Source organism: Pseudomonas sp. GLN_2 (genome assembly GCF_043106005.1).
Lineage (GTDB): Bacteria > Pseudomonadota > Gammaproteobacteria > Pseudomonadales > Pseudomonadaceae > Aquipseudomonas > Aquipseudomonas alloputida.
This window is the reverse complement of the sequence record NZ_JBICMC010000021.1, coordinates 56,996-110,130: the sequence shown is the minus strand read 5'-3', so window position 1 is coordinate 110,130 and position 53,135 is coordinate 56,996. Positions and strand designations below refer to the sequence as shown.

Sequence of the window (53,135 nt, the reverse complement as noted above, 5' to 3'; positions counted from 1 at the left end):
TGTTTGCAAACTCGGCACGGTTACGCCATTGGGTGTCCACCGTATAGGCCAGGGCAATCTTTTCGGGTTCGCGGGTATTCCAGCCATCCTCAGCGAGTCGGACCTTTTCAATCGCCGATTCGCGAGTGAAAGGAGGAAGTGGCGGACGAGTGTGTTCGTTGGACATGGTGGTGCCTCCAATCTTTTGGATGGTTCAGTTGGGTGGGTATTTCTTTAACTTTAAGCGCTTGCGCGCTGCACGTCCTTGAGCAAGACCTTTGCGATTTCTCGTGCACTGTCGAGCGCGGTGTGATCACCCATGACGTGGGCCACGGTTATCGTGCCCTCTATAATCAAAAGAAGTTGCTTGGCCAAGCCAGTCGGATCGTTAACACCTAATGCGCTGGTCAGTTCTAGCGTGTAATCCAGCAGCTTTTGTTTATGCAGTTTTGCGATCTGTCGAACAGGATCGTCTGCGTCACCCACCTCTCCGGCGGTGTTGATAAAAGCACATCCGCGAAAACCGTCTGACGCGAACCAACTTTTGAGGGCATCAAAAATGCCAAGGATGCGCGCTTCTGGCGTTTGCGCTTTTTCGCATTCACTTCTGAACCACGTCATCCAACGTATATCGCGTGCATTGAGTGCCGCCGCTGCTACGTCGTCTTTATTCGCAAAATAGCGATAAATACTTTTACGGGCGACGCCCGAGGTCTTTACCAACAGGTCCATGCCCGTGGCGTGAATCCCGTTTTCGTAAATAAGCTTTTCGGCAGTCGCCAGGATTTTTTCGCGTGTATCGGTCATTGGCTTATCCATGTAGCCAGAGTAGAACGATCGTTCTCCCTGGTCAAGCAGCGCTTGAAATTATTCGATTGTGCGCGAGCGGGGCGCCGGCATGCGTTCGATCAGGGAGGCTGGCTTCCCGGCTGCTCAGTCGCACTCCAGTTCGGCAAAGCGGCTGGACAACCAGGCATGCAGTTGCCTCACCGCAGGCGACAACTGCTTGCGGTGCGGGCACACCAGGCTCAGAGGCATGGTCGGCCCGGGGTAGTCCTGCAATAGCACGACAAGTCTTCCCGCCAGCACATCGTCGCTCACATCCAGCCACGACTTGTAGGTTATCCCTTCGCCGCCCACGGCCCAGCGCCGGGCAATATCGGCGTCGTCGCAGAGCAGGGCACCACGCACCTGGACGGTCTGCGTTCCCAGTTGCCACTTGTCGTAGACCCGGCCCTGTTGCATGTACAGCAGGCACTGGTGTTCGAGCAGATCTTCGGGGGCTTGCACGGTGCCTTCCCGCGCAAGGTACTCGGGCGAGGCCACCAGTACCTTGCGGTTCCAAGGTGCCAGTGGCAGGGCTACATAGTTGGCGTCGGCGTTCAGGCCATAGCGGATGGCGATATCCACCGGATCGCGGAACAGATCGGCGATCTGGTCGGAGAGAAAGAAGCGCAGGTTCAACTGGGGATGCTCTCGGCGAAACGCCGTGAGCCAGGGCAGCAGCACGTTACGCCCCAGATCGGAGGGCGCGGCTACCTGCAACGTTCCGCTGAGCTGGGCGCTTTCCTGACGCAGGTTGTCGCGCCCGTGCCTGAGGGCTTCCAGGGCAATCAGGGCCGATGGCAGGTACTGCTCGCCTTCGGCCGTGAGGCGCAAGCTGCGCGTGGTGCGGGCAAACAATCGCACATCCAGCTCACGCTCCAGGCGCTTGACTGCTTCGGCCGCCTGGCCGGGTAGCAGGTCGGCCTCGTGGGCCGCCGCGGTAAAGCTGCCCAGCGCGGCGCTGCGAACGAAGATGCCCAGGTCGTCGAGACGGATCATTATCACTCCTGCAATGAAAGTGTTGACGGGCAGGGCCCGTTTTTCCCGAACGCCTGGCACGCCAGACTCACTGCCAAATCAAACCACATTCAGCAGCGAGTGCCTATGAAAGCGATCAGTTTCATCCACAAAGGTTTGCCTATCGAAGACCCCGCGTCCCTTCAAGACATCTTCATGCCCAAGCCCAGCCCTGGGCCCAGGGACCTTCTGGTCGAGGTCAACGCCGTGTCGGTCAACCCCGTCGACACCAAGGTGCGCGCCGGCACTTTCACGCGTGAGCCAAAAATACTCGGCTGGGACGCGGCCGGTATCGTCCGCGAAGTCGGGGCCCAGGTGACCCTGTTCAAGCCCGGAGACCAGGTGTACTACGCCGGCTCCATCGCCAGGCCCGGCAGCTACAGCGAATATCACCTGGTTGACGAACGTATCGTCGGGCATCAACCGCGTAGCCTGGGTGCAGCACAGGCAGCCGCGCTGCCGCTGACGGCCATTACCGCCTGGGAACTGCTGTTCGATCGCTTGGGCATCGTGGAGGGCGGCGGGGAGGGCGATGCCCTGCTGATCGTTGGCGCTGCCGGTGGCGTCGGTTCGATGCTGGTGCAGTTGGCCCGGCAACTGACCCGCCTGACGGTTATCGGCACGGCCTCCCGCGCCGAGACCAGCAACTGGGTACGCGAACTGGGCGCCCATCACGTCATCGATCACAGTGCGCCGCTGCAAGGGCAGCTGCAGGCCTTGGGGATCGAGTCGGTCAGCCATGTCGCCAGCCTTACCCATACTGATCAACACTTTGCACAACTGGTTGAAGTGCTGCGACCACAAGGTCGCCTGGGCGTGATCGACGACCCGCAGACCCTGGACGTCATGCCGCTCAAGCGCAAGTCGCTGTCGCTGCACTGGGAGCTGATGTTCACCCGCTCGCTTTACGAAACCGACGACATGGTGCGCCAGCACGAGCTGCTCGAGCGCGTGGCCGGGCTGATCGACCAAGGCATCCTGCGGACCACCCTGGGCGAGCATTTCGGCGCCATCAATGCCGCCAACATGCGCCGTGCCCATGCGCTGGTCGAGAGTGGCAAGGCGCGCGGCAAGATCGTCCTGGAAGGCTTCTGAAACCTGTTTGACCGACAACGGCGGACCGGTCGATCCGGTCTGCCAGGCGCATGCATGCTTGAACGAACCGTGTTTCTCTGCGCCGCGCAGATTCCCGGCGCTACGCCCGGTGAAACGCATGCACACATTGAAGCAGGCACTACCGTGCCTGCTCTTTGCAACTGACCAGGAGCTTGATGTGAACCGACAAGATTACCCCCTCGTTTCCCTCGCCATCCTCAAGGCCAAACCAGGCCAGGCACCAACGCTCAAAGCGGCCTTGCTGGCGTTGATCGAACCGACTCGGGCGGAGCCCGGTAACCGCGACTACATGCTGTTTGAACGTCGTGACGAGCCAGGGACGTTCTACATGCGCGAGGCGTTCGATAACCAGCAGGCCCTGGATGCGCACCTGACCACTGCTCATTTCCAGCGGTTTGCCGAGCAGGCTGAACAGCTGCTGGCAGAGCCCTTGCAACTGATCTTCCTTGACCCGGTGTCATCTGCCGTTGCGCCCTGTCCCTGAGGCCGGCCGGGCAACGCGACCGGCCAAATGCAGGTAATTCAAACTTCAAGCGTGAAGCAATGCCTCAAGCTGGCCGTTGCGATCCAGACGCGCCAAATCATCGAAGCCGCCGACATGCACCTTGCCAACAAATATCTGTGGGACAGTTCGGCGCTGGGATCGCTGCATCATTTCCGCCAGGTGCAGGGGTGACGCTTCAACGTTGATTTCGTCAGGGGTGATGCCCTTGCTCGACAGCAGTCGCTTGGCGCTCAGGCAGTATGGGCAGTGCGGGGTGGTATAGATAGTCACAGGGCTCATGGCGGTTACCCTCCTAGTTTGCCGATGGCGGAAAGTCGATATCGGTAGCGGCGATGTTGTTCAGGTAGTTGGTCAGGGTTAACAGCGTGACCTGTGCCACCACCTCCACGATCTTGCTATCAGTAAGCCCTGCCTCACGCGCGGCAGCGATCTGCTCGTCACTCAACTGGCCGCGCCTTGCCGTGATCTGCTGCGCCAGTGCGGCAACCGCGCTGAGTGTGCCGGCTCGGGCTTGGCTTACGGCCTCATCGCTCAAACCCGCCTTGCCGCCGAAGAAGGTGTGTGCAGCCAGGCAGTAGTCGCACCCGTTGATTTCCGAAGTGGCCAGGGCAACGACTTCACGCTCGGCGGCGCTCAGTGAGCTTTTACCCAACGCTTGGGCGAGGCCCAGGTAACCATTGAGCGCGACCGGAGCGTGCGCCAGGGTCTTGAATGCGTTGGGAATGTAGCCGAGACCTTTTTGAATGCCTTCGAGGGCTGCGCGTGAGCCAGTAGGGGCCTGGTCCAGCGAGAGAGCGGTAATTCGAGTCATGGTCGTTCTCCAATAGGTTGATTAACCGGCTTGTCTATCAAGCGTGGAGTCCATACTAGAGAGGCAGACTTTTCTTTCGGCTTCAGATCGTCGAAGTTATGCAACAGATCGTCTAAACCTGAGTGCGCTATGGACCGACTGTCGACCCTGCTTAAGCACTTCAACCTGCACGCTAGCGCGTTTCACCAGGGTGGGTTCTGTGGAACGACCCACCTTGGGCAACACAGTGTCGGCCACGCCCATCTGTTGCGCTCGGGGCGTCTGGCCTTCAAGGACAAGCGTGGCCAGCGTATCGAGTTGACCGAACCCACCCTGATTCTGGCGATGCGCCCGCAGGAGCATCACTTGCTGGCCACCGACGCCGATGAAGCGGAGTTAGTGTGCGCCACCCTGCAGTTCGATGGCGGCGCCAACAATCCGCTGACCCTGGCTTTGCCGGACTTCATCATCAAGCCCCTTGGCGAATTGCGCGGCCTTGATGGCACCCTTGACTGGCTGTTCGAAGAAGCCTTTGGAGATGAGTGTGGTCGTGATGTCATTCTCAATCGCTTGTTCGAGCTGATGATCATTCAGCTGCTTCGCCACCTGATCGCCAGCCGCAGCATCGCCTCGGGAATGATGGCGGGTCTGGCCAATGCTCAGCTGTCTCGCGCGCTTGTGGGGATCCACGATGAGCCGCAGCGCAATTGGTCGGTGGCGGAACTGGCGAATCTTTCGGGCATGTCGCGGGCAAGCTTCGCTTCGCACTTTCGCGAGATCGTGGGTATTACGCCTGCGGACTACCTGGCGAACTGGCGCATCAGTTTGACGCAAAAACGTCTTCGCGAAGGGCGCCCCATTGCCCTGATCGCCGATGAGGTCGGCTACGAAAGTCCTTCTGCGCTAGCCCGAACCTTTCGCCGCAAGGTGGGCGCGAGCCCGAAACAATGGCTGCAGCAGGGGACGGTGTGACGCCTGGTCGACCGACGTGTACGCCAGGCAATGAGCGAGGTCCTGCGCCCCATCGGGGTGGTTTATACGTTCTCCCGAAGAAAATCGATGAACGCCATCGTCCTTGCCGAGCGGCGCCGCTCACGGCTGAACACGGCGCTGACCGGCAGCGCGGTCGTCTGGTATTCGTCGAGCAGGCTACACACGCTACCCTGCTCGAAGTCTGCAGCAAACAGCCATTGCGGAGACAGGGAGATGCCCAGGCCACCGAGGACCAGTTCACGAATGGCCTCGCTGTTGTTGCTGGTGACGTTGCCTTTGATTGCAACCTCAAGTGCTTCGCCACGATGAGTGAAGTGCCAGCGGTCGTAATGCTCAAGCAAGGTGAAGGCGATGCAGTTGTGGCCTGCCAGTTCGGCGGGCTCACGTGGCCGGCCATGGCGTTCGAGATAGGCCGGTGCGGCATAGACTCGCCGTGTGCTGGTGCCCAGGGGCACGGCCACCAGCCCCTCGCTCTTCACCACACCAATGCGGATGGCCAGGTCGATGTTTTCCATGAGCAGGTCTTCGTTGTAATCGTTCAGGCGCAGGTCGATCTGCACATCGGGGTGGCGCTGTAGAAAAGCCCCGATCAGGGGCGCTATGCACAGCCTCCCATAGCTGACCGGTGCGGCTATTCGCAGGGGGCCGGCGATCTGCTCCTGGCCGCTGGCGAAGCTGCGTGTTGCATGCTCCAGCTGGCTGAGAATCTCCTGGCAGTGGCTGTAGAAGCGTTGCCCTTGATCGGTGAGGGCGAGGTGCCGGGTGCTGCGGGCGAACACGGCGCCACCCAGGTACTGCTCCAACGCACGGACCTGCTTGCTGACTGCCGGCTGCCCCATGTTCAGCTCCCGAGCCACTGCCGAAAACGAGCCGCGCTCCACGACGCGCACGAAGATGCGCATGCTGTCGAACAGGTCCATCGCTATTGGGCCTCTTTGGGGAATAAGTAATATCCAAATTTAGTTTCTTATCGGAATGAGGACGACGGTGCAACCTGTAAGCGTCCACTCATTCAGAGGTTCCCGTCATGAATCAGACCATGCTTGCCGCTATCGCCGAATCCGCCCAGACCCCGCTGGTCGTGCGTCACATCGCCCGCCCTGTGCCCGGTAAGGGACAGGTTTTGGTGCGGATTCACGCCGCCGGGGTCAACCCGCTCGACACCAAGATTGCCATCGGTGCGGGTGCTCATGCCCGTCAGGAGTTGCCGGCCGTGCTCGGCCTGGATCTTGCCGGTACGGTCGTCGAACTGGGCGAGGCGGTTGCTGGTTTCACGCCTGGCCAGGAGGTCTTCGGCATGGCCGGTGGCATCGGCGGCACCCAAGGCACCCTGGCCGAATACATCGCCGTGGATGCCAGGCTGATTGCATCAAAGCCGCATGCACTCGGCATGCGTGAGGCTGCCGCGCTGCCGTTGGTATTCATCACCGCCTGGGAAGGTTTGGTAGATCGCGCCAATGTTCGTAGCGGTCAGCGTGTGTTGATCCATGGCGGCGCAGGTGGCGTCGGCCAAGTTGCGGTGCAATTGGCCAAGGCTCGCGGTGCCGAAGTCTACGCCACCGGTTCGGCGGGCAATCTCGACTTCATTCGCGCGCTGGGGGCCACGGCGATTGACTATCAGACGCAGCGTGTAGAGGCCTATGTCGAACAATATACGGCCGGGGAAGGTTTCGACATCGTTTATGACACCGTCGGCGGCAGCACGTTGGACGCGTCATTCAAGGCAGTTAAGCCTTATACCGGGCACGTTCTCAGCTGCCTCGGTTGGGGCCAACACAGTCTCGCGCCTTTATCCTTTAAAAGTGCCACCTACTCAGGCGTATTTACCCTGGCACCGCTGCTAACCGGCAAGGGACGCGAACACCATGGAAGTGTCCTGCGCGAGGCTGCCTTTCTGGCCAATGCCGGGCAACTGGCGATCCGGGTGGACCCGCAACAATTTGCATTGGATGAGGTCAACGACGCATTCCGACAGGTCGCTGAAGGTCGCGGCAGGGGCAAGACGGTTATCCAGTTGATAAGTGAATAGTCTCCTGAGCTCAATCAGTAATTACCCGCCAGAAACGCCTGCTTCAAGCCTTGGCTGGCCTTCACAAACAACTGCCAAAGGCGGACATGGCAAGTGATCATGAAAGTCGTTCCTTGATGTGAGGGGCTTTGTTCCAGGCGGCCGGCGGCCGGCCAAGCTGGCCGCAATCGAAGTGGTGACTTCGTCGCTACTGTCGGGAGGAAAGGGTGTGCCAGAAAAATCGATCATTCACGCGTGGTTATACCGGCATGAAGCAGCGCCGCGATAATGAAAGGCGCCTTCTTCTCTAGATACTCAGCCATCCCACCCGTATTGCTCGACTCCAACTGAAGCTTCAGCGTTTCATACTGTTGGCGGATCGAGGCATCGCGCCTAAGCAAATCTCTGAACCCCAGCATCTGAGTGATCGACAGGTGGTCCCGGGTACAAACATGGAGCTTGTGCGTGCGAATCCCATCCACATTGCGCCGGTAGAAATGATGGCCCTCTGACAGATCACTTCCCCGTTCATACCCCAGAGCCATCAACACCTCGTCCCGCGCCGAGGTATTGCAATGCGCGTGAACCTCAATGAGCACATCGAGTTCGGGCTTCGCCGCCAGCCCTGGGACAGACGTGCTTCCAACGTGGTGGACAGCAATCAGTTCAGCGTCGAATGCCGAGGCAATGAGTGGCTTGTCTGTCAGGAAGCGGGCGGGCCATGTGGGATCGTAGGGGGTAATCTTGCTGGTCAGTGCCATGTCCGTTCCTTGGCGATAAATCCTCAAGGCGCCGGATTGTCCATCAAGGCGTGTGCTTTTGCCACCGACTTACAGGTCAATCACCGTCGCCGAGATGTGTCTTCGGAATCCGGGCGATTCACGCTTCAACACCCGCATATCGATAGACCGTCGCACTCCAATACTGGCTGCCGTTACGCGTTCGGCGTTTCCATCCGTCTGCCATCAGGTGCTTGGAGATCATCCGATTCATGAAACCATGACCGAACAATGGCTGTGACTCGTTTTGGCTGGCCGTGGCGCATCAGGATTATTTCCCCGCTCACAGTCGGCTGCCTTTTTCAAACCAGCCGTGATCACGGTACCACGCCACGGTGTCGGCGATTGTCAGCTCGAGTGCCCGGAAACTCAGTCCAAGCTCCTGTTCACTCTTGCGGTGGTCGAAACGGGTGCGGTCCTGCTCTCGTACCAGTAGACGCAACGTGGCCATGCTCAGCAGAATGGGTCTGCCGGTCAGGCGCGCATAGATCTCCTGAACAGCCGCCAAGGTGTATAGAAAGGGCAGCGGTATTTGTCGGGCGGGTGTCTTGACGCCCGCCATACGTCCTAAAACAGGCATCAGTTCGCGCATTGTCATATGTCGACCCGCCGCGAGATAGCGCTCACCTCGGCGCCCATGTCTGGCTGCGGCAATGTGTGCCAATGCCACATCGCGGGCATCGACAATGGAAAAACTGCCAGGGATCAACCCCGGCAACCTGCCCTGTACCACATCGTTGACCAATTGCCCCGACGAGGTTGGGCCAACGTCGCCAGGCCCCCACATCCAGCCAGGCAGGACCATACAGGCATGCATCTGGGGGTGGCTCTCCAGGAACGACAATACGACACGGTCAGCGAGGATCTTGCTGCGGTAGTAGTCATCGGCGTCGGCGTCGGCCCTCAGGCAGTTCTCCTCGATGGACGTGCCAGGTGCGCCGTTGAGCACAGCAATGGAAGACGTATGGATGAACCGTCGTATGCCGGCCCCGTAGGCCTGCTCAAGCAGGCGCCGCGTACCCGACACGTTTATCTGTTCGAGTTCGTTCCAGTGGGTGCCGCCCTTGTAGTTATCGCGGAAGAACGCGGCTGTGTGAAATACCGTATCGCAGCCGTGCAGTGACGCTGCGAATGCGTCGACCTTGGCCATGTCCCCAACGACCAGTTCCACCCCGGCAGATTGTTGAACTGCTGTTCACCTTTGGCTTTTGAGCGGACCAGGCCTTTGACCGTGTAGCCGCGAGCGACCAATTCACGCACCAGGTTGTTGCCCAGCAAGCCGGTTGCTCCGGTCACAAATACGCTGCGCATGGCTCAACACGCTCGCTTTTCGGTTAACGGCAGCAACACGGCGCTGTCGAAAAAGGCCTTGTCACTGACGATCAGCCCCATGGTATCGAGGTGGATGCAATCGTCGCCAACCACTGCAAGCAACGCCTCTGGATCTGGTCGATTGAAAGCGCCAGAGGCGTGCTGCGCATAGGCGTTGGGGGTGATAGTCATAAAGTCCGGTCCATTCGTATCGAAGGGCTATAGATATACCTTTGAGGGTGCTTTCGAAAAACAGCAATCATTGCATAATGGCTTTGCATATTCGCAAAGCCAGGAATGACCGACAGTATGACGTTGCACGCAAATTGGGATGATCTTCGCCTTCTGCTGGCCGTTTCGCGACGTGGCAGCTTTCTTCAGGCGGGACAATTGCTCGGTATCGCAGCTTCTACATTGTCACGCCGCCTGACCCAACTTGAGATTGCAGTGGGCGAGCCACTTGTCGAGCGCGGCGTTGAAGGGTGCCGGCTGACGTCCCGGGGGCAATCCCTGGTGGAAGTTGCTATCGCTGCAGAATCAGGCCTGAGGCGGCAAACCCTTTCTGACACATCGCAGCAGCCTATCGAGCTGTCCGGCAGTGTGTTGGTCAGTGCAGGGGAGGGGTTCTCGGATTACGTTCTGGAGGCGATAAGGCGCTTTACATCCCTGCACCCGCGTTGCTCCGTGGAGCTAACGGTGGCAGCCGACTTTCACAAGATCGCCCGCGGCATGGCAGATGTTGCTGTGCGCACCGCCCATCTGGGGGAACCGTCACTGATTTATCGACCCATTGGCCGGCTCGCCTACGGCATCTTTGCTGCCCCGGGTTATCTGAAGCAATTTCCAGGCGTGACGCTTACCACGGCGGTCAGTGTTTCCTTGCTTCCCCCGCTGGATATCTTGCCGCAAATGCGAGCGGCGAAGGCCGCGGGTCTGGACCGCGCGCAGATCAGCGTGAACTCGTTCGCCGTGCAGCTCCAGTCGGTGAAGCGAGGGATGGGGGTGGCTGTGCTGCCCCGTATCGCGGCTACCGATTTGGTCGAGCTGTTCCCGCATCTCCCACTTCCCGATATGGAGATCTATTTGGTGACCCGGCCTCAGGCCTTGAAGCAAGCTCACATCAAATGTTTTTTTGACACCTTGGAGCGGGTTCTGCTCGAAGCCCTGTCCTCGGCACATGTCGACGGTTGATCCACCAGCACCCTGATCACTGCGCAGCACTTCACCGGCCGTCGACCAAGGCTGCAGAGGTCGTGTCAACTTTCCTCAGGTGTGACAATGCGCAGGGGGCGCGTGCCGATCTTCGCCCCCGTTATCTCGTCCACGGCGACAGCTTTGATTTCTGTGCCTGTTTGCGCATCGAAGAAGCGCGTCAGCTTGCCACCGCCTCGGTATTGCTGGCCCCATGCACCAATCATGAACAGCACAGGCAGAAAATCGCGACCCGCAGCGGTCAGCAGGTACTCCTCCCTAGGTGGGTGCTCCGAGTAGCGCCGCTTCTCCAGTAATCCTTCCTCCGTCAGTGTCGCCAGCCGGCGGGTCAGCATTGTCGGTGCAATACCCAGGCTTTTCCTGAATTGGTCAAAGCGAGAAAGGCCGGCATGGGCATCCCGCAGGATCAATATGCTCCAGGCATCACCAGCAACTGCCAGGCTGCGGGCGATCGGGCACGGGTTATCGCAACTATTTTTCATGTCCATACTATTTTGATAGTGACCTGCCTGCGAAAGGGTAGTATTGTCTGTATCAAATCGATAGTAACACCCCGATGACGAGCCATCCACCCGCAAAAACCAATGATGAATAGCCGAACCATGCAAGCACTGACCTTCAAGCGCTACGGCAAGTCACCCGACATCGGGTTGGCCGACGTTCCCCGCCCCACGCCAAAGGCTGACGAATTACTGGTGCACGTCCATGCTGCCGGCCTGAATCCGATCGACAACATGATTCCAACGGGGATGTTCAAGCCGGTATTGCATTTCCAGCTGCCAGCCACCCTGGGCAGCGATCTGGCCGGCATCGTGACCGAGGTGGGTAGCAACGTGACCCGCTTCAAGCCAGGCGATGCTGTCTTCGCCAGCCTCTTCGATCTTGGCACAGGGGCGATTGCTGAATTCGCGGTTGTGCCGGAAAGCGCCGCCGCGCTGAAACCGGCCAATCTGAGCTTCGAGCAGGCGGCGTCCATCCCGATGGTCGGCCTCACCTCATGGCAAGCGCTGAAAGAGCGCCTCAAGCTTCAGGCCGGGCAGAAGGTGTTCATTCCCGCCGGGTCCGGCGGTATCGGTACGTTCGCAATCCAGTTGGCCAAACACCTCGGTGCAAAGGTGGGCACCACCACCAGTACAGGCAACGTTGACCTGGTGCGCGCTCTGGGGGCGGACGAGGTTGTGGACTACAAGACGCAGGATTTCGAGACCGTGCTGCGCGACTACGACGCGGTGCTCGGAACCGTAAGGGGGGATGCGATTGAAAAATCCATGTCCATCCTCAGAACCGGAAGCCAGATTGTCTCGCTCGTTGGCCCACTGGATGCTGCGTTCGCCCGGGCCAAACGCCTGAACCTCCTCCTGACCTTCGTGTTCGGCCTGATGAGCCGCAAGATCATGCGCCTGGCAAAGAGGCGGAATGTCCAATACTCGTTTCTTTTCGTGCAGCCCGACGGTGCCCAACTCGCCGAAATCGGCAAACTGCTGGACGCCCAGCAAATTCAGCCGGTGATCGACCGGGTATTTCCGTTCGAGGACGCAAAGGGTGCGCTTGAGTACCTTGCTCGAGGGCGCTCCAAGGGCAAGGTCGTAATCAAGATGTGACTGCCGCCGTATTTCTCACACAACCATCGACATAAAGGCAACTTCCATGACCACACGTCCGACCGTACTCATTACCGGCGCCTCCAGCGGCATTGGCGCCACCTACGCCGAGCGTTTCGCCCGTCGTGGCCACGATCTCATCCTTGTGGCGCGCGACACATCGCGCATGGAGGCGCTTGCATTACGCCTGCGCGAGGAAAGCCATGTGGCCGTTGAGGTGCTGCCCGCCGACCTGACCAGCTCGGCAGACCTGTCCGTGCTTGAAAGTCGACTGCGCGACGACGCCAATATCGGCGTGTTGATCAACAACGCGGGTATGGCCCAATCGGGTGGTTTCCTGGACCAGTCCGCTGAAGCTATTGAGCGCCTTGTCACGCTCAACACCACCGCGCTGACGCGGCTCGCTGCTGCAATCGCGCCGCGCCTCGCGCAGTCGGGCACTGGTGCGATCGTCAACGTGGGTTCAGTGGTGGGTTTTGCGCCCGAGTTCGGCATGTCCATCTACGGCGCTACCAAAGCCTTCGTGCTGTTTCTGTCACAGGGGCTGAGTCAGGAGCTGTCACCCAAGGGCGTGTACGTGCAAGCGGTGCTGCCAGCCGCGACCCGTACCGAGATCTGGTCGCGGGCGGGCATTGACGTCAACACACTCCCGGAGGTGATGGAGGTCGGTGAGCTGGTCGATGCTGCACTTGTCGGTTTCGACCGTCGCGAGTTGGTAACCATCCCGCCACTTCATGTTGCCGAGCGCTGGAATGCGCTGGAAGGTGCGCGTCAAGGGCTGATGTCTGACATTCGACAAACCCACGCGGCTGAACGATATCAGCAGCCACTGAACGCGTGATTGTGTACGAATGATCGAATCCGCGGCCTCCGCTTCCCTATGAATCCAAGGCGACCAAGTCACACGTTGTGCTTGGCCGCCCGATGACTTCAGGTTTAAAGTCAACTTTAAGGTCAATAGGTTTTTCAGGGTGAGGTATGAGAATAGGTGAACTGGCAAAAATCAGTGGACTGGCACCGTCACGCATTCGATTCTATGAGGCCAGTGGCCTGATCAGCTCCGTCGAGCGCAAGGCCAATGGATACCGGGACTATGCGCCTGATACCGAATGGGTGCTGCAACTCATAACCAGCGCACAGGCGGCAGGTTTTTCTTTGGAGGAGATCCGGCAGTTGATGCCGATGGACGCCAGTGGCTGGCGGCACGACGAGTTGCTCACTGGGCTTAAGCAAAAGGTTGAGGAAATCAGTGCGCTGGAGGAACGGCTGGCACAAAACAAAGCGCAACTTCTGCGCGTCATCGAAGGCATCGAGGGTAAGCCCGAAGGCATGGCGTGTGCGGACAATGCGCAAATGCTGATAAATCGTTTGCGTGAAGAAGGGGTTGGCCAAGCGTCCGGCAAGCGTGCGGTAACGTCTTCCACGAGAAAAAACGCCCGCCAGGCTTCCGGGGCCTGACAGGCGCAAAAGGTCTCAGCGCTCGCCAATCAGGCCGGCGAGTGGTTTGGGTGCATAGAGCGCACTCTGGAACGCTGGCACGTATTCGTACTTCATCATTTTCCCTAACTTCAGGGTGCGGAGGTAATTCGACAGAGCGCCGTCGCCTAGTGTGAGGGTGGCTGAATCTGCGTCGTGGCTCGAGCCGTGACGGAGTTGGCGGGAAACCGCATAACCGTATGCCAACTGGCCCTGATGATCGAGATTGGTGAAGCTGCTGGTGACGATATCGATTTCGCGAGAGAGCTTGTCGAGTTTCTTCGCTTTGAAGGACACGTCGACTTTTCCGGTCTGGCTGTCGGTAATGTCATAGACCACAGACTGGGCATCTTCTTTGCGGTCGATACCGGTCAGCCATTTAGGCAGGTTGTAACCGACGACGCCACGCACCCGTGCAAGCTCGGTGTTGACCGGCAGCTTGAGCACATAGCCCCAGAAGTCGCCGGACATCGACTGGTCAATCAGTGTGAGCGGACCCAGATTGGCTTTGCCTGGCGTGTTGGTAATGATCGACACGGCCACTTCGTTATAGGCGTCGTTATCACAATGCTCATAGGTGTATGCAGTAAACGCAACCAGGCCACGGCCTGGCCAGACTTGCAGGGGAGATGCGGTTGCTAGTACTTCCGGCGGCATCAATGCCCGAAGTGCGTCCAAGTCGGCCGTGTAGACAGCCGTTACCCGACTGTTCTGGTAGTAAAAGTTCGGGGAGTATGACTCGAAGCCGATGTCGACCTTGTGCTTTTCCAGCCCTTTGAACCAGCTCAAATCAACACCCGGCAGCTCTGCTGCAATCACCGACAAGGGTGGGTTCGAGCGATAACGGTCGTACAGGCCGCCTTTGACGACCGGCACTGGGTGGCCTGCGATTTCGATTGTGTTGGTTTCAGTCGACGTGAGCATCTCAGGCGTCCCCGCCAACCCTTGGTTGGCAATTGAGCTGAACAGCAATCCTGTTAATACGGTGCGTGCGAGTTTCAATCGGTCTTTCTCCGCGGGTGGGAACTGCTTGAGGGGTCAGCGAGCTACGTTGTTGCCAGAGAGCACCGCCATCACCGCTTCAGCCACGGCTTTGGGTGATTGAGGGTTTTGGCCGGTGACAAGCCTTCCATCCGTGATGGCAAATGACGTGAATGGCAGCCAGCCTTTGCGGTACCGAGCCCCCTGACTCACCAACTTGTCCTCAAGGAAGAAGGGCACCTGGCTTTTCATGCCGGAGAACAGTTCTTCGCGATCAGAGAAGCCGGTGATGTTCTTGCCCTTGATGATCAACTGGCCCTTTTCATCCTTCAGATCCAGCAGGCCCGCTACGCCATGGCAGACGGCCGAGACGATGCCACCCTGGTTGTAGATGGTTTCGGCGACACGTCGCAGGTCGGGATTATTGGGGAAGTCCCACATCACACCATGGCCCCCGGTGAAGTAGATGACGCCGAACTGGGACGGATCGATATCGGCGATCGGCAGCGTGTTTTGCAAGCGGGCGCGAAAGGCCGGTGACTGCAAATGCTCACGCGCGGCTTTGTCCATGTACAGCCAACCGAGACTGCGCTCGTCCAGTGGCACCGCACCGCCTTTGGGACTGGCAAAAACTGTGCTGTAGCCAGCCGCCTCCACCACATCGGTGAAATGCGTCAGCTCAGTAAGCCACAACCCCGTGGAATCGGTGCGTGAGGGATATCTGGCGTGATTGGTCAGAATCACCAGCATTTGGCGATTCTTGGCAGTCATTGTGGAAGCGGCGGTGCCAGCAGTTGAAAATGTCATGAAAGCGCTACCTATCAGTACCAACGCATAAGAAACAACGGTCTTGAGCATCACCCGAGTTCCATCACTCAAGCAGGTCAGCGCATGCTCACCTTAAACCTCGCTTTAAGGTCAATCCCCAAAGCTGCAAATAATTTCCGACGCATCTGGCGCTGGGGTTTGATTCGCGCTCGAGCTGTTCACCCGGTGCTGCCAAGACTTCGATTGAACACCCCACTCGGTTGTCGGGCGCCCATCGGGTGACACACTTGCCGGGGCCTGGCGCGTTGAAAATCGACTGACCTTAAAAAAGGTATTGACCTTAAAGTCGACTTCAAACCTAAGGTGGCCTCATATCCAGTTGAGGACTGCTCCATGAATGTGTTCGACACCCTGATGCTTCCCAACGGTTCGACCGTCAAGAACCGAATCGCCAAAGCCGCCATGGAAGAGAACATGGCGGATGCCGACCAGGCGCCTTCCGAAGCACTCATGCGTCTCTATCAAGCGTGGGCCGACGGTGGTGCCGGCCTGATTATCACCGGCAATGTGATGGTCGACGGCCGCGCCATGACCGGACCGGGTGGTGTGGTGTTACAGGACGATCAGCAACTGGACAAGTTCAAGCGCTGGGCGCGTATTGGTCGATCCGGCGGTGCGCAGTTCTGGTTGCAGATAAACCACCCTGGGCGGCAGATGCAGTCCAATCTTGGGCAAAAAACCTGGGCACCGTCAGCCGTGCCGCTGGAACTGGGCACAATGTCCAAGCGTTTTGCCACGCCCCACGCGATGCCCCCCGGCGTGATCGAACAGGTTATTCAGCGCTTTGCGAACTCCGCACGCCTGGGCGAACAAGCCGGATTCACAGGTGTGGAGATCCACGCGGCCCACGGCTATTTGTTGAGCCAGTTCCTTTCGCCGTTGACCAACCAAAGGAAGGACGAGTGGGGTGGCTCTCTGGAAAACCGGGCGCGCCTGTTGCTCGAAATCGTCAAGGCAGTCAGGGCCGTGGTTTCTGTGGATTTTGCAGTGGCGGTCAAACTCAACTCCGCCGATTTCCAGCGCGGAGGGTTCACCACCGAAGACGCGAAAAAGGTCGTTGAGTGGCTCAACGACCTGGGCGTAGACATGGTGGAGTTATCGGGAGGCAGCTACGAAGTCCCCGCCATGCAGGGTGACGCGCGCGATGGTCGCACGCTGGCTCGCGAAGCGTATTTCGTCGAGTTCGCCCGTGATCTCCAAACCGTCGCCAAAATGCCGGTGATGGTCACTGGCGGTATACGTCGCCGCGCGGTGGCCGAAAGCGTCGTGCAGAGCGGTGTGGACATGGTGGGTATCGGAACGGCGTTAGCCATCGATCCGCACTTGCCTCGTGACTGGTGGCAGGGCAAGGACAACGCCCCTCAATTGCCGCCGATCACCTGGAAAAACAAGGCCATCGCATCCTTGGCGAACATGGCAGTAGTGAAGTTTCAACTGCGCAAACTCAGCCGGGCTAAAAAGCCTGATCCGAGCGTTTCGCCGTTGCGCGCGCTGATCCAGCAACAGCTCTTCATGGCCTGTCGCGCTCGCCAGTATCGAAGATGGGTTGAAACGTCTGCGCATTACAACGGCCTGGAAGACGCAAGATGACGCTGGCCAGACCTGCGTTGCACCGGACTACGCCCTGGTTCATGAAGATGTCCTCGATGAGTTCATCACCCAATGCCGCGACGCTGTTGCCCGTGCCTTGACCGCGTCGCCCATTGCCGTAAAATCGCGCGCCCGAAATTCAGTAGGCATGGCGAGAGGGAGCTTCAATGCAACGGGTGATGATCATTGGTCAGCCAGGGTCTGGGAAAAGTACCCTGGCGCGCAAGCTTGGCGAGCGCACAGGCTTGCCGGTCGTGCATATCGACACGATTCATTGGCAGCCAGGGTGGGTCGAGCGGAGCCGCGACGAGAAGACGCGTCTTTGTCATGAGATCGAGGCCCGTGAGCGCTGGATCTTCGAAGGCGGGCATTCGACCACATGGAACAACCGGCTGGCCCGCGCTGACATGTTGATATGGATTGATCGCTCGGCGCCGCTCCGATTCTGGCGCGTGCTCCTCAGAACGATGTTGAACCGCGGTCGATCCCGGCCTGATTTGCCTGACAACTGCCCGGAATTGCTGGCCAACCTGCCGGAGTTTTTCAGGTTCATGTGGCGGACGAAAACCTCGTCTCGGGAGGCGATGAAGCGATTCGTGGCGACGGCCCCGTCGGGCTGTCGCGTGGTCTGCCTGCGGACCAATCGGGATACCGATGTTTTTCTCGCGAGTATGGGCACGCAGCCGGATCAGGTCGTGCAAGGTCATTGATTGAATCGCCGGTGGTTGCGTAGACATAGCCGTTGAAAAGTCGGATTTTCAGCCCGCCAGGACTAAGGCACAAACTGCTTTGATGCGCTGGCAATGCGTTGGTACTTACGCTGCTGCCGTTTAATGTTGCGGATATCCAGAAAAAATATCTCTGCGCTACGCCAAAGCAGCATCCACGCGGTGACAGTAACAACGCCCACCGGGATGGTGCCTTCAATGCCCAGCGCTGTGCCTGCCAGCACCAAGGCTAGCGCCAAGCCCAAGAGTGTCAGCGCCACCAGCCGTTGGGTGCGAATATCCCCTCCGAGTTGTTCCCTCTTTTGCGCAAAGGTATTTTTGATCGCTTGCTGCAGGCGTTCTCGCTCGTCTTCCGGGCAACGGATGTGCAGGCACAGTTCGGGGTGGTACCAGGCGCTATCTGACAGATAGTCCGCCAGTTCGGGGCTTAACTTGGGGTTGTCCGGCGAGGCAAACGGATTGATGTAACCGTGGGTGATCGTCAGCTCGATTATTCTAGTCATAACGAACCTTTACCTGGTTGAGCTTTGAACGGAGATTTCGCTGTCCGAGGTAAAGCTAGTCGCAAGACAACTGCTCTGCCCGATCGGCAGTTGCGCGCGCGGCTGCAGAAGCGGATTTGTCCGGGATCCGTGACTGATCCACGTCCTTCACGAAGATGGGCTTGCGGCCATGGCGGATGGCCTGAATCACATCAGCTATCCAAGTCGAAACGGGATCCTGCTTGGCTGGCTACTGAAACAATCCGCGCACGACTTCCCTCAACCATCGATTTCCATTGTCCTGATGATAGCGGGCATGCCAATGCTGTTTGACCGTGAACCCCTCCACTTCGAACGGGCAGTCATGGACCTGTAGCCCATGCATATCGGCCAGTGTCTGCCCGATATGCCGCGGCAAGGTGCCCAGTAGGTCGGTAGTCCCGATTATCATCCCCAACCCGAGAAACGCTGGCAGCTCGAGCATGATCCGCCGTTCGATCCCGGCCCGCGCCAATCCCGCTTCCAACAGCTTCTGCCCGGTGCCGAAACTGATCTGCACATGCCCCTCGGCCCGATACCGCTCCAGGCTCATGCCATCGCCCAGGCGCGGATGCTGCGGGTTGCTCAGGCACACCCAGTCCTGCTCGAACAGCACCTGCTGATACATCCCCCCTCCCAGCCAGGGCACGAAGCCGATGGCCAGGTCCGCTTCGCCCGACTCCAGCGCGCTCTCGGTATTGCCGTCGATCCGCGCCGCCTCCAGGCGGATGCCCGGGGCATGGCTGCGCAGATGGTTGAGGATGCTTGGCAGCAAGGTGATGTGGCTGGCATCGCTGACACACAGGCGAAAACGCCGCTGCGCTGTGGCGGCGATGAACTGCGGCTCCCAGGCGGTCAGCCGGCGCAGCGATTCCAGCACCTCGCGGCACGGCCCTATCAGCTGATCGGCGCGGGGGGTAGGGGCCATGCCGCCCGGCGTGCGCACGAACAGCGGGTCGTTCAATTGCTCGCGCAGGCGCGCCAGCCAGATGCTGATGGTCGGCTGGCTCTGCCCTAACTGTTCGGCGGCACGGGTCACGCTGCGGCATTGGTACAGCACGTCGAACAGCTGCAGCAGCTTGGGTTCGGGCAGGGCCTCCAGGGTAGTCATTATTGAAATTCTCAATAGCTGTATTGAGGTCATTGTATAGCTCAAATAAACCCAGCTGCATAAGGTGATCGCAAATCACAGGAGGTCTGCGACGTGAAAATCTGCATTCTGGGCGCCGGTGCACTGGGGTGCGCCATTGGCGCAGCCCTGAGCGAGGCAGGGCATGAAACCTGGCTGCTGAACCGCGGCCGCGCGCATTTCGAGGCGATGAACCAGCATGGGCTACGGGTGCAGGACGAACGGGGCGAGCGCTATGTGCCGGTCAACGCGGCCATCGAAGCCGAAGACGTTGGCGTGACCGATTTGGTGGTGGTGCTGGTGAAGTCGTTTCACACTGCCGAGGCCATCGCCGGTGCCCTCGCGCTGATAGGCCCACAGACGCTGGTGCTGTCGCTGCAGAACGGCCTCGGCCACGAGGACATCCTGGCCGAAGTGGTGGGTCGCCAGCGGGTGCTGGCTGGCAAGACCTATGTCGGCGGCGTGCTACTCGCACCGGGCTCGATCCGCGCCGGTGTGGCCGGCAAACAGACTTTCATCGGTGAGCTCGACGGCCAGCTGACGCCCCGCGTGCAGGCCATCGCCGAAGCGTTCAACAATGCCGGGCTGGCCACCACGGTCAGCGACAACATCCTCGGCACCATGTGGGACAAGCTGCTGGTCAACGTCGCCACCGGTGCATTGAGCGGCATCACCATGCTCAGTTACGGCCAGCTGTACAGCGAGCCGCTGCTGGAAAGCACCGCCAAGGCCGCCGTGGCCGAGGCCATCGCCGTGGCCGAGCGCGCCGGCATCCGCTTGAGTCTGACCAGCCCCGAGGCTGCCTGGTCACTGGCCGCCGAGGGTCTGCCGGCGAGCTTCCGTACCTCGATGCTGCAGAGCCTGGAAAAAAACTCGATCACCGAAATCGACTTCATCAACGGCTCCGTCGTGCGCTGGGGCCAGCGCCATGGCGTGGCCACGCCGGTCAACGCGACCCTGGTGGCCTGCATCAAGGGTATCGAGCGCGCCATGGCCGATCAGCAGAAGAGGGAAACCCCATGAGCCAGTCAAAAGCCTACCTCGAACACGTGGCGTTCTGGGTGCAGGACATTCAATGGCATATCCGCTTTTTCAGCGAGGTGTGCGGCATGACCATGCGTGAAGTGCAGGGTGACGTCGAGCAGCCGGCACAGTACTGGACCCTCGGCGGCCTGCAGTTCATTCACCAGCCGGACTTCGCTGGCCCGGAAGGGCGCCTGGCGCACCTGGGCATCATGTGCGAAGACCTGGAAGCGGCACTGGCCGCTGCCCAGCGCTTTGGCGTCAGCGAAATGCCCCAGGGCCGTAACTGGTTACGCCTGCCTGATGGCCTGGCGGTGGAGTTCATCCAGGCGCTGCCGGCCAAATGCGTAGCCCAGGCACTGGCCATCGACCCGCGCGCGGAGGTGCAGGCATGAGCGTGATTGAAAAGTACTGGGACGATGCCCACGAAGGCGATGAGTGCATCAGCCCGACCTACACCGTGACCCGCGAACGCATCCTGGCCTACGCCGACCTCACCGGCGACCACACCCCGGTACATGTCGATGAGGCCTACGCCAACGCCAGCCACTTTGGCTGCCTGGTCGCCCACGGCCTGTTCGGGCTGTCGATCGCCGACGGCCTGAAGACCCAGTGCGAGTACCGCTTCGTGCCGGGCATGTCGCTGGGCTGGACCTGGGACTTCGTGCTGCCGATCAAGGTCAATGACGTGCTCCACGTGCGCATGCGGGTGGGGGCGATGCGCCCGAGCAACAGCCGACCTGGCTGGGGCATCGTGGTGCTGCCTTCGGAGCTGATCAACCAGCACGGCGAAGTCGTGCAACGTGGCGAGCACCGGTTGATGGTGCCGCGCAGGGCTGCAGCATGAGCCAGGCATTACCATTGGCGGGTATCCGCGTCATTGACTACAGCCACTTCCTCGCCGGCCCCTATGTCGGCCGTTGCCTGGCGGCGCTCGGCGCAGAGGTGATCAAGGTCGAGCGGCCGGGTAGCGGCGACGCTGGCCGCCAGCATGCGTTCACCCTGGACGACCAGCAGAGCGGCTATTTCCTGCAGCTGAACATGGGCAAGCAGGGCGTCAGCGTCAACATGAAGGACCCGCGCGGCAAGGCGTTCATGCAGCGCCTGACCGATTCGGCCGACGTGTTCATCGAGAACTACCGCCCCGGCGCCCTGGACAAGCTGGGCCTGGGCTACGCCGAGCTGTCGGCGCGCAACCCGCGCCTGGTGTACTGCTCGATTTCCGCCTACGGCCATACCGGGCCGGACGCCCACCGCGCCGGCTTCGGCCTGATCGCCGAGGCCAAGAGCGGGATCATGCAGATGGTTGGGGTGCCGGGCGAGGCACCGCCGCTGCTGCGTATTTCCCTGGGCGACATGTACACCGGCATCCACGCGGTGGCGGCGATCAATGCCGCGCTGCTCGGCCGGGTGAGCAGTGGCCGTGGCCAGCACATCGACATGGCGCTGTACGACACCCTGGTGTCGATGCACGAATACGCGGTGCAGTGTTACACGCTGTCCGGTGGCACTGTGTTGCCCCAGCAGACCGGCCACGACATGCCCACTTCGACCCTGTACGGCGTGTTCCGCGCCACCGACGGCGACCTGGTGATCGCCGCCCAGGTCGACGATGCCTGGCAGCGCTTCGCGACCATGCTCGAAGCCAACGGCGGCCCGCCCGGGTTCGGCAGCGACCGCCGCTACCACAGCCTCAACGGCCGCAACGCCCACCGCGAGGCGATCCTGGCGGTGGTCCGCGATTGGGTCGGCGCGCGTCGGGTGGTCGAGATCCTGGCGTTGCTCGATGGCATCGACATCCCCAGTGCCAAGGTCCAACGCATCGACGAAGTGCTGGCCGACCCGCAGATCCAGGCACGCAACATGGTCATCGAGCAGCAACACCCACGCTACGGCACGCTGCGCCTGGCCAACCTGCCGTTCCGCTTTTCCGACTGCGATACCACGATTCACCAAGTAGCCCCGGACCTTGGCCAGCACAACGCCGAAGTGGCCGCCGGGCTTGGCTTCAGCCCTGAAGAGATCACTGCCTTGCAGGCGGATGGCGTGTTGTTTACCCACGGAGATGCACGATGAGCGACCGCTACGCAGTGATCGGCCGACCGATCAACCACACCAAGTCCCCGCTGATTCATGGCCTGTTCGCCCAGGCCAGCAACCAGCAGCTGGAATACGGGGCTATCGAGGGCTCGCTGGAAGACTTCGAGGCCCAGGTACTGCAGTTTCGTAGCGAAGGCGGGAAGGGCATGAACATCACTGCCCCGTTCAAGCTGCGTGCCTTCGAGCTGGCCGACCGGCGCAGCGAGCGGGCGCAATTGGCACGGGCGGCCAATGCGCTGAAGTTCGAGGATGGCCGCATCGTCGCCGAGAACTTCGATGGCATCGGTTTGCTGCGGGACATCGAGGAGAACCTTGGCCAGCCGCTGCACAACCGCCGTGTGCTGCTGCTGGGCGCTGGCGGCGCGGTGCGCGGGGCGTTGCTGCCGTTCCTGCAGGCAGGGCCACGGGAGCTGGTGATCGCCAACCGGGACATGGCCAAGGCGCTGGCGCTGCGTAACGAGCTCGATCACCCGCGTCTGCGCATCAGCCGCTACGAAGCGCTGGAGGGGCAATCGTTCGACATCGTGGTCAACGCCACCTCGGCGAGCCTGACCGCTGACTTGCCGCCACTGCCGGCTGATGTGCTGGGTGAGGCGGCCTTGGCCTACGAGCTGGCCTATGGCAAAGGCCTCACGCCTTTCCTGCGCCTGGCTCGCGAGCAGGGTCAGGCGCGCCTGGCCGATGGCGTCGGCATGCTGGTGGAGCAGGCCGCCGAGGCGTTCGCCTGGTGGCGCGGGGTGCGGCCCGATACACGTGCCGTGATCGATCAGCTGACGATTCCCCTGGAGTAGGTCGATGGTCGCCAATGTACTGATGCTGCATGGCATCAACCACAACATGTTCGGCAAGCGCGACCCGCGCCAGTACGGCACAGCGACCCTGGCCGACATCGACCAGGCGTTGCAAGCCCTGGGCGAAGAGCTGGGGGCGCAGGTCGAGAGCTTCCAGAGCAACTTCGAGGGCGCCATGTGCGAACGCATCCATCAGGCCTATGAGGACCGGGTGGATGCGGTGCTGATCAATGCCGGTGCCTGGACGCATTACAGCTACGGCATTCGCGATGCATTGGCCATTATCGAAGTGCCGGTGGTAGAAGTGCACATGTCCAACATCCATGCCAGGGAGCCGTTCCGCCATCACTCGGTATTTGCCGAGGTGGTGCGCGGGCAGATCTGCGGGTTTGGTGTCGAAACCTACCTGCTGGCGCTGCGTGCGGCGATGAGCATGGTCTGAGCAGGGCGCAGGGGGCGGATCTGCGAGTGGTTTTACCCGCGAAGCAGGTGACGCGGGGCATGCGGCGACGGCGCCTGAAGTGACCGTAGGTGTGGCGGCTGTCGTGCTGCCTACCCATCCAGCATGGATGGAAAGCCAGTAGCGACTTCCGTGACTGCATAGTACGGTCCGCCTTCAACAAGCCACCCGGTTCGTTGCCTCCAACCCCACGGACCGGGGCTCTCATGACCTGGGAGGTCGAATGGACGTCGCTACAACGATCAGTCAACAAGAACTGGATAACGCTTTGGTCGCGTTTGCACGCTACAAAATCGGAGAGATCAAGATCTTCGACCTGGAGCAGGCAATGAGCTTCGAAGCAGGCCAAGCCTTGTCCCAAAGCGGGCTGGTCCGGTTCTCAATTACCAAAATGGTGTCAGGACGTTATCGCATCAGCGATGAAGGAGAGAACGCCATCACAGAGGCTGGGCGGGATCGCCTTGAGGTGATCCGCGCCTGACCATAGGTCCAGCCTTGCGAAGGCCGCAGTCACGTTCTGCGGCCCTGTCGTGTCATATCACTTTCACCGCGCGACCAATGAACTTCACCGGCCCTGTCGGCAGACCGGTCGGCGAACCACCGGCTTTCTCCAGCGTCAGCTCGAACAGTTGATCGGCCTCCAGGGGTGGCAAACTTTCCAGCGGAACTCGATAGGGTTCGCCCGGTTTGACCAGGCCAAGCGAAACCGGAGCATGCCATTGCTCGCCCTTGGTCCAGAACTGCAGGGCCATGCCGTCGGGGACCTTGTCCTTACCCAGCGGCAGCAGTTCGATCATGTGGCTGTCGCTGGCCTGCACCACCCAGCCGGGGGCCTGGCTGTTCGGCGCCACCAGCACCACCAGGTATTGCGTGGTAGAGGGGGGCGTTGTCAGCAAGGTAAACGCCAGCAGCAGGCTTGCAGCCAGCCCTGCGGCGCTGAGCCCTTGCCACAGGCCCAGGCGTTGCCACCAGCGAGCCTGCGTGTGCGGTGCGGGCAGCTCGTCGAGGCTGCGCTGGATACGGCGCCACAGGCGGGGGCTTGGGGGCTGCGGGGTAGACAGCGCGGTCAGCTCCAGCAGCCGGGCCTCCCAGGCATCCACGGCGGCGCGAAGCGCGGGGTCGGTACGCAGGCGTTCGGCCGCCGCGGCATATTGCTCCGGCGACAAGGTCCCCAGCACATATTCCCCGGCGAGGCTGTCCAGTTCTTCGGCAGGATCGGGCTTCATTCCAGGCACTCCCGTAGCGCTTTGAGGCTGCGTTTGATCCAGGCCTTGACAGTGCCCAGTGGCGCGCCCAATAAACCGGCTATCTCGGCGTGGCTGCAGCCGTCCACGTAGGCGTGCAGGATGCAGCGTTGCGGTGCGGGCTGCAGTTGTTCAAGGCAGCGGTAAATCTTTGCTGAGCCGGACCAGAGGTCAAGGTCATCAACCCTCCCGTGCAATGTTGACGCAGTTTCGGTGTCGGCATCAGTCAGTACAGTTTCACGGCGGGTATCGCGTATCGAGTTCAGCGCCAGGTGACGGGTAATGCTGTAGATCCAGCCTCGAGCCGAGCCGCGCGCCGGGTCGTAGCTGGCTGCGCGGGTCCAGATGCGGATGATCGCATCGTGGACGATGTCTTCTGCGGTGGCGTCGTCTCGTGCGATACGCCGGGCAACGCCCAGCAGGCGCGCGCCTTCGTGATCGTAGAGCGCCTGCAGGGCCCGCCGGTCACCCTGTGCACAGGCTAACAGGCAGCGGTGGAAGTCGAAGGGGGCGGCCGGCGAGTTCAACGTGTGTGGCTTCCTTGTGTAAGGCAAGTACCCCGGCCATCCAGCCGGGGGGCTTGTCATCGAGCGTAGATCATCACTCGCAGGGCGTTGGGTCAGGTGCGTGTCACTTGGCTGTCCAGAACACATAGTCAGCCTGGTACTGGACGACCTGCCTGGCACCTTTGTTCTGCGCCGTGCAATCGACTGACGGCGCCACACCGCCGCGGGTGGCCAGGCGCTGTATATAGCTGACACCTTGCATGGCGCCTTTGCCTTCGGCCGGGTTGGCCTTGACCAGTTGATAGGGTATGGCGCCTTTGTCCGCCGGTGCCACTGCCAGCTGGGTGCCGGTGACTTTCGAGCCATCCTTGGCCTGCCAGGTAGCGGGTGGGCCAAAGTAGTCGCCCACCTGTTTACCGCCACGGTCATTGAGCACTGCCTTGGGGCCGACGAAAGTCCATTCGGTCTGACCGGGGGTGTTGGCCTTGTCGCGGCACTCGTAGGTGATCTCGCCGACACCGACGGTTTCGAGCAGGACGCGATGGCCATCAGGGACTTTGACTGCGTCCGGCAGCGCGGTCTGGGCGAGGGCGGGCGGCAGCGCAAGGGCGAGGCTGCAGGCAAGCAGGCAGGCGGAGTATTTGAAGTTCATTTGCAGTGCTCCTGAAAGTCAGTGGGCCGGGCAGTCAAAGGCCGCCCACTAGCAATACCCGCCAACGGGTGGACTGGATGCACGGAATGAAAAAAATGCGTAGCGAGATGAGCCTGCATGTGCTTGCCTACCCTCTCGAACGAGCGATGAGCCTCTTCGCCATCGCAGGACTGCTATAACGCGCGCACCCCGACAACCCCACGAGGACACTGCAAATGAAGCGTTTGTTACTAGGCCTGTTGCTTGCCGCATCGGGCGCGGCCCACGCCGGTATTCCGCTGTTGAACGCAACATGCCCCGGCAATATCGAGGTCCATGCCGATAAAGGTGGGCCTGTCTATATCAATGGCAAGGAAGCCACGCTGAAAAAATTCAATGACAACTATTTCGAGGCCAAAGGTGGCGGGGTAACGGTATCGTTGTCGATCAACCCGGACGGGTCACCTGACGTCTCGTATACCGGTAAGAACAAAGCCAATGGCGTATGCCAGATCAAGGACTGACTGCGCGATTGCGCTGTTTGGCTGGCGCGGTGTCAGCGGGCTGCTCCTGGGCGCTGGAACGAGAATTGCTGTGACCCCTGAGACATTGATCATGCGGAGTACGCAGAAATGACTCAGGATGACCGCTATTACATGATTTTCAGCGTGGTTGCTGTGCTGGTACTGGATCTGGCGGCGACTTATGTGTTTCTCAATGCCATTCCCTGACCCCGGTTATGGGGTAGGCCTTACTCGTAATCGGGGCAAGGCAGGGCGTGAGGAAAACGCCCCGAAATAGCAAACAAACCTGATGCCCTGTTGTCGTTGCGCAGTAACATGGGCAGGACAAAACTAAAAAAAGGGCAGGCTGCTTGGCAACATTTCCCAGTTTTCGATGGGGCTGCAGGAGCGTGTCGCGTGAAAAACTCAAGTTCGCGAGCAGGTGCAATACTGGTAATTGGGGCAGCCTCGTTGTTCGTCGCAGGCTGCGCACAAAACCCTGATGTGCGTGACAGCCACGATTATACCGCTGGCACTACCGTGAAAAGCCCACCCGCTTATCTGGGCTGCGTCAAAGGCGAGCTACAAGGGAATGTGAAAACCTATGAAGTCGAGGGTGATAACGCGGTCAGGCTTTTCGTCGAAAGCACTGACCCCGACAAGGCAGAGGGTCTTGTAGAGTTGCGGGACACGGGAAACGAGCGCCACTTCACGGCCTATCAACGTGATGCCTGGTACGACCATGGCAGGTTGCTGGATGCTGCACTGATGTGTTCAAAAGCGTAATCATCCAACCCCACACCAATAGCCCGCCGTCGAGAGCGGGCTTTTTGTCTGCCGATCGCCTGCCCGGCAACGTTCAAAAAGGGCGGGTGGAGCCGGTATGGCCTGAGCAGCGTTGCTTTGCATTTGCCGGCCCCGCCCGTAATAATCGTTGTATTTGGATGGAGAGTCGCAGGTGGAAGCAAGAAGCGTAGTCGCCGAAATGTTCATTGGGATTCCGACGCATTTCTGGGTTTTGCCTGTTGCCGGCCTGGTTGCCTACTACGGGCTGAAGTGGTCCGCCAGATCCAGTAATCGTGCCACCCTGCTACAAGCCTCGACTTACCTGTTGCTGCTGGTACTGGCAGTTCTGCCCAACGGCTTTTATGCACTGTTTCCTCCCGCGCCCGAGCCGGATGTGCTGTTGAATCAATCACCGTTGCCCAACTATGCAGGGCGCTTCTACCTGGATGCGTTCTATGTCTTCAGTGGCTGGGCGCTGAGCAAAGTGGTCAAGTTGAAGTTCAGCTGAGTCGCAGCTCGCTACCTGATGCGCTGACGGGATCAGTAATTGCATACCCCATTGAAACCGGCGCATCTGGGGGATACGGCAATGCTCTCTGAAGATCTGTACATCATGTTCCTGGTTGTCGGCAGTGTGTTGGCCCTGGATATAGCAGCCATCGTGTTGTACAGGGGAGCCAAGCCCTGACCCCGGGTTTGGCTCGCAATGGCGCCGGAGTATCCTCAGGGCTTCAGCTTTTCTCCTGTACCTGCAGCACCGAACCCTTGTCGTCAGTTGCCAGCAATCCGCCGGCGTCGGTGTCGTCTGATTGTCGCTCGGCAAGGGGGACGTCCGGCGAGCGAAAGATACTATGGCCCTGTTCACCGGTTTTAAGGGTGACGAGTTTGCCGTTCTGATAGAAGAACTGAGTGTGGTTGGCGTTCGTTTGCATGGTATGAAGCCCTGCCGAGTCGTGGTGTGATGTCCCTCGGGAGTTTCACTGTTGCGGCGTGCCCCGGCTACTGGCAGAAATATCAGGTGCGCTGCACGGATCCCGCTTGGGCGTCGTCCTGCAGCAAGACTTTGGTTGATTAGTAACGCGGCGTCACGCCCGTTAGAATGCAGCGTATCCATAACGGTCGATTGCAAATGCCTGACATTCGTATTTTTATCGCCACTGTGTTGGTTGCCAGCCTCGCCGGTTGCGCTACCCCCGGCAAACCCACTGCCAGCAAACTGACCCAAAAATCGCCGCAGCAGTACGCCGCCTGTGTCCTGCCAAAATGGCAGGCGCTGGCCCCACAGGCCACGCAGAAGTCGATAGCCCATGGCTACCGGCTCACGGCGCCAAGCGCCGTGGCAAGCGACGATGTGCTTGATGTGGTTGACGCTCACGAGGGCAGCCGCGCGACCTTCTACAAGGGCAGCTTTCTGTCTGGCGACAAATTACGCCAGGCTGCCAAGCAATGCCTGGATTGAACCCGTGCCCCGAGCGGGTTGAGCCGCCCCGATCTCCTGCAGTTACCCCAACTCATCCCGCTTGTTCAAATGCTCGCATTTCACCTGCGCCTCCGTGCGGCTCGGATAGCTCGGCTTGAGCCGCTCCTTTGCCTGATTGTCATAAATGTCGAACCCTCCACACACGGTAGCGGCGTAGTAGCGGCTGCCAACGCGGAACGATTCCTTTTCGATCGGTACAGCGGGAACGATAACGAATCTTGGTTGCATTTTTCGTGCCTCCCCAGGCAGAGATTTAAGTATTAGTCTCGCAAGAGGCAACCATCAAGCAGCCTCATGAATAAAGGCGCTGGTCCGAACACCGGTGCGTCGACACGTGCTGTCATCAAATGAAAACCCGCTGTCGTCCGATGCGAAGCACCCCGCAAGCCAAGGGCATACAGTCCAATCACCCAACACTGACGCCTGACGTCCAGATCGATGATTGGAGAGACAAGCATGTCCAAAGTGGTACGTTTCCATCAGACCGGTGGCCCCGAGGTATTGCGCTACGAGGACGCCGAGGTTGGCGAGCCCGGCCCCGGGCAGGTTCGTTTGCGCCAGGTGGCGGTGGGCCTGAACTATGCCGACACCTACTTTCGCAACGGCACTTACCCAATCGCGCTGCCCAATGGCATCGGCGTTGAAGCTGCCGGGGTGGTGGAGGCGGTGGGCGAAGGCGTGACCCAGGTGGTGGTCGGTGACCGGGTCACCTATACCGGTTTCCTCAATACCCTGGGAGCCTATTGCACCGAGCGCCTGATCCCCGCTGCGGCGCTGATCAAGCTGCCGGAAACCATTGCCTTCGAGACTGCTGCCGCCATGACCATGCGTGGCCTGACCTCGGCCTACCTGTTACGCCGGCTGTATGACTTCAAACCTGGTGACAGCGTGCTTCTGCATGCGGCTGCTGGCGGGGTGGGCCTGATTGTCGCGCAGTGGGCGCGGCTGCTTGGGCTGAACGTGATCGGCACAGTATCCACCGAGGCCAAGGCCGAGGTAGCCCGCGCCCATGGCTGCAACCACATCATCAACTACAGCGTCGAAGACGTCGCCAGCCGCGTGCGCGAACTGACCGACGGGGTAGGGGTGAACGTCGTGTTCGACAGTGTCGGCAAGACCACCTTCACCGGCTCGCTCGATTCGCTCAAGCGCCGCGGGCTGATGGTTTGCGTCGGCACGGCGTCGGGCACCATCCCGCCGTTCGACCCGCAGTTGTTGGCAATCAAGGGTTCGCTGCAGCTTACCCGCCCGGCACTGGCCGACTTCATCGCCGATCCGGCAGAAAAGGCTGACCTGGCCGGCGAATTGTTCGACCACGTCAGCAGAGGGCGCATTCGTATCGAAATTAATCAGCACTACGCCCTGCAGGACGCGGTACAGGCCCACCGTGACCTGGAAGCCCGCAAAACCACGGGCTCGTCGATCTTCGTCATCTGAAGAGGGCAACAGCATGCACATTGAACAACTGACCTGCGCGATCGGTGCCGAGGTGAGTGGCGTCAACCTGGCCGATGCGATTCACGATGACGAACTGTTCGCCCAGTTGCGCCAGCAGTTGCTCCAGCACCGTGTGCTGTTCCTGCGCGACCAGCACTTCAGCCGTGCCGAGCACGTGGCCTTCGCCCGCCGCTTCGGCGAGCTGGAGGACCACCCGGTGGCCGGGAGCGACCCGGAGCACCCGGGGCTGGTGCAGATCTACAAGCGCCCGGACCAGCCCAACGACCGCTATGAAAATGCCTGGCACACCGATGCCACCTGGCGTGAGGCACCGCCCATGGGGTGTGTGCTGCGCTGTGTGGAATGCCCGCCGGTAGGCGGCGACACCTTGTGGGCGAACATGGTGCTGGCCTATGAGAACCTGCCAAACGATGTAAAGGCCAGAATCGAAGACCTGCGCGCCCGCCACAGCATCGAGGCCAGCTTCGGCGCTGCAATGCCGCTGGACAAACGGCTGGCACTCAAGGCGCAGTTCCCCGACGCCGAGCACCCGGTCGTACGCACCCACCCGGAAACGGGGGAGCAGGTGCTGTTCGTCAACGCCTTCACCACCCACTTCAGCAACTACCACACCCCGCAGCGGGTGCGTTTCGGCCAGGATGCAAACCCGGGCGCCGGCGACCTGCTGCGTTACCTGATCAGCCAGGCCTACCTGCCCGAATACCAGGTGCGCTGGCGCTGGAAGCCCAACAGCGTGGCGATTTGGGACAACCGCAGCACCCAGCATTACGCCGTCATGGACTACCCGCCATGCCATCGCAAGATGGAGCGTGCCGGGATCAAGGGCAGCCGCACGTTCTAAGCCTGCCGCCGTCCCTGGCGGTAACCGCACAATAACAATAGCGAGGACTACAGCATGCAATTCTTCGACGATTCGTTGCACCCGGAAAACATGGACAAGGTGGTCATCACCGTCGCCCCTTATGGCCCGGAGTGGATGCCCGAAGACTTCCCTGAAGACATTCCGCTGACCATGGACGAGCAGGTGCAGAAGGCCGTCGACTGCTACGAGGCAGGCGCCACCGTGCTGCACTTGCATGTGCGTGAGCTGGACGGCAAAGGCTCCAAGCGCCTGTCCAAGTTCAACGAGCTGATCGCCGGGGTACGTGAAGCTGTGCCGGAGATGATCATTCAAGTTGGCGGTTCGATTTCCTTCGCCCCGGAAGGTGAAGGCGAGGCGGCCAAATGGCTGTCGGATGACACCCGGCACATGCTTGCCGAGCTGACGCCGCGCCCCGATCAGGTGACCGTGGCCATCAACACCACGCAGATGAACATCATGGAGTTGCTGTACCCCGAGTACCTTGAAGGCACCTCGCTGGCCAGCCCCGCAATCCATGCTGCCTACAGCGAAATGACCGTGCCGGCCGGCCCGGCCTGGGTCCGCGAGCACTTGCGTCGCCTGCAGGCCAGCCATATCCAGCCGCATTTCCAGCTGACCGGCATGCATGCCCTGGAAACCCTCGAACGCCTCGTGCGCCGGGGTGACTACATGGGGCCGCTGAACCTGACCTGGATCGGCATTGGCGGCGGTTTCGACGGCCCCAACCCGTTCAACTTCTTCAACTTCATCCACCGCGCGCCGGACGGCTGCACCCTGACTGCCGAATCGTTGCTCAAGAACGTGCTGCCGTTCAACACCATGGCGCTGGCCATGGGCCTGCACCCGCGCTGCGGCAACGAAGACACCATCATCGACCAGCACGGCAAACGCTTCACCTCGGTGCAGCAGGTCCAGCAGACCGTGCGCGTGGCCCATGAGCTGGGTCGCGAGATTGCCAGCGGCAAGGAGGCCCGCGCCATTTACCGCATCGGGCAGCAGTACGACAGCATCGAGCAGACGCTGAAAGCCAATGGCATGGCACCGAACCGCCAGGCGGGTGAGAAGGGCGTGCCGCAGCGCACTTGATGCGGTCATGGCAGGCCCGGTCTCTTCGCGGGCGTACCTGCGAAGAGGCCACAAAAAGCATGGCGGTTTACCCATAACAACAAAAACAACACCCACGCTTCACACCCAAGGAGGCAACATGGCCACCTATCTCGTCAGCGCCGAAGACTCCGGCACCGACACTGCCAACAGCATCCCCCGGCGCTATGCCTGGGTCGTCTTCGCCTTGACCTTCGGCCTGTTGATCTCCGACTACATGTCGCGCCAGGTGCTCAATGCGGTGTTTCCGCTGCTCAAAAGCGAATGGGCATTGACCGACAGCCAGTTGGGCTTGCTCAGCGGCATCGTCGCGCTGATGGTCGGCCTGCTGACCTTCCCGTTGTCGCTGCTGGCCGACCGTTTCGGCAGGGTACGCAGCCTGGTGCTGATGGCCGTGCTGTGGAGCCTGGCCACGCTCGGCTGTGCCCTGGCGGAAAACTACCCGCAAATGTTCATTGCGCGCTTTCTGGTCGGGGTCGGCGAGGCCGCCTATGGCAGTGTCGGCATTGCCGTGGTGGTCGCGGTATTCCCCCGCGACATGCGCTCGACGCTGGCCGGGGCGTTCATGGCGGGCGGCATGTTCGGCTCGGTGCTGGGCATGGCGTTGGGCGGGGTGTTGGCCCAGCACCTGGGCTGGCGCTGGGCATTCGCCGGCATGGCATTGTTCGGCCTGGTGCTGGCGATGCTCTACCCGGTCATCGTCAAAGAGGGGCGCATTGCGCCCAAGTGTGCGCAGCAGGCGCTGGACAAGGCCAGCCACCCGCTGCGCACCCTGTATAGCAGCCGTTCGGTCATCGCCGCCTATGTCGGCAGTGGCCTGCAGTTGTTTGTCGGCGGCACCCTGATCGTGTGGATGCCCAGTTACCTGAACCGCTATTACGCCATGGGCACCGACCGCGCGGGGGCGATCGCCGCCGTCATCGTGCTGTGCAGTGGTATCGGCATGATTCTCTGCGCCATGCTCTGCGATCGCCTTGGGCGGCAGCGCCCGGACCGCAAGATCAGCCTGGCCATCGGCTATTGCCTGGGCAGTTGCGCGCTGCTGAGCATAGCCTTTGCGTTGCCTGCCGGTACCGCACAACTGGTGCTGATCTGCCTGGGCATGATGATCGCCGCCGGCACCAATGGCCCGTCCAGTGCCATGGTCGCCAACCTTACCCACGCTGCAGTGCATGGCACGGCATTCGCAACCCTGACCTTGGCCAACAACCTGCTGGGCCTGGCCACCGGGCCGCTGATCACCGGTCGGGTGTCTGACCTGATCGGGCTTCAGGCGGCGCTGCAGTGGGTGCCACTGACAAGCATTGCGGCAGCGGCTGTGTTCTGGGTTGCCAAACGTCACTACCACCGCGACATGGATCGTCTGCGCGCCAGGAGTTGAAACTGTGAAACAGCAATTGTCCGTCGAGGTGTTCTTCGATTTCGTCTGCCCCTGGTGCCTGATTGGCCAGCGGCACTTGCAGGCTGCGCTGTTGCTGTTACAGCGTGAGCAGCCACGCGTGCAGGTGCAGGTTCACAGGCAGGGCGTGCAGTTGCTGCCGGGGCTGCCAGCCAATGGGGTACCCTTCAAGCAGTTCTACCTTCAACGCCTGGGCAGCGAGCAGGCAGTGCGCGAGCGCCAGGCTCAGGTGCGCGCCGCTGCCCGTGTGGTGGGCGAGGACATCGACTTCTCGCGCATCTGCCGCATGCCAAACACCGGCAACGCCCACCGGTTGATGCAGCGCGCCGGCAGTCTGCTTGGCGCGTCGCAACAGCAAGCGTTGCTGGAGCGGCTGTTCATTGCCTATTTCCACCAAGGCCGCGACCTCGGCGATAGCCGCACGTTGCTCGGCATCGCCGAGAGTTGCGGGCTCAGGGCCGCGCAGGTAATCGATTGTTTGCGTGATGATGGCAGCCCGTTCCTCGACGGTGCAGGGCGTGCAGGCAGTGCCGTGCCACGTTATCGCTTCAACCTGGGCCCTCTGATTGCCGGGATGCGGCCAGCCGAGGCGCTGTTTGCGGCGATGACCGACGCCTTGTCAGAGAGGGTGCAGGCATGAGCCTGCGTATCGCCCTGAACCCCAGCCAGCTGCCGGAGCGCAATGGCCGGGTGCTGCTGGCCTGCGAGGGCCGCAGCGTAGCGTTGTTCAATGTCGCCGGTGCGCTCTATGCCATCGACGATAGCTGCCCGCACCAAGGGGCGTCGCTGTGTGGCGGGCGCCTGGAAGGGCGGGTGATCCAGTGCTGTGCCCACGGCCTGCGCTTCGACCTGGCCAGCGGCTACCTGGTCAATTCCAAGGCGTTGAAAGTTACCTGCTACCCGGTGCAGCAGGAGGGTGATGCGGTGTTCATCACCCTCGATAGTGACGGGTTTGGGGAGCAGGGCTGACACTGCGTGCCCGCCAGCTGGCCGGCGGCATGCCGTACTGGGCGATGAACCAGCGGGTGAACGAACTGGGCATCGAGTAGCCGAGCATATCGGCAATGCGACCCAGCGAATAGCTGGGGTTCTCCAGGTAGCGCATCACCAGGTCACGTCGCACGCTGTTGATCAGGTCCTTGAAGGTCAAGCCGCTGTCTTCCAGCCGCCGCTGCAGGGTGCGTACGTTCATGCCCTGGGTTTGCGCCACTTGCTCGAGGGTGGCCCGCCCCATGGGCAGCAGCAGGTAGATGGTCTTGCGCAACTCCAGCTCCAGCGATGGTTCACTGCCTGCTGGCAGCGTGTCCAGGTAGCGCCGCGCCAGGCGGGCCATGGCTTCGTTGGCTTGCGGGCTGGCACTGTCGAGGTCGGCGGCAGGGCAGACGATGCCGTTGAACTCGCTGCCAAACACCAGCGTGCAGCCGAAAATGCGCCGGTGAATGGCGGGGTCGGCGGGGGCCGCATGGGTGAAATTGGCGCTGATCGGGTGCCAGTGCGTGCCTAGCAGCGCCGCGCACAAGCGCATCATCACGCCGATAGCCAGCTCGGTGGCCTGGCGGCTACAGGGCGCGCGCTCGCTGATCACCTCTTCGCGAATGACCACGGTCTTGCCAGCTTCTTCGATATGAATGGCCAGCGCGTCATTGAGCAGATGGCGGTACTGCACGATCACCTGCAGCGCATCGCGCAGGTTGCGTTGGTGGCTGAGCAGCAGGCTGATTTCGCCGAAGTCCGACAACTGGCGCAGTTCGGCCATGCGCAAGCCGAAGCTCTCGCATTGGCTGGCGCTGGCGGAAGCTTCCAGCAGGTTGATCACGCTGGCCACCGGGATACGCCGGTTGGGGTCGTCGAGCAACGCCGCGCTAAGGCCCACCTGTGCCAGCAGTTTGTGGGGGTTCAGACCCAAGTGGCGAGACACCTCCAGGTAGTTGGTCAAGCTGGCGGCGCGGACGAGGGCAGGCATTTTTATTGTTATCCCTATTGTTCAGGCAACCTGGCGCTTTCAGGCAGCAGCACAAGGCTGTTGCTACAAAAAGCACTCGGCTTGCAGGTGCACGGGTTTTATAGCCTGCGTGTCATCAATTGAAAAGCAAAGCCCTGTTCGAGCCATTGTCATCAAATGAAAAGTACCTGACGCCCAATGTGAAGCACCCGGGGGGAGGGCTGTTTACTGTGAACCTCAACAGCTACACCGCACACGAGGTTCACCGTGGAAAAACTGCAAACCACTGCCACCGTGTTGATCGTCCCTGGCCTGCGCGACCACGTTGCCGATCATTGGCAGACGCTGCTTGCCAGCCGCCTGGCGAAGGTGCGCAGCGTACCGCCGCTGAAGCTTGACGGCCTTTGCTGCAACGCCCGGGTAGAGGCGATCCAGCGCGAACTGGAGCAGATCGACGGCCAGGTGCTGCTGGTGGCGCACAGTGCCGGCGTACTGATGGTCGCCCACTGGGCCGCACGTTACCGGTGGCCGATCAAGGGGGCTTTGCTGGCAGCACCGCCAGACCTCAACGCCCAATGGCCGGCGCACTACCCAAGCCCAGACAGCCTGGCCGCCCAGGGCTGGTCGCCGTTGCCAACCACGGCGCTGCCGTTCCCGAGCATTGTCGCGGCCAGCAGCAATGACCACCTGGCCAGCTACGCCGCCGTTAGCGAACTTGCCCACCGTTGGGGCAGTGAACTGGTCAACCTGGGGGCCGTCGGCCATCTCAACCCGGCTTCCGGTTTCGGCCCTTGGCCGTTGGCCGAGACCCTGATCCGCCGTTTGGACGCCGAAACCCTGTAGTAACGCATGGACGCCCCCAGCCACGCCCGCAACAGACGGGCGGCGTGAAAAACAATAACAATACGTGGAGCCATCGTAATGCCAGAACACCGCATTCACCCTGCCGTGAAGCCACAGCGCTGCCTGCTCGCCTGCGCCGTCGCCCTGCTCACGCTGCCCGCCGCCCAGGCCGTCGAAGTCGAGACCGGCAATGAAGACTGGGCCGTGCGCTTGGACAATACCGTCAAATACAATTATGGCGTGCGCACGGAAAGCGCCGACAAGCGCATGCTGGGCACGCCCAACAGCAACGACGGTGACTACAACTTCCGCAAGGCCGGCACCAACATCACCAACCGGGTCGACCTGCTGACCGAGCTGGATGTGGTGTATCAGGGCAACACCGGTTTTCGCGTCAGCACTGCCAGCTGGTACGACAAGGCCTACGACAACACCGGCTCCAACAGCAACCCGTTCGTCAATGGCAACGGTGATCAGTCGGGCATCAGCCCCAGCCTCAATGACCTGCCGGGTACTGGCATACCCCTGGGCAGCCCGCACCTGAGCAACTATGCCCAGCGATACTACAACGGCCCATCGGGCGAAGTGCTGGATGCGTTCGTATTCATGAGCCGTGACGTGGGCGAAGCGTCGCAGGTCAGCGCCAAGCTGGGCCAGCACAACCTGTTCTGGGGGGAAACCCTGCTCAACCCCGTGCATTCGCTGAGCTATGGCCAGTCCGGCCTGGACCTGGCCAAGCTGGCGGCATCGCCAGGCACCGAGGCCAAGGAGCTGTTCGTCCCTCGCAACCAGCTGTCGACCTCGTTCCTGGTCAACTCCGAACTCACCCTCGGGGCCCAGTACTTCTTCGACTGGGATGCTGCCCGCTTGCCCGAAGCGGGTACCTACTATGGCGGCGCCGATGTGGTAGGCGAGGGCGCGCAGAGCTTCCTGCTCGGCCACACCGGCACCCCAGGCTTGATCCCGGTGCGCGGAGCGCTGACCACCCTCCGCCGCGGTCATGACCTGACGCCCGGCAAGAGCGGCGACTGGGGCATCATGGCCAGGTGGTCGCCGCAATGGCTGGGCGGCACCCTCGGTTTCTACTACCGTAAGACGTCCGAGATTCTGCCCCAGGCCTGGCTCGACGCGCGCGGCATGACCGTGGCCAGTGGCCCTTTCGGTAACCCGCCGGGCAGCCGCCAGGGGGCGGTCGGCAACCTGTACAACTCGCTGCAAAGTACTACTTACCAGTTTGCCTATGCCGACGACATCGACATCTATGGCCTGAGCCTGTCCAAGGATGTGGGTGGCATCAGCGTCGGCAGCGACCTCAACATCCGCCACAACATGCCGTTGGCGAGTATCCCGGCAATCGTCAGTGCCCCCGGCCAAGGTGGCCTGGGTGGGGGCTTCGGTTTACTGCCGTCGCGCCTGCCCAGCAGCGGGGTGGTCTACGACGTACCCAAGGATGGCGACAGCCTGAGCGCCACTGGCGACACCCTGCATTTCACGGTCAACGGCCTGATGACGATGGGGGACACGCCGCTGTTCGACTCGGCAACCCTGCTGGGTGAGCTGTTCTACAGCAACCTGCTCAAGCTCGATGGCCACAACGAGGCTTTGTACAAAGGCAAGGGCAGCTACCGCGGCATTGACAAGGCGACCCGCGACAACTGGGGTATCGCCGTCAACTTCACCCCCACCTGGTACCAGGTGTTGCCGGGCATGGACCTGAGCATGCCGTTGTCGGTCAACGTCGGCCTGGACGGTGTATCGCCGGTGCAAGGCGGCGGCGCCGAAAACACCGGCAATTACGCGGTGGGCTTGAGCGCTGCGATCTACAACCAGTACTTCGTCGACCTCAAGTACGTCGACAGCTTCGGTGAGACCAAGGCCTGCAAGGACGGCCAGACCGACGGCAGCACCCCCAATGCCCTGGACGGCGAACAGGATTACACCTGCTACGGCGGCGGCTACGCCTCCTTCTCCGGTGGTGGCGCCACCACCGAAGACCGTGGCGCGCTGTACCTGACCGTCAAGACGACCTTCTGAGTCCTGTTTCCTACCGCCTACACAGGAAGACAACCATCATGACCTTCGTACGTACCCTGCTGGCCTCGTGCCTGTCGCTGGCCGCGCTCAACGCTGCCCAGGCTGCCGTTTCCCCTGACCAGGCTGCACACCTGGGCACCAACCTGACCACCCTCGGCGCCGAAAAGGCCGGCAATGCCGACGGCTCCATCCCGGCCTACCAAGGCGGCCTGCTTACCCCGCCGGCCAGCTATCAGAGCGGTGCCAGCATGCGACCCGACCCGTTTGCCAGCGAGAAGCCGTTGCTGGTCATCGATGGCAGGAATGCCGATCAGTACAAGGGGCAACTGACCGCCACTACCCTCGAACTGCTCAAGCGCTACCCCAGCTACCACGTTGATGTGTACCCGACGCACCGCAGCGTTGCGCTGCCGCAGGCGGTGCTGGACAACACCCGCAAGAACGCCACCGGCGCCAGAAGCCAGGAGGGCGGCACTGCCGTGGACAATGTGCTGCCGGGCATTCCGTTCCCCATTCCGCAGAACGGCGCCGAGGCCATGTGGAACTTCCTGCTGCGCTACCAGGGCGTGAGCATGACCGCCAAGTACGACTCCTGGAACGTCGATGCTGCCGGCAAACCGTCCTTGTCGACCACCGGCCAGGCGCACATCAGTTACCCGATCTACGAGGACATGACCAAGCCGATCGGCGCCAAGGACACCTATTACCAGATGAAACTGGTGTACACCGGGCCCGCACGCCGTGCCGGTGAAGCAATGATGCTGCGCGACGCTGCCAACCCGCTGGTGCAGCCGCGCAGCGCCTGGCAGTACCTGCCGGGCCAGCGCCGGGTCAAGCTGGCACCTAACCTGGCCTACGACACGCCCAACCCGGGCACCTCCGGCTCTGGCACTTACGATGACGTGTTCGTCTTCAACGGCGCGCTGGACCGCTACGACTGGACCCTGGTCGGCAAGCAGGAGATGTATGTGCCTTACAACACCTACCAGCTGACCTACAACACCGATGTCAAGCAGTTGATCACCCCCAACCACTTGGCGCCGCAGTTTGTACGTTGGGAAAAACACCGCGTGTGGGTGGTGGAAGGCAAGCTCAAGGACGGCGCGCGTCACATCTACCACAAGCGCCGCTTCTACCTCGATGAGGACAGCTGGATCGCGTTGGCCTCGGACCAGTACGACGCCCGTGGCCAGCTGTACCGGGGGTCGTTCGCCTTCCTCACCCAGAGCTATGACAAGCAGACCCCGGACGCCACGCCGTTCATGATCTACGACCTCATCGGCGGCACCTACAACCTCAACGGCGTGGTCGGTGCCTACGGCGGCATCCGTTACATCGACCCGTTGTCGAAAACCCAATGGTCGCCCGAGTCGCTGGCCGGCAACGGCATTCGCTGAACGCACGGAGCAGAGGTTCCAATGTCTGTCTTCAAACGATGCAGCGTGGTGATGCTGACCCTGGCTGCGCTGCATGGCGCGGCCCAGGCAACGCCATTCACCGATGTGCTGGATGTGCCCGCCATGCCCAGCGCCCTTGCCAGCAGCAGCGCCCTGCGTGATGTGACCTTGGCCGGGCAGCGCCTGGTCGCGGTCGGCCCGCGCGGGCACATCCTGTATTCCGATGACCACGGCGCGCACTGGCAGCAAGCCCAGGTGCCGGTCAGCGCCGACCTGAATGCGGTGAGCTTCGCCACGCCCGAGCTGGGCTGGGCGGTGGGCCATGACGGTGTGGTCCTGCACAGCCGTGACGGTGGCATGCACTGGCAAAAACAGCTGGACGGCCGGGTCCTGGCCGAACAGCTGCCAGGCGCGGGCACCGACAATGCCTTGCTCGACGTGTGGTTCAGCGATACCCGCACGGGCTACGCGGTGGGGGTGTTCAACCTGCTGCTTCGCACCACGGATGGCGGCGAGCACTGGCAGCCGTGGCTCGATCACAGCGACAACCCGCAAGGCCTGCACCTGACCAGCCTGGCCGCGGTGGGCGACGAGCTGTTCATCACGGGCGAGCAGGGCCTGTTGCTGAAGTGGGACGGCAAGCGCTTCGCTCGCGTTGGCACACCCTACGCCGGCACCCTGTTCGGTGCTGTCGGCAAGCCCGGCGTGCTGCTGATATACGGCCTGCGCGGCCACGTCTATCGCAGTGCCGATGGCGGCCAGCAGTGGCAACTGATCGACACAGGGATCAACACCAGCCTCACCGCCGCCGGTATCGACCCTGATGGGCAGCTGTGGCTTGCCAGCCAGGCCGGTGACCTGCTGCTCAGCCGCGATGACGGCGCCAGCTTCAACCCGGTAGCCCACAGCCCTCGCAGCCCAGTCACCGCACTCGTCAGCGATGCCGGTAACGGCCTGGTGCTGGTGGGCGAGCGTGGCGTGCGCAACCAGGCCGGTAACCCCACGCAGCACCCCTGACAAGAGAAGACCCTGATGGCCGCTACCCGCCAAGATACGCTTCCGGTAATCCGCAACCTCGCCGATTTCGACCCACGCTCGGGCAATTGCCTGGAACGCCTGGTGTTCAACCATCGCTGGCCATTTCTGCTGTGCATGCTGCTGGCAACCTTGGTGCTGGGCTTCATGGCGGCGACGCGCCTGGAGCTGCGCCCCAGCTTTGACAAGATGCTGCCGCAGAGCCACCCCTACATACAGAACTACCTGGAAAACCGCGCTTCGCTGCGCGGATTGGGCAATGCGGTCCGGATGGTGGTAGAGAACACCCACGGCGATATCTTCGACCCGGGTTACCTGCAGACCCTGCGCCATATCAACGACGAACTGTTCCTCAGCCAAGGCGTGGACCGGGCATGGGTGAAGTCCTTGTGGAGCCCGGCGGTGCGATGGACCGAGGTAACCGAGGAGGGTTTTCAGGGCGGGCCGGTCATGCCTGACGGGTATCAAGGCGCAGCCGGTGATATCGAACAGCTAAGGCAGAACATCGAGCGTGCCAACATCGTCGGCAGCCTGGTAGCGCGCGACTTCAAGTCGAGCATGCTGGTGGTGCCGCTGCTGGACCAGGACTCAGCCACCGGCAAAGGCCTGGACTACCATGCCTTTTCGCAAAAGCTCGAACAGTTGCGCAGTCAGTACCAGGCCAGCGGCCAGTACCGCATTCATGTGATCGGCTTCGCCAAGCTGATGGGCGATCTGATCGACGGCCTGATCCAGGTGATGGCGTTCTTTGCGCTGGCTGTGCTGACCAGCCTGGTGATCATCTACTGCTACACCCGCTGTGTACGCAGCACCTTGCTGGTGGTGGTGTGTTCGCTGACTGCAGTGGTATGGCAGCTGGGTATCGTTGCCTGGCTGGGCTATGCCATCGACCCGTATTCGATCCTGGTGCCGTTCCTGATCTTTGCCATCGGCGTGTCGCACGCGGCGCAGAAGATGAACGGCATCCTTCAGGACATAGGCCGCGGTACGCACCGGCAGATTGCCGCCCGCTATACCTTCCGCCGCCTGTTCGTGGCCGGGGTCACCGCACTGCTGGCCGATGCCGTGGGCTTTGCGGTGCTGATGCTGATCGATATTCCGGTGATCCAGGACCTGGCAATCACCGCCAGCATTGGTGTGGCGGTGCTGATTTTTACCTCGTTGCTGTTGATGCCGGTGGCACTGTCCTATGTCGGTGTGGGCCGCAAGGCGGCCGAGCGAGCGCTACGTATCGATGCCCGCGCGGATCAGCACCGTGGCTTCGGCCGGCTGTGGGCCCTGCTTGACCGATTCACCGAACGCAAGTGGGCCAGCGCTGCATTGCTGGCTGCCCTGGCGTTGGCCGCCCTAGGCACCTGGGGTAGCCTCCAGCTGAAAATCGGCGACCTCGACAGTGGCGCCCCCGAGCTGCGTGCGGACTCGCGCTACAACCTCGACAACGCTTACATCACCCAGCACTACGCACTGTCCAGCGATACCTTCGCGGTGATGGTCAAGACGGCCCCCGAAGGCTGCCTGCAATACCAGACATTGATCCTCGCCGACCGCCTGGCCTGGGAGCTGCAGCAACTGCCGGGTGTGCAGACCACCGTGTCGCTGGCAAACGCGGTACGCCAGATCACTGCGGGTACCTACGAAGGCAACGCGCGCCTGAACAGCCTGCAGCGCAACCAGGACGTGCTCAACTACGCCGCCCAGCAAGCGTCGGTCAACGCCCCGGAGCTGTTCAACAACGACTGTTCGCTGATGCCGGTGATCGCCTACCTCAAGGACCACCGCGCCGACACGCTGGCCCAGGTGGCTGCAGCGGCTGAGCGTTTCGCCCAGGCCAACAGCAATGCTGACCACCAGTTCCTGCTGGCCGCCGGCAGCGCCGGCATCGAGGCTGCCACCAACGAGGTGGTGCGCGAGGCCAACCACCGCATGCTGTTGCTGGTGTACCTGGCGGTGACCCTGTTCTGCCTGGTCACCTTCCGCAGCTGGCGAGCGACGCTGGTGGCAATCCTGCCGCTGATGCTTACCTCGGTGCTGTGCGAGGCGTTGATGGTGGCCATGGGCATCGGCGTCAAGGTCGCCACCTTGCCGGTGATCGCCCTGGGGGTGGGCATTGGCGTGGACTACGCGCTGTACCTGCTCAGCGTGCAGTTGCACTACCAGCGCGCCGGCCTGAGCCTGGCCCACGCCTACCAGAAAGCCCTGGCCTTCACCGGTCGGGTGGTGGGGCTGGTCGGTATCACCTTGGCCGCTGGCGTAGCCGGCTGGGCCTGGTCGCCAATCAAGTTCCAGGCCGACATGGGCCTGCTGCTGACCTTCATGTTCCTGTGGAACATGCTCGGCGCGCTGGTGCTGATACCCGCGTTGTCGCACTTCCTCCTGCGCGGCCAGGGCGCCCCGGCAGCTGCCGATGCCCAGGCGCCGGCGCTTTCGCAAACCCAAGCAACCGAGTGCTCGCCTCATGTCTGATTACCTTGCGCCACTGCGCGACATGGATTTTCTGTTCAACGAAGTGTTCGACATCCCCACCTGGTGGGCGCAAACGCCCGAACTGGCCGAGGTGGTCGATGGTGACACTGCCCGGGCCATCCTCGAGCAGGCCGGCAAGCTGATTGCCGAGCGAGTGGCGCCGCTCAACCGCAGTGGCGACGAGCAGGGCTGCCGCTGGGAGGCTGGCCAGGTACGCACGCCTGACGGCTTCGCCGATGCCTACCGGGCATTTGCCGCTGACGGCTGGGTCGGTGTGGCCGGTGACCCGGCCTACGGCGGCATGGGCATGCCGAAGGTGATCGGCGCCCAACTCGAAGAGATGCTCAATGCCGCCAACCTGTCGTTTGGCCTGTACCCGATGCTGACCGCCGGGGCCTGCCTGGCACTGCTCAACCATGCCAGTGAGGCTTTGCAGGCGCTGTACCTGCCACCCATGTACCAAGGGCGTTGGGCCGGTTCGATGTGCCTGACCGAGCCCCACGCCGGCACCGACCTGGGCCTGATCCGCACCCGGGCACAACCCCTCGCCGACGGCGGCTACCGCATCAGCGGCACCAAGGTCTTCATCACTGGCGGCGAGCAGGACCTGACCGAGAACATCATCCACCTGGTGCTGGCGCGGTTACCGGAGGCACCTGCCGGCCCCAAAGGCATCTCGCTGTTCCTGGTGCCCAAGGTGCTGGTCGACGCCGACGGCGTGCTTTGCGAGGCCAATGCAGTGAGCTGCGGCTCAATCGAGCACAAGATGGGCATCAAGGCCTCGGCCACCTGCGTGATGAACTTCGACGGCGCCATCGGCTACTTGGTCGGCGAGCCGAACAAGGGCCTCAATGCCATGTTCACCATGATGAACTACGAGCGCCTGGGCGTGGGTATCCAGGGGCTGGCGCTGGGCGAGCGGTCTTATCAGGGGGCCATTGCTTATGCCCGTGATCGTCTTCAAGGCCGCGCGCCGTCGGGTGTCGAAGCGCCGTCGCAGTCTGCCGACCCGATCATCGTCCACCCGGATGTACGCCGCATGCTACTGACCATGAAAGCGCTGAACGAGGGCGGGCGGGCATTTACCACCTACGTGGCGTTGCAGTTGGACCTGGCCAAATACAGCGACGATTCGGCTACACGCGCCAATGCCGAGGCCAAGGTGGCGTTGCTTACGCCGGTAGCCAAAGCCTTCCTTACCGACATGGGACTGGAAACTACCCTGCACGGCCAGCAGGTGCTGGGTGGCCACGGCTATATCCGCGAGTGGGGCCAGGAGCAGTTGATTCGTGACTGCCGCATTACCCAGATCTACGAAGGCACCAATGGCATCCAGGCGCTCGACCTGGTAGGGCGCAAGCTGTTTGGTGATGGCGGCAAGGCCTACCGTGGCCTGTCTGACGAAATCGTCAGCTTTGCCCAGGCGCTGCCAGTGGCGCACGCCGAATTCAGTGCGCCACTGCTGGCGGCCGTGCACAACCTTGACGAACTGAGTGCCTGGCTGCTCGACCGCAGCCAAGGCAACCCACGCGAGCTTGGCGCGGCGGCGGTGGAGTACCTGCACGTGTTTGGCTACACCTTCTACGCCTACCTGTGGGCGCGCATGGCCGTGGTGTGCCAGGGCCAGGCGGCACCAGAGCCGTTCCACCTCAGCAAGCTCGGCACCGCGCGCTTCTACTTTGCACGCCTGCTACCACGCATCCACTCGCTCAGCGCCAGTGTCAGGGCCGGCAGCGATAGCCTGTACCTGCTCGAGGCCGTGCAACTGTGATGGCCGCCAACATGCTCACCACTCGCGTCATGCCCCGGGCCGAGCAGGCCTATGCCTATCCGCTGCTGATCAAACGCCTGCTGCTGTCGGGCGTGCGCTACCAGCCCAACCAGGAAATCGTCTACGCCGACAAGCTGCGCTACACCTACACCACGTTGCTGGAACGCATCCAACGGCTGGCCAACGTGTTGACCACGGCCGGGGTCAAGCCTGGCGACACGGTGGCATTGCTCGACTGGGACAGCCACCGGGCACTGGAATGTTTCTTTGCCGTACCAATGCTGGGCGCGGTCTTGCATACGGTGAACGTGCGGCTGTCCAGCGAGCAGGTGCGCTACACCATGAACCACGCCGAGGATCGGTGGGTACTGGTGCATGACGACTTCCTGCCATTGATACAGCAGCTGCGTGGCGACCTGCCGACCGTCGAGGGCATCATCCGCCTCAGCGACGGCGCTGCCGCCGCGCAGACAGTGCCTTTGCTGGGCGAATACGAAGCCATGCTGGCGGCTGCAGCGCCACAGTTCGAATTTGCCGACTTCGACGAAAACTCGCTGGCCACACTGTTCTACACCAGCGGTACCACCGGCAACCCCAAGGGGGTGTACTTCAGCCACCGGCAACTGGTGCTGCATACCCTGGTCGAGCAGGGCACCTTGGCCGCGTGTGGGGAGGTACCGTTGCTGCGCACCGGCGATGTGTACATGCCGATCACGCCCATGTTCCACGTGCATGCCTGGGGCGTGCCCTATGTGGCCACGGCGCTGGGCATCAAGCAGGTCTACCCCGGGCGCTACGAGCCCAACCGCCTGGTGCGCCTGTTCCATGACGAGGGGGTGACGTTCTCCCATTGCGTACCGACGGTGCTGCAAATGATGCTCGACAGCGAGCAAGGGCGCTGCACCGACCTGACCGGCTGGAAGATGCTGCTGGGCGGCAGCGCCCTGACGCTGAGCCTGGCCCAGCGTGCCAGCGGGCGCGGCATCAGTGTGCATTGTGGCTACGGCATGTCGGAAAGCTGCCCGCTGCTCAGCATCACCCACCTGAGCACCGACTTGCTGGCACAGCCCATGGCGCAGCAACTGCCGCTGCGCATTGATGCCGGTGTGCCGATTGCCTTGGTGGACCTGCGTATCGTCGATAGCGAGGGCAGGGAAGTACCGCACGATGGCGCAAGCCTGGGCGAAATCGTGGTGCGCGCGCCTTGGCTGACCCAGGGTTACCTGCACGAACCGGAGCAAGGCGCGGCGCTGTGGCTGGGGGGCTGGATGCACACCGGTGACCTGGCCTGTATCGACTCGCTGGGCGTGGTGCGCATCCGCGATCGCATCAAGGATGTGATCAAGACCGGTGGCGAGTGGGTCAGTTCGGTGGCGCTGGAAAACCTGATCAGCCAGCACCCGTCCGTCGCCTCGGTCGCGGTGATCGGTATTCCTGATCCACAGTGGGGGGAACAACCTTTGGCTCTGGTGGTCTGTCATGACGGTGTGCAGTTGGACCAACCGGCATTGGCCAGGCACCTGCAGCCGTATGTTGACAGCGGGCACCTGGCCAAATGGGCCGTACCGCGGCAGGTGCGGTGCGTGGACGAGATCCCCAAGACCAGTGTCGGCAAGATCGACAAGAAACGCATTCGCCAGACTGCAATATAGAAGTGGCTTGCGATGCTTGGGGCGCCTTGCGCCCCATCTTGTTGCTGGCGTGGTCTTTGCCAGCGCGCTCAGCAGCCCCAAAACCCCGCCAAACAAGGGAATGGCGGTTGACTTAAGTTCACCGACGTAAAGTTAGGTAAAAGCGGCCACGGCGTATACACGGATCAGTAGTGTGGTTTGTACTGTCCAGTTAAAGATGCCATTGATGAACACACTTCCGTCGCAGCCAAGCGCTGAACGCGGGGCGTTCTCCGGTTTCGAGGCGTGTCGCAATTCCCAGCAGGGCCCCGTGGTGATCCTCGCCTCCGGCGCTTCTGCCAAACATTTTCCGCTGGGCGAGTTTGCGCACTTGCCCATCATCGCCATGAATGGGTCGGTCGCCATGACCGCCGAACACGGCATCAAACCCTTCTTCTACGTGTGCACCGACAAAAGCTTTTGCCAGCAACAGCCGGCCTTGTTCGCCACTGCCTTGCGCGACAGCGAACGCCTGGCCCTGTGGCCAGAGCAGTATGCGCGTGCCGATGTGCCAGCCCACACCCAGTGTTATGCCTTGCACAAAGCCGACACGCCGAGCCTGCTGGACGGTTTGCGCGGCCAGGGTGACAGTTGCGTGTGCAACCGGGCACTGTGGAGTAAACGCAGCCGCTCGATCGCCTTCAGTAAAGACCTCGCCCATGGCTTTTTCGATGCCCGCACGGTGGCTTATGTGGCCTTGCAGTTGGCCTATCACCTGGGCTTCGAGGACGTGTTGCTGGTGGGGGTAGACCTCGACCAGAGCGTCGGGCGCTTTTACGAGGACGGCCAGGGCCTGTCTTCGCCGTGCGGGCTCGACCAGCATTGGGACAGCCGCATCCTGCCGTCGTTGAAGCTGATGGCCAGGGAAGTGGTCAGCGAGCATTTCCACGTCTACAACCTGTCGGCAACATCGCGCATTCCCGCTGAGCTGATCCCCAAGGTCACGCTCAGCCAGGCGCGGCACATTGCCGGCTGCGCAATGAACTGAGCAAGAAAGCGGGTGCATCAAGGACTGTGGATGCGTACAGTGGGCCGATCGCAACCTGCAGGAGCCTGCTATGTCCAGCGCATTCACGATCATGCCATCGCCCGTCGGCATGCTGACCCTTGTGGCGCGTGGCAATTGCCTGGCAGCCGTATTGTGGGAAGAGGAGCGGGAAAACCGCGTTCGCCTGGGCGCACTGCACCGGGACGACCAGTGCCCGGTACTGCGGGAAACCGCTCGTCAGCTGGGCGAGTACTTTGACGGCAAGCGCCAGCGTTTCGAGCTGGCGCTGGACTTTGCCGGTACTGAGTTCCAGCGCCAGGTGTGGGCCGCATTGCTGGCGATACCGTTCGGCGAAACCCGCAGCTACAGCGATATTGCCCGGCAGCTCGGCAACCCCAGGGCGGTACGCGCGGTTGGCGCTGCCAATGGCCGCAACCCGATTTCGATCATCGCCCCCTGTCACCGGGTAATCGGCGCGTCGGGCAGCCTGACCGGCTTTGCTGGTGGCCTGCCGGCCAAGCAGTATCTGTTGGCGCTGGAAGGGCGGCAAAGCCTGGCGCTGGACCTGTAAGGCGTCAACCGAACCCGCTGGCGATCAGGCAGGCCAGCACGGCCAGCACCGAGCCGGCGATCAGGGTGTATTGCCGCCGGGCCTGACGTGCGCGGGGCCCGACCTCACGCAGGTACTCGCCGGGCGTAGGCGCATCGGGCCGATGGCGCAATCCCTCGGCCACATCGGCAAGTTGGCCCTGAATCAGCAAGCCGACCAGGCAGTAGGTGCTGGCGTAACTCAGCAACGCTAGAAACAGATAGATCATGCAGGGTGCGGGTTCAAGGGCAGGGTGATGGCGCTGGCACTGCGGGTGTCGAGTACGATCAGCCCTTCACTGTGGCCATCCAGGCTGGCCAGCAAGTGCCCCTGGCTGTCCCACGCTGCAGAACCGCCGGCACCGATGAAAGTGTCGGCCGGCCCCACACAGTTGGCCATCAACACCGGCATGCCCAGCTCGCGTGCCACCTCTGGGTAGTGCGCATATCCCTCGCGGATACCCTTGGCGGTTTTCGCAACGCTGACCAGGTACAGGTCTGCACCGCGCTCGCGGGCCACGGCGGCATGCGCCATGAACATCGATTCGTAGCAGATCGCTGGCGCCACCCGGTGCTCACCCACCTCCAGCAGCAATGCCTGATGACCTGGGGTTAAGTAAGGCAGCTCATCATCATGCAAGCGCTGCTTGGCATAGGCCTGGCGCGGCGCATCAGGGCAGAAGACGGGCATGCCGATACGTATGCCGTCGGGCGTTGGCAATGGCAGGCCCACGGCAACGGTAATGCCCAAGCGGTCGCAGGCTGCCTGCAGCGGGTCCAGGCGTGCGGAGGTGACGGGCAGGGCGGACTGGCGCGCCACACTCGGCTCATAGCCGGTCAGCGACAGTTCGGGGAACACCACCAGTTCGGCACCCAGGGCCGCAGCCTGCTCGATGCAAACCAGATGGCGCTGGAGGTTGCCTGGCAAATCGCCCTTGAGCGACGCCAGTTGTACGGCGCACAGTTTCATCAGAACCATTCCCTGGTGAAGATTGACGTGCCGAGCATACTACCGGCACCAACGCCTGTTCCAGTGAAGGGTTTTTCAGGAAGCCTGGGATGGGCAGCAAAACGCCCCCCGACCTGCGCAGCCACGGTACCTTGTGCCATGCTGTCCAGTGACAGCGCCATGAGCACGGCCCGCGCAAAGGCGGGCAGGGTGCTACCAGCGGAGGAACACTGTAATGGCACGGTTTCGGCGGCTGATCGCCAATATCCGGGGACGGGATCTGGCCGTGGGCGATATCCATGGCCACTTCCAGCGCCTGCAGCAATGCCTGGAGGCGGTAGGGTTCGATCCGGCGGTGGACCGCTTGTTCAGCGTGGGCGACCTGGTCGACCGTGGGCCGCACAGCGAGGCAGCGCTGGACTGGCTGGCCCAGCCTTGGTTCCATGCCGTCCAGGGCAATCATGAGGCCTTGGCAATCACCCGCGTGCGTGGTGGGCGGCTCGACCTGGGCATGTACCGCGCCGCCGGGGGGGGCTGGTTCCTCGACTTGCCGCGGCGCGAGCAACTGCGTTTCGTGGAGCGGTTTGAGCAGTTGCCGATTGCCATGGAAGTGGAGAGTGCGGACGGGCTGGTAGGCCTGCTGCATGCCGACAGCCCGTTTGCCGACTGGGCGGTATTACGCTCCTGGCTGGAGCTGGATGACGACCCTGAGGTGCGCCAAGTGTGCCAGTGGTCGCGTCGGCGCCTGAAAGAGGGTGACACCCAACCGGTGCAGGGCCTGCGAGCCCTGCTGGTCGGCCACACCCCGGTGCTGGAGGCCAAGCTGCTGGGCAATGTGTGGCACCTGGACACGGGGGGCTGGGCCAGCGGCCATTTCACTTTGGTCGACATGCGCACCTTGCAACGGGTCAGCCCCGCGTCAGATGCAGCAACAACGCCCCCGCCAACATCACCAGCATGACCCCCGAGGCCCGCTCCAGCCACGCCAGGCTGCGGGCGAATCGCCGCAGTACCCGCTGGTTGCCGATGGCCACGGCAACCAGCAAGTCCCAGAGCAGGACGATGCTGAACATCCATAGGGCGTAGGCCGTTTTCCAGCCGGGGCTGACGCTGGCGACCATGCTGGCCAGGCTGGCATAGAACAGCGCGTTCTTGGGGTTGAGGATGCCGGACAAGAAGCCCATGCCCAAACTGCGCCACCAGCCATGCCCCCGCTGGCTACCGAAGACTGTACCCAGGCTGGTTTGCCCGGCATGGCGCAGGAACAGCACGCCGATGTACAGCAGGTAGCTGGCGCCGGCCAGTTGCAGGGCGGTGAACAGCGGGCTGCCCTGCTGCAGTACCGAAAGCCCGGTGAAGGCGATGACAATGAACGCGCCATTGGCCAGCGCTATGCCCAGGCAGGCGCCGCTGGCGATGCGCCAGCCGCTGTTGATCGCGTTGCGTGCGACCAGGAAAAAGTCCGGGCCAGGTGAGAGCAGGGCAAGAAAGTGGGCCAGGGCGATGATCATGAATTGTTGCATTGGGGGCGGCTCTGCGGAAAAACCGCAGTCTGCTGCCGGGCCCGTTCTGGCGTATTGAACAATATTGCACCTGCAGCGGCCTTCAGTTTCCGCGGTACTGCCCCGGCGTAACCCCCACATGGGCCTTGAACACCCGCTGGAAATGGCTTTGGTCAGCAAAGCCAAGCTGGTAGGCCACTTCCGCCAGGGCCAGCCCTTCACTCAACAGTTGCCGCCCGCGATTGACCCGGGCATTGAGTAGGTAGGCATGCGGGGTAAACCCGGTAGCCGCTCGAAACGCGCGGATCAGTTGATAGCGCCCAAGCCCGGCCTCCCGCGCCAATACCTCCAGGCTCAATTGCGCAGGGTCCTGGTGTTCGATGCGTGCAAGCAACCCGTTCAAGGTGGCGGCTTGCAGGGCGGGGGCCGCTGCCAGCGGTGGGTGCGCGGAAAAATCCAGGTCCCCCAGAAAGGCAATCAGCGCCGCATCTTTCTCGCCGTTGCAGGCACTGGAAAACAGCAACCTGTTCAGCGCGCAGAACTGCCGATACACCTCAGCCTCCCTGCAGATACGCACCGGTTCGCCAGCTTCGATACCGCCAAGGCCCGACTCCAGGCGTAACTGCGTCAGCCAGTCGGCATCCACATGCAGCATCTGATAGCTCCACGCCAGGCCGGGGGCCGGGTTGCAGGCATGCACGCGGTGGGCCGGAACCAGTACCAGCGTGCCGGGCGCCAAGTGTTGCTGCCCGTCGGCAGCCCCGGTGAAATGGCTGCGGCCAGCATCCACCGCACCGATGGAAAACGTCGGGTGGCTGTGGGCCTTGTAGCAGGCCCGGCTGTGGCAGGCGCGCCGGCTTTCGACATGTGCCAGGGCCGGATCGCGCCACATGTCGGCGTGGGAACGGGGCATTACAGGCTCCTCGGTATTGCCGGCAGGGTAACAGGTACCGTGAACCCGTACAGTTTTTATCGCTGGCTGTTACTTGACCGCAGGGCCCGGAAGGCGCCGAAATAGAGGGCTGTTGTCAGAGGAAAACGAGAATGGACCTTTCAAGCCTGCTGCTTTTCATCCCCGCCTGCTTCGCCTTGAACATGGCGCCTGGGCCCAACAACCTGTTGTCACTGCACAACGCCAGCCGTTACGGCCTGCGCACCGCCTGCGTGGCCGGCGCCGGCCGTATCCTTGCCTTCTGCGGCATGATCGCCCTGGCAGCGATGGGCCTGGCAGTGGTGTTGCATACCAGCGAATACCTGTTCCTGGCCATCAAGGTGGTGGGCGCGGCCTACCTGTTCTACATCGCCTGGCAACTGTGGCGCGCACCCGTGAGCGAGACCGTGGTGGCAAGCGATCACCCAGGCGGCACTTGGCGCCTGGCGCGCCAGGAGTTCTGGGTGGCGGCCGGCAACCCCAAGGCCATCCTGATCTTCACCGCCTTCCTGCCGCAGTTCGTCTCGGTCGGTAGCGGCACCCCGGTGAGTGAGCAGTTCCTTTGGCTGGGTGTGTTGTTCCTGCTGCTGGAATGGGCGGCCATCGCCATCTACTCAGGCCTGGGCGCCTACATGCAGCGCTGGTTCAACCGGCCCGGCCCACGCCGGATGTTCAACCGGGTCAGTGCTTCCTTGCTGGGTTGCGCGGGCCTCGGTCTGCTGGCTGCGCGCCGCTAGAACTGCCAGCGCACGCCCAGGTTAACGCCGCTGGCTTCCTGCTGGCGGCTGTCCAGGTTGGCGGTGTACTGCACGCCGCCATGCAGGCTCAGCGCTTCGTTGACCTGCGCGACCACACCGCCTTCCAGTTGCACTGAGGTATAGCGGTAATCGGTCTTGATCTTGTCTGCGTCATCGAAGCTCAAGGTGTCGCGCCCACCGTCGCCGTGCCACAGGTTGACCTGCGCATAGGGCTGCAACAGGCGCCCGCTGCTCCCCGTGAACGCACCCTCCAGGCGCAGGCCCAAGCGGCCGGTCAGCTCGACCTGGGCGTCATGACGGATGCGCGAGACGCCGTCGCTGGCGCTGTCCAGCGCGACCTTTTGCGCAATCAGCTGAGCTTGCGGTTCCACGCGCCAGTGCTCGGACAGGGTGATGGGGTAGCCCGATTCCAGCGACGCTGTCCAGGCGTGGCCGTCGAGGTTCAGCGTGTCGCCACGCTCGGAGCGGGCGCGGCCATCCAGGCGGGTGTATTGCAACACCGCGTCCAGGTACGCGCCCTGTGGCCCG

At 62.0% G+C, this 53,135-nt stretch carries 62 protein-coding genes and 2 pseudogenes (2 of these 64 running past the window's edge); 38 read left to right on the top strand and 26 right to left on the bottom strand.

Annotated elements, in window-relative coordinates; genetic code table 11:
- The 3 genes from ACF8Q6_RS05900 to ACF8Q6_RS05890 form a co-directional block, all read right to left on the bottom strand.
- On the bottom strand, positions 1 to 166 hold the start of the coding sequence (locus ACF8Q6_RS05900) for a nuclear transport factor 2 family protein (protein WP_010953850.1). It extends 311 nt beyond the left edge of the window; the window shows 166 of its 477 coding nt (coding positions 1–166); its start codon is at positions 164 to 166; the stop codon falls past the left edge of the window.
- 53 nt (positions 167 to 219) lie between these two features.
- A complete protein-coding gene (locus tag ACF8Q6_RS05895) occupies positions 220 to 786 on the bottom strand; it encodes a TetR/AcrR family transcriptional regulator (protein ID WP_392494162.1) in 567 nt (188 codons plus the stop codon).
- A gap of 126 nt (positions 787 to 912) precedes the next feature.
- A complete protein-coding gene (locus tag ACF8Q6_RS05890) occupies positions 913 to 1,803 on the bottom strand; it encodes a LysR family transcriptional regulator (protein WP_392494161.1) in 891 nt (296 codons plus the stop codon).
- Between the two features lie 105 nt (positions 1,804 to 1,908).
- On the opposite strand from ACF8Q6_RS05890, the gene ACF8Q6_RS05885 reads away from it, so the two are divergent.
- Positions 1,909 to 2,916, top strand: coding sequence for a zinc-binding alcohol dehydrogenase family protein (locus ACF8Q6_RS05885; protein ID WP_003248183.1), 1,008 nt, complete (start codon positions 1,909 to 1,911; stop codon positions 2,914 to 2,916).
- 118 nt (positions 2,917 to 3,034) lie between these two features.
- The gene (locus ACF8Q6_RS05880; protein ID WP_080580378.1) at positions 3,035 to 3,421 is read left to right on the top strand and encodes a putative quinol monooxygenase; all 387 of its coding nucleotides are present in this window, start codon (positions 3,035 to 3,037) and stop codon (positions 3,419 to 3,421) included.
- Positions 3,422 to 3,466: 45 nt separating this feature from the next.
- On the opposite strand, the gene grxC is transcribed toward ACF8Q6_RS05880, so the two are convergent.
- Positions 3,467 to 3,721 (bottom strand): glutaredoxin 3, encoded by a 255-nt coding sequence (gene grxC / locus ACF8Q6_RS05875; protein ID WP_392494159.1) that lies wholly within the window; start codon positions 3,719 to 3,721, stop codon positions 3,467 to 3,469.
- A 13-nt stretch (positions 3,722 to 3,734) separates the two neighbouring features.
- On the bottom strand, positions 3,735 to 4,253 hold the full coding sequence (locus tag ACF8Q6_RS05870) for a carboxymuconolactone decarboxylase family protein (RefSeq protein WP_392494158.1): 519 nt from the start codon (positions 4,251 to 4,253) through the stop codon (positions 3,735 to 3,737).
- Between the two features lie 129 nt (positions 4,254 to 4,382).
- On the opposite strand from ACF8Q6_RS05870, the gene ACF8Q6_RS05865 reads away from it, so the two are divergent.
- Complete coding sequence (locus ACF8Q6_RS05865; protein WP_392494157.1) at positions 4,383 to 5,204, top strand: AraC family transcriptional regulator; 822 nt, start codon at positions 4,383 to 4,385, stop codon at positions 5,202 to 5,204.
- A 62-nt stretch (positions 5,205 to 5,266) separates the two neighbouring features.
- Here the strand turns inward: ACF8Q6_RS05865 and ACF8Q6_RS05860 are convergent, their stop codons facing one another.
- Complete coding sequence (locus ACF8Q6_RS05860) at positions 5,267 to 6,145, bottom strand: LysR family transcriptional regulator (RefSeq protein WP_392494156.1); 879 nt, start codon at positions 6,143 to 6,145, stop codon at positions 5,267 to 5,269.
- A 107-nt stretch (positions 6,146 to 6,252) separates the two neighbouring features.
- Here ACF8Q6_RS05860 and ACF8Q6_RS05855 point away from each other — a divergent pair, with 107 nt between their 5' ends.
- Positions 6,253 to 7,254 (top strand): zinc-dependent alcohol dehydrogenase family protein, encoded by a 1,002-nt coding sequence (locus tag ACF8Q6_RS05855; protein ID WP_392494155.1) that lies wholly within the window; start codon positions 6,253 to 6,255, stop codon positions 7,252 to 7,254.
- 224 nt (positions 7,255 to 7,478) lie between these two features.
- Here ACF8Q6_RS05855 and ACF8Q6_RS05850 read toward each other — a convergent pair whose 3' ends face one another.
- From ACF8Q6_RS05850 to ACF8Q6_RS05835, 4 genes and pseudogenes are all read right to left on the bottom strand, one after another.
- The gene (locus ACF8Q6_RS05850) at positions 7,479 to 7,994 is read right to left on the bottom strand and encodes a GrpB family protein (RefSeq protein WP_392494154.1); all 516 of its coding nucleotides are present in this window, start codon (positions 7,992 to 7,994) and stop codon (positions 7,479 to 7,481) included.
- Positions 7,995 to 8,112: 118 nt separating this feature from the next.
- A pseudogene (locus tag ACF8Q6_RS05845) lies at positions 8,113 to 8,244 on the bottom strand (histidine phosphatase family protein); the annotation flags it as partial.
- 51 nt (positions 8,245 to 8,295) lie between these two features.
- A pseudogene (locus ACF8Q6_RS05840) lies at positions 8,296 to 9,323 on the bottom strand (SDR family oxidoreductase).
- A 3-nt stretch (positions 9,324 to 9,326) separates the two neighbouring features.
- Positions 9,327 to 9,515 carry a hypothetical protein gene (locus ACF8Q6_RS05835; protein WP_392494153.1) on the bottom strand — a complete coding sequence of 63 codons (189 nt, stop codon included), beginning with the start codon at positions 9,513 to 9,515 and terminating at the stop codon, positions 9,327 to 9,329.
- A 117-nt stretch (positions 9,516 to 9,632) separates the two neighbouring features.
- On the opposite strand from ACF8Q6_RS05835, the gene ACF8Q6_RS05830 reads away from it, so the two are divergent.
- Entirely contained in the window at positions 9,633 to 10,514 is an 882-nt protein-coding gene (locus ACF8Q6_RS05830; protein WP_392494152.1) for a LysR family transcriptional regulator, read from the top strand.
- A 65-nt stretch (positions 10,515 to 10,579) separates the two neighbouring features.
- Here the strand turns inward: ACF8Q6_RS05830 and ACF8Q6_RS05825 are convergent, their stop codons facing one another.
- On the bottom strand, positions 10,580 to 11,143 hold the full coding sequence (locus ACF8Q6_RS05825) for a winged helix-turn-helix transcriptional regulator (protein WP_392494151.1): 564 nt from the start codon (positions 11,141 to 11,143) through the stop codon (positions 10,580 to 10,582).
- Between ACF8Q6_RS05825 and ACF8Q6_RS05820 the strand changes: the two genes are divergently transcribed.
- From ACF8Q6_RS05820 to ACF8Q6_RS05810, 3 genes are all read left to right on the top strand, one after another.
- Positions 11,138 to 12,136, top strand: a complete 999-nt coding sequence (locus tag ACF8Q6_RS05820) for an NADP-dependent oxidoreductase (protein WP_392494150.1) — start codon at positions 11,138 to 11,140, stop codon at positions 12,134 to 12,136. The genes ACF8Q6_RS05825 and ACF8Q6_RS05820 overlap by 6 nt on opposite strands.
- Before the next feature lie 46 nt (positions 12,137 to 12,182).
- Positions 12,183 to 12,977, top strand: coding sequence for an SDR family NAD(P)-dependent oxidoreductase (locus tag ACF8Q6_RS05815; protein ID WP_392494149.1), 795 nt, complete (start codon positions 12,183 to 12,185; stop codon positions 12,975 to 12,977).
- Between the two features lie 137 nt (positions 12,978 to 13,114).
- Positions 13,115 to 13,594, top strand: a complete 480-nt coding sequence (locus tag ACF8Q6_RS05810; protein WP_010953890.1) for a MerR family transcriptional regulator — start codon at positions 13,115 to 13,117, stop codon at positions 13,592 to 13,594.
- 15 nt (positions 13,595 to 13,609) lie between these two features.
- Here the strand turns inward: ACF8Q6_RS05810 and ACF8Q6_RS05805 are convergent, their stop codons facing one another.
- Positions 13,610 to 14,536 carry an acetoacetate decarboxylase (ADC) gene (locus ACF8Q6_RS05805; protein WP_392494179.1) on the bottom strand — a complete coding sequence of 309 codons (927 nt, stop codon included), beginning with the start codon at positions 14,534 to 14,536 and terminating at the stop codon, positions 13,610 to 13,612.
- A gap of 114 nt (positions 14,537 to 14,650) precedes the next feature.
- Entirely contained in the window at positions 14,651 to 15,454 is an 804-nt protein-coding gene (locus ACF8Q6_RS05800) for a type 1 glutamine amidotransferase domain-containing protein (RefSeq protein WP_392494177.1), read from the bottom strand.
- Positions 15,455 to 15,754: 300 nt separating this feature from the next.
- On the opposite strand from ACF8Q6_RS05800, the gene ACF8Q6_RS05795 reads away from it, so the two are divergent.
- On the top strand, positions 15,755 to 17,011 hold the full coding sequence (locus ACF8Q6_RS05795; RefSeq protein WP_392489811.1) for an NADH:flavin oxidoreductase/NADH oxidase family protein: 1,257 nt from the start codon (positions 15,755 to 15,757) through the stop codon (positions 17,009 to 17,011).
- Positions 17,012 to 17,178: 167 nt separating this feature from the next.
- Positions 17,179 to 17,721: an AAA family ATPase gene (locus ACF8Q6_RS05790; protein WP_392489812.1), complete on the top strand. Its 543-nt coding sequence runs from the start codon at positions 17,179 to 17,181 to the stop codon at positions 17,719 to 17,721.
- 62 nt (positions 17,722 to 17,783) lie between these two features.
- Here ACF8Q6_RS05790 and ACF8Q6_RS05785 read toward each other — a convergent pair whose 3' ends face one another.
- Together ACF8Q6_RS05785 and ACF8Q6_RS05780 are read right to left on the bottom strand one after the other, a co-directional pair.
- Entirely contained in the window at positions 17,784 to 18,242 is a 459-nt protein-coding gene (locus ACF8Q6_RS05785) for a hypothetical protein (RefSeq protein WP_392489813.1), read from the bottom strand.
- A gap of 229 nt (positions 18,243 to 18,471) precedes the next feature.
- Entirely contained in the window at positions 18,472 to 19,371 is a 900-nt protein-coding gene (locus tag ACF8Q6_RS05780) for a LysR family transcriptional regulator (RefSeq protein ID WP_003248234.1), read from the bottom strand.
- A gap of 93 nt (positions 19,372 to 19,464) precedes the next feature.
- Between ACF8Q6_RS05780 and ACF8Q6_RS05775 the strand changes: the two genes are divergently transcribed.
- The 7 genes from ACF8Q6_RS05775 (at position 19,465) to ACF8Q6_RS05745 (ending at position 24,244) form a co-directional block, all read left to right on the top strand.
- Positions 19,465 to 20,412: a ketopantoate reductase family protein gene (locus tag ACF8Q6_RS05775; RefSeq protein ID WP_392489814.1), complete on the top strand. Its 948-nt coding sequence runs from the start codon at positions 19,465 to 19,467 to the stop codon at positions 20,410 to 20,412.
- Positions 20,409 to 20,807 carry a VOC family protein gene (locus ACF8Q6_RS05770; RefSeq protein ID WP_003248238.1) on the top strand — a complete coding sequence of 133 codons (399 nt, stop codon included), beginning with the start codon at positions 20,409 to 20,411 and terminating at the stop codon, positions 20,805 to 20,807. The genes ACF8Q6_RS05775 and ACF8Q6_RS05770 overlap by 4 nt, the downstream gene beginning before the upstream one ends.
- Positions 20,804 to 21,259 carry a MaoC family dehydratase gene (locus ACF8Q6_RS05765; RefSeq protein WP_161774470.1) on the top strand — a complete coding sequence of 152 codons (456 nt, stop codon included), beginning with the start codon at positions 20,804 to 20,806 and terminating at the stop codon, positions 21,257 to 21,259. The genes ACF8Q6_RS05770 and ACF8Q6_RS05765 overlap by 4 nt, the downstream gene beginning before the upstream one ends.
- Positions 21,256 to 22,488 (top strand): CaiB/BaiF CoA transferase family protein, encoded by a 1,233-nt coding sequence (locus tag ACF8Q6_RS05760; RefSeq protein WP_392489815.1) that lies wholly within the window; start codon positions 21,256 to 21,258, stop codon positions 22,486 to 22,488. Before ACF8Q6_RS05765 ends, ACF8Q6_RS05760 begins: the two co-directional genes overlap by 4 nt.
- On the top strand, positions 22,485 to 23,303 hold the full coding sequence (gene aroE, locus ACF8Q6_RS05755) for a shikimate dehydrogenase (protein ID WP_392489816.1): 819 nt from the start codon (positions 22,485 to 22,487) through the stop codon (positions 23,301 to 23,303). Before ACF8Q6_RS05760 ends, aroE begins: the two co-directional genes overlap by 4 nt.
- Positions 23,304 to 23,307: 4 nt before the next feature.
- Complete coding sequence (gene aroQ, locus ACF8Q6_RS05750) at positions 23,308 to 23,745, top strand: type II 3-dehydroquinate dehydratase (RefSeq protein WP_010953903.1); 438 nt, start codon at positions 23,308 to 23,310, stop codon at positions 23,743 to 23,745.
- 241 nt (positions 23,746 to 23,986) lie between these two features.
- Positions 23,987 to 24,244 (top strand): hypothetical protein, encoded by a 258-nt coding sequence (locus ACF8Q6_RS05745; protein ID WP_014591103.1) that lies wholly within the window; start codon positions 23,987 to 23,989, stop codon positions 24,242 to 24,244.
- Positions 24,245 to 24,296: 52 nt separating this feature from the next.
- Here the strand turns inward: ACF8Q6_RS05745 and ACF8Q6_RS05740 are convergent, their stop codons facing one another.
- The 3 genes from ACF8Q6_RS05740 to ACF8Q6_RS05730 all read right to left on the bottom strand — a co-directional run bounded on the left by ACF8Q6_RS05740 (position 24,297) and on the right by ACF8Q6_RS05730 (position 26,165).
- Complete coding sequence (locus tag ACF8Q6_RS05740; protein ID WP_392489817.1) at positions 24,297 to 24,989, bottom strand: anti-sigma factor domain-containing protein; 693 nt, start codon at positions 24,987 to 24,989, stop codon at positions 24,297 to 24,299.
- On the bottom strand, positions 24,986 to 25,534 hold the full coding sequence (locus ACF8Q6_RS05735) for a sigma-70 family RNA polymerase sigma factor (protein ID WP_010953906.1): 549 nt from the start codon (positions 25,532 to 25,534) through the stop codon (positions 24,986 to 24,988). Before ACF8Q6_RS05735 ends, ACF8Q6_RS05740 begins: the two co-directional genes overlap by 4 nt.
- 103 nt (positions 25,535 to 25,637) lie before the next feature.
- Positions 25,638 to 26,165 carry a DUF3455 domain-containing protein gene (locus ACF8Q6_RS05730; protein ID WP_392489818.1) on the bottom strand — a complete coding sequence of 176 codons (528 nt, stop codon included), beginning with the start codon at positions 26,163 to 26,165 and terminating at the stop codon, positions 25,638 to 25,640.
- Between the two features lie 215 nt (positions 26,166 to 26,380).
- Between ACF8Q6_RS05730 and ACF8Q6_RS05725 the strand changes: the two genes are divergently transcribed.
- The 3 genes from ACF8Q6_RS05725 (at position 26,381) to ACF8Q6_RS05715 (ending at position 27,941) form a co-directional block, all read left to right on the top strand.
- The gene (locus ACF8Q6_RS05725; protein ID WP_012052457.1) at positions 26,381 to 26,668 is read left to right on the top strand and encodes a hypothetical protein; all 288 of its coding nucleotides are present in this window, start codon (positions 26,381 to 26,383) and stop codon (positions 26,666 to 26,668) included.
- 396 nt (positions 26,669 to 27,064) lie between these two features.
- Positions 27,065 to 27,433, top strand: a complete 369-nt coding sequence (locus tag ACF8Q6_RS05720; RefSeq protein ID WP_014859212.1) for a hypothetical protein — start codon at positions 27,065 to 27,067, stop codon at positions 27,431 to 27,433.
- Between the two features lie 199 nt (positions 27,434 to 27,632).
- Positions 27,633 to 27,941 (top strand): hypothetical protein, encoded by a 309-nt coding sequence (locus ACF8Q6_RS05715; protein ID WP_019438490.1) that lies wholly within the window; start codon positions 27,633 to 27,635, stop codon positions 27,939 to 27,941.
- 223 nt (positions 27,942 to 28,164) lie between these two features.
- Here the strand turns inward: ACF8Q6_RS05715 and ACF8Q6_RS05710 are convergent, their stop codons facing one another.
- Positions 28,165 to 28,365 (bottom strand): hypothetical protein, encoded by a 201-nt coding sequence (locus ACF8Q6_RS05710; RefSeq protein ID WP_014756518.1) that lies wholly within the window; start codon positions 28,363 to 28,365, stop codon positions 28,165 to 28,167.
- 167 nt (positions 28,366 to 28,532) lie between these two features.
- Between ACF8Q6_RS05710 and ACF8Q6_RS05705 the strand changes: the two genes are divergently transcribed.
- A complete protein-coding gene (locus ACF8Q6_RS05705) occupies positions 28,533 to 28,892 on the top strand; it encodes a hypothetical protein (RefSeq protein ID WP_012052453.1) in 360 nt (119 codons plus the stop codon).
- 42 nt (positions 28,893 to 28,934) lie between these two features.
- Here ACF8Q6_RS05705 and ACF8Q6_RS05700 read toward each other — a convergent pair whose 3' ends face one another.
- Complete coding sequence (locus tag ACF8Q6_RS05700) at positions 28,935 to 29,141, bottom strand: hypothetical protein (RefSeq protein ID WP_003248274.1); 207 nt, start codon at positions 29,139 to 29,141, stop codon at positions 28,935 to 28,937.
- A gap of 228 nt (positions 29,142 to 29,369) precedes the next feature.
- On the opposite strand from ACF8Q6_RS05700, the gene ACF8Q6_RS05695 reads away from it, so the two are divergent.
- The 6 genes from ACF8Q6_RS05695 (at position 29,370) to ACF8Q6_RS05670 (ending at position 34,705) form a co-directional block, all read left to right on the top strand.
- Positions 29,370 to 30,350 carry a quinone oxidoreductase family protein gene (locus ACF8Q6_RS05695; RefSeq protein WP_392489819.1) on the top strand — a complete coding sequence of 327 codons (981 nt, stop codon included), beginning with the start codon at positions 29,370 to 29,372 and terminating at the stop codon, positions 30,348 to 30,350.
- Between the two features lie 13 nt (positions 30,351 to 30,363).
- Positions 30,364 to 31,212, top strand: a complete 849-nt coding sequence (locus ACF8Q6_RS05690) for a TauD/TfdA family dioxygenase (RefSeq protein WP_012052451.1) — start codon at positions 30,364 to 30,366, stop codon at positions 31,210 to 31,212.
- A 54-nt stretch (positions 31,213 to 31,266) separates the two neighbouring features.
- Positions 31,267 to 32,319, top strand: coding sequence for a 3-keto-5-aminohexanoate cleavage protein (locus ACF8Q6_RS05685; protein WP_392489820.1), 1,053 nt, complete (start codon positions 31,267 to 31,269; stop codon positions 32,317 to 32,319).
- A gap of 118 nt (positions 32,320 to 32,437) precedes the next feature.
- Positions 32,438 to 33,718, top strand: a complete 1,281-nt coding sequence (locus tag ACF8Q6_RS05680; protein WP_392489821.1) for an MFS transporter — start codon at positions 32,438 to 32,440, stop codon at positions 33,716 to 33,718.
- Positions 33,719 to 33,722: 4 nt separating this feature from the next.
- Positions 33,723 to 34,376, top strand: coding sequence for a DsbA family protein (locus ACF8Q6_RS05675; RefSeq protein ID WP_392489822.1), 654 nt, complete (start codon positions 33,723 to 33,725; stop codon positions 34,374 to 34,376).
- Positions 34,373 to 34,705: a Rieske 2Fe-2S domain-containing protein gene (locus tag ACF8Q6_RS05670; protein ID WP_012052447.1), complete on the top strand. Its 333-nt coding sequence runs from the start codon at positions 34,373 to 34,375 to the stop codon at positions 34,703 to 34,705. Before ACF8Q6_RS05675 ends, ACF8Q6_RS05670 begins: the two co-directional genes overlap by 4 nt.
- Here ACF8Q6_RS05670 and ACF8Q6_RS05665 read toward each other — a convergent pair.
- Positions 34,668 to 35,699, bottom strand: coding sequence for an AraC family transcriptional regulator (locus ACF8Q6_RS05665; RefSeq protein WP_392489823.1), 1,032 nt, complete (start codon positions 35,697 to 35,699; stop codon positions 34,668 to 34,670). The genes ACF8Q6_RS05670 and ACF8Q6_RS05665 overlap by 38 nt on opposite strands.
- 246 nt (positions 35,700 to 35,945) lie before the next feature.
- On the opposite strand from ACF8Q6_RS05665, the gene ACF8Q6_RS05660 reads away from it, so the two are divergent.
- The 9 genes from ACF8Q6_RS05660 (at position 35,946) to ACF8Q6_RS05620 (ending at position 48,450) form a co-directional block, all read left to right on the top strand.
- Positions 35,946 to 36,521, top strand: coding sequence for an RBBP9/YdeN family alpha/beta hydrolase (locus ACF8Q6_RS05660; RefSeq protein WP_392489824.1), 576 nt, complete (start codon positions 35,946 to 35,948; stop codon positions 36,519 to 36,521).
- A gap of 78 nt (positions 36,522 to 36,599) precedes the next feature.
- Positions 36,600 to 38,555 (top strand): DUF1302 domain-containing protein, encoded by a 1,956-nt coding sequence (locus ACF8Q6_RS05655; protein WP_392489825.1) that lies wholly within the window; start codon positions 36,600 to 36,602, stop codon positions 38,553 to 38,555.
- A gap of 38 nt (positions 38,556 to 38,593) precedes the next feature.
- On the top strand, positions 38,594 to 39,952 hold the full coding sequence (locus ACF8Q6_RS05650; protein WP_161774459.1) for a DUF1329 domain-containing protein: 1,359 nt from the start codon (positions 38,594 to 38,596) through the stop codon (positions 39,950 to 39,952).
- Between the two features lie 21 nt (positions 39,953 to 39,973).
- The gene (locus ACF8Q6_RS05645; protein WP_392489826.1) at positions 39,974 to 40,969 is read left to right on the top strand and encodes a WD40/YVTN/BNR-like repeat-containing protein; all 996 of its coding nucleotides are present in this window, start codon (positions 39,974 to 39,976) and stop codon (positions 40,967 to 40,969) included.
- A 15-nt stretch (positions 40,970 to 40,984) separates the two neighbouring features.
- Entirely contained in the window at positions 40,985 to 43,450 is a 2,466-nt protein-coding gene (locus ACF8Q6_RS05640) for an RND family transporter (RefSeq protein WP_392489827.1), read from the top strand.
- Entirely contained in the window at positions 43,443 to 45,221 is a 1,779-nt protein-coding gene (locus tag ACF8Q6_RS05635) for an acyl-CoA dehydrogenase C-terminal domain-containing protein (protein WP_392498452.1), read from the top strand. Before ACF8Q6_RS05640 ends, ACF8Q6_RS05635 begins: the two co-directional genes overlap by 8 nt.
- Positions 45,221 to 46,873, top strand: a complete 1,653-nt coding sequence (locus ACF8Q6_RS05630) for a fatty acid--CoA ligase (protein ID WP_392494234.1) — start codon at positions 45,221 to 45,223, stop codon at positions 46,871 to 46,873. The genes ACF8Q6_RS05635 and ACF8Q6_RS05630 overlap by 1 nt, the downstream gene beginning before the upstream one ends.
- Before the next feature lie 205 nt (positions 46,874 to 47,078).
- Positions 47,079 to 47,879, top strand: a complete 801-nt coding sequence (locus ACF8Q6_RS05625; protein ID WP_392494233.1) for a lipopolysaccharide biosynthesis protein — start codon at positions 47,079 to 47,081, stop codon at positions 47,877 to 47,879.
- A gap of 70 nt (positions 47,880 to 47,949) precedes the next feature.
- Positions 47,950 to 48,450 (top strand): methylated-DNA--[protein]-cysteine S-methyltransferase, encoded by a 501-nt coding sequence (locus ACF8Q6_RS05620; protein WP_003248277.1) that lies wholly within the window; start codon positions 47,950 to 47,952, stop codon positions 48,448 to 48,450.
- 4 nt (positions 48,451 to 48,454) lie between these two features.
- Here ACF8Q6_RS05620 and ACF8Q6_RS05615 read toward each other — a convergent pair whose 3' ends face one another.
- Positions 48,455 to 48,697: a hypothetical protein gene (locus tag ACF8Q6_RS05615; protein ID WP_012052437.1), complete on the bottom strand. Its 243-nt coding sequence runs from the start codon at positions 48,695 to 48,697 to the stop codon at positions 48,455 to 48,457.
- Positions 48,694 to 49,437 (bottom strand): carbon-nitrogen hydrolase family protein, encoded by a 744-nt coding sequence (locus ACF8Q6_RS05610; protein WP_392494230.1) that lies wholly within the window; start codon positions 49,435 to 49,437, stop codon positions 48,694 to 48,696. The genes ACF8Q6_RS05615 and ACF8Q6_RS05610 overlap by 4 nt, the downstream gene beginning before the upstream one ends.
- Positions 49,438 to 49,651: 214 nt before the next feature.
- Here ACF8Q6_RS05610 and ACF8Q6_RS05605 point away from each other — a divergent pair, with 214 nt between their 5' ends.
- Positions 49,652 to 50,377: a serine/threonine protein phosphatase gene (locus ACF8Q6_RS05605; protein WP_392494229.1), complete on the top strand. Its 726-nt coding sequence runs from the start codon at positions 49,652 to 49,654 to the stop codon at positions 50,375 to 50,377.
- Here the strand turns inward: ACF8Q6_RS05605 and ACF8Q6_RS05600 are convergent.
- Together ACF8Q6_RS05600 and ACF8Q6_RS05595 are read right to left on the bottom strand one after the other, a co-directional pair.
- Positions 50,325 to 50,939, bottom strand: a complete 615-nt coding sequence (locus ACF8Q6_RS05600; RefSeq protein ID WP_392494228.1) for a LysE family translocator — start codon at positions 50,937 to 50,939, stop codon at positions 50,325 to 50,327. The genes ACF8Q6_RS05605 and ACF8Q6_RS05600 overlap by 53 nt on opposite strands.
- An 82-nt stretch (positions 50,940 to 51,021) precedes the next feature.
- Positions 51,022 to 51,831 carry an AraC family transcriptional regulator gene (locus tag ACF8Q6_RS05595; RefSeq protein ID WP_392494227.1) on the bottom strand — a complete coding sequence of 270 codons (810 nt, stop codon included), beginning with the start codon at positions 51,829 to 51,831 and terminating at the stop codon, positions 51,022 to 51,024.
- 131 nt (positions 51,832 to 51,962) lie between these two features.
- Between ACF8Q6_RS05595 and ACF8Q6_RS05590 the strand changes: the two genes are divergently transcribed.
- Positions 51,963 to 52,586, top strand: coding sequence for a LysE family translocator (locus ACF8Q6_RS05590; RefSeq protein WP_192907433.1), 624 nt, complete (start codon positions 51,963 to 51,965; stop codon positions 52,584 to 52,586).
- Here ACF8Q6_RS05590 and ACF8Q6_RS05585 read toward each other — a convergent pair.
- On the bottom strand, positions 52,583 to 53,135 hold the 3' end of the coding sequence (locus tag ACF8Q6_RS05585) for an autotransporter outer membrane beta-barrel domain-containing protein (protein WP_392494226.1). 1,922 nt of this gene lie beyond the right edge of the window; only the last 553 of its 2,475 coding nucleotides appear in the window; the start codon falls outside the window, past its right edge — the gene reads right to left on this strand; it ends in the stop codon at positions 52,583 to 52,585. The genes ACF8Q6_RS05590 and ACF8Q6_RS05585 overlap by 4 nt on opposite strands.

Coding starts and splice junctions, on each gene's coding strand:
- ACF8Q6_RS05895 (WP_392494162.1), bottom strand. CDS start 786: ATGACCGATACACGCGAAAAAATCCTGGCGACTGCCGAAAAGCTTATT.
- ACF8Q6_RS05890 (WP_392494161.1), bottom strand. CDS start 1,803: ATGATCCGTCTCGACGACCTGGGCATCTTCGTTCGCAGCGCCGCGCTG.
- ACF8Q6_RS05885 (WP_003248183.1), top strand. CDS start 1,909: ATGAAAGCGATCAGTTTCATCCACAAAGGTTTGCCTATCGAAGACCCC.
- ACF8Q6_RS05880 (WP_080580378.1), top strand. CDS start 3,035: ATGCACACATTGAAGCAGGCACTACCGTGCCTGCTCTTTGCAACTGAC.
- grxC (WP_392494159.1), bottom strand. CDS start 3,721: ATGAGCCCTGTGACTATCTATACCACCCCGCACTGCCCATACTGCCTG.
- ACF8Q6_RS05870 (WP_392494158.1), bottom strand. CDS start 4,253: ATGACTCGAATTACCGCTCTCTCGCTGGACCAGGCCCCTACTGGCTCA.
- ACF8Q6_RS05865 (WP_392494157.1), top strand. CDS start 4,383: ATGGACCGACTGTCGACCCTGCTTAAGCACTTCAACCTGCACGCTAGC.
- ACF8Q6_RS05860 (WP_392494156.1), bottom strand. CDS start 6,145: ATGGACCTGTTCGACAGCATGCGCATCTTCGTGCGCGTCGTGGAGCGC.
- ACF8Q6_RS05855 (WP_392494155.1), top strand. CDS start 6,253: ATGAATCAGACCATGCTTGCCGCTATCGCCGAATCCGCCCAGACCCCG.
- ACF8Q6_RS05850 (WP_392494154.1), bottom strand. CDS start 7,994: ATGGCACTGACCAGCAAGATTACCCCCTACGATCCCACATGGCCCGCC.
- ACF8Q6_RS05835 (WP_392494153.1), bottom strand. CDS start 9,515: ATGACTATCACCCCCAACGCCTATGCGCAGCACGCCTCTGGCGCTTTC.
- ACF8Q6_RS05830 (WP_392494152.1), top strand. CDS start 9,633: ATGACGTTGCACGCAAATTGGGATGATCTTCGCCTTCTGCTGGCCGTT.
- ACF8Q6_RS05820 (WP_392494150.1), top strand. CDS start 11,138: ATGCAAGCACTGACCTTCAAGCGCTACGGCAAGTCACCCGACATCGGG.
- ACF8Q6_RS05815 (WP_392494149.1), top strand. CDS start 12,183: ATGACCACACGTCCGACCGTACTCATTACCGGCGCCTCCAGCGGCATT.
- ACF8Q6_RS05810 (WP_010953890.1), top strand. CDS start 13,115: ATGAGAATAGGTGAACTGGCAAAAATCAGTGGACTGGCACCGTCACGC.
- ACF8Q6_RS05805 (WP_392494179.1), bottom strand. CDS start 14,536: ATGCTCACGTCGACTGAAACCAACACAATCGAAATCGCAGGCCACCCA.
- ACF8Q6_RS05795 (WP_392489811.1), top strand. CDS start 15,755: ATGAATGTGTTCGACACCCTGATGCTTCCCAACGGTTCGACCGTCAAG.
- ACF8Q6_RS05790 (WP_392489812.1), top strand. CDS start 17,179: ATGCAACGGGTGATGATCATTGGTCAGCCAGGGTCTGGGAAAAGTACC.
- ACF8Q6_RS05785 (WP_392489813.1), bottom strand. CDS start 18,242: ATGACTAGAATAATCGAGCTGACGATCACCCACGGTTACATCAATCCG.
- ACF8Q6_RS05780 (WP_003248234.1), bottom strand. CDS start 19,371: ATGACTACCCTGGAGGCCCTGCCCGAACCCAAGCTGCTGCAGCTGTTC.
- ACF8Q6_RS05770 (WP_003248238.1), top strand. CDS start 20,409: ATGAGCCAGTCAAAAGCCTACCTCGAACACGTGGCGTTCTGGGTGCAG.
- ACF8Q6_RS05765 (WP_161774470.1), top strand. CDS start 20,804: ATGAGCGTGATTGAAAAGTACTGGGACGATGCCCACGAAGGCGATGAG.
- ACF8Q6_RS05760 (WP_392489815.1), top strand. CDS start 21,256: ATGAGCCAGGCATTACCATTGGCGGGTATCCGCGTCATTGACTACAGC.
- aroE (WP_392489816.1), top strand. CDS start 22,485: ATGAGCGACCGCTACGCAGTGATCGGCCGACCGATCAACCACACCAAG.
- aroQ (WP_010953903.1), top strand. CDS start 23,308: ATGGTCGCCAATGTACTGATGCTGCATGGCATCAACCACAACATGTTC.
- ACF8Q6_RS05745 (WP_014591103.1), top strand. CDS start 23,987: ATGGACGTCGCTACAACGATCAGTCAACAAGAACTGGATAACGCTTTG.
- ACF8Q6_RS05740 (WP_392489817.1), bottom strand. CDS start 24,989: ATGAAGCCCGATCCTGCCGAAGAACTGGACAGCCTCGCCGGGGAATAT.
- ACF8Q6_RS05730 (WP_392489818.1), bottom strand. CDS start 26,165: ATGAACTTCAAATACTCCGCCTGCCTGCTTGCCTGCAGCCTCGCCCTT.
- ACF8Q6_RS05725 (WP_012052457.1), top strand. CDS start 26,381: ATGAAGCGTTTGTTACTAGGCCTGTTGCTTGCCGCATCGGGCGCGGCC.
- ACF8Q6_RS05715 (WP_019438490.1), top strand. CDS start 27,633: ATGTTCATTGGGATTCCGACGCATTTCTGGGTTTTGCCTGTTGCCGGC.
- ACF8Q6_RS05710 (WP_014756518.1), bottom strand. CDS start 28,365: ATGCAAACGAACGCCAACCACACTCAGTTCTTCTATCAGAACGGCAAA.
- ACF8Q6_RS05705 (WP_012052453.1), top strand. CDS start 28,533: ATGCAGCGTATCCATAACGGTCGATTGCAAATGCCTGACATTCGTATT.
- ACF8Q6_RS05700 (WP_003248274.1), bottom strand. CDS start 29,141: ATGCAACCAAGATTCGTTATCGTTCCCGCTGTACCGATCGAAAAGGAA.
- ACF8Q6_RS05695 (WP_392489819.1), top strand. CDS start 29,370: ATGTCCAAAGTGGTACGTTTCCATCAGACCGGTGGCCCCGAGGTATTG.
- ACF8Q6_RS05690 (WP_012052451.1), top strand. CDS start 30,364: ATGCACATTGAACAACTGACCTGCGCGATCGGTGCCGAGGTGAGTGGC.
- ACF8Q6_RS05685 (WP_392489820.1), top strand. CDS start 31,267: ATGCAATTCTTCGACGATTCGTTGCACCCGGAAAACATGGACAAGGTG.
- ACF8Q6_RS05680 (WP_392489821.1), top strand. CDS start 32,438: ATGGCCACCTATCTCGTCAGCGCCGAAGACTCCGGCACCGACACTGCC.
- ACF8Q6_RS05670 (WP_012052447.1), top strand. CDS start 34,373: ATGAGCCTGCGTATCGCCCTGAACCCCAGCCAGCTGCCGGAGCGCAAT.
- ACF8Q6_RS05665 (WP_392489823.1), bottom strand. CDS start 35,699: ATGCCTGCCCTCGTCCGCGCCGCCAGCTTGACCAACTACCTGGAGGTG.
- ACF8Q6_RS05655 (WP_392489825.1), top strand. CDS start 36,600: ATGCCAGAACACCGCATTCACCCTGCCGTGAAGCCACAGCGCTGCCTG.
- ACF8Q6_RS05650 (WP_161774459.1), top strand. CDS start 38,594: ATGACCTTCGTACGTACCCTGCTGGCCTCGTGCCTGTCGCTGGCCGCG.
- ACF8Q6_RS05645 (WP_392489826.1), top strand. CDS start 39,974: ATGTCTGTCTTCAAACGATGCAGCGTGGTGATGCTGACCCTGGCTGCG.
- ACF8Q6_RS05640 (WP_392489827.1), top strand. CDS start 40,985: ATGGCCGCTACCCGCCAAGATACGCTTCCGGTAATCCGCAACCTCGCC.
- ACF8Q6_RS05635 (WP_392498452.1), top strand. CDS start 43,443: ATGTCTGATTACCTTGCGCCACTGCGCGACATGGATTTTCTGTTCAAC.
- ACF8Q6_RS05630 (WP_392494234.1), top strand. CDS start 45,221: ATGGCCGCCAACATGCTCACCACTCGCGTCATGCCCCGGGCCGAGCAG.
- ACF8Q6_RS05625 (WP_392494233.1), top strand. CDS start 47,079: ATGAACACACTTCCGTCGCAGCCAAGCGCTGAACGCGGGGCGTTCTCC.
- ACF8Q6_RS05620 (WP_003248277.1), top strand. CDS start 47,950: ATGTCCAGCGCATTCACGATCATGCCATCGCCCGTCGGCATGCTGACC.
- ACF8Q6_RS05615 (WP_012052437.1), bottom strand. CDS start 48,697: ATGATCTATCTGTTTCTAGCGTTGCTGAGTTACGCCAGCACCTACTGC.
- ACF8Q6_RS05610 (WP_392494230.1), bottom strand. CDS start 49,437: ATGAAACTGTGCGCCGTACAACTGGCGTCGCTCAAGGGCGATTTGCCA.
- ACF8Q6_RS05605 (WP_392494229.1), top strand. CDS start 49,652: ATGGCACGGTTTCGGCGGCTGATCGCCAATATCCGGGGACGGGATCTG.
- ACF8Q6_RS05600 (WP_392494228.1), bottom strand. CDS start 50,939: ATGCAACAATTCATGATCATCGCCCTGGCCCACTTTCTTGCCCTGCTC.
- ACF8Q6_RS05595 (WP_392494227.1), bottom strand. CDS start 51,831: ATGCCCCGTTCCCACGCCGACATGTGGCGCGATCCGGCCCTGGCACAT.
- ACF8Q6_RS05590 (WP_192907433.1), top strand. CDS start 51,963: ATGGACCTTTCAAGCCTGCTGCTTTTCATCCCCGCCTGCTTCGCCTTG.